The sequence below is a fragment of the Martinezella sp. CNPSo 3795 genome, assembly GCF_057784475.1.
This window is the reverse complement of sequence record NZ_JBXSOQ010000011.1, coordinates 170,000-212,257: the sequence shown is the minus strand read 5'-3', so window position 1 is coordinate 212,257 and position 42,258 is coordinate 170,000. Positions and strand designations below refer to the sequence as shown.

At 59.8% G+C, this 42,258-nt stretch carries 55 protein-coding genes and 1 pseudogene (1 of these 56 running past the window's edge); 37 read left to right on the top strand and 19 right to left on the bottom strand.

Annotation, left to right across the window (positions count from 1 at the left end; translation table 11 throughout):
* The coding region (locus AC13QY_RS25915) for a porin (RefSeq protein ID WP_488494208.1) at positions 1–326 on the top strand (326 nt) is incomplete at its 5' end.
* 248 nt (positions 327–574) lie between these two features.
* Entirely contained in the window at positions 575–904 is a 330-nt protein-coding gene (locus AC13QY_RS25910) for a hypothetical protein (RefSeq protein WP_069616257.1), read from the top strand.
* Positions 905–1,072: 168 nt separating this feature from the next.
* On the opposite strand, the gene AC13QY_RS25905 is transcribed toward AC13QY_RS25910, so the two are convergent.
* A complete protein-coding gene (locus AC13QY_RS25905; RefSeq protein ID WP_112723085.1) occupies positions 1,073–1,333 on the bottom strand; it encodes a hypothetical protein in 261 nt (86 codons plus the stop codon).
* Positions 1,334–1,507: 174 nt separating this feature from the next.
* Between AC13QY_RS25905 and AC13QY_RS25900 the strand changes: the two genes are divergently transcribed.
* A complete protein-coding gene (locus AC13QY_RS25900) occupies positions 1,508–1,918 on the top strand; it encodes a BA14K family protein (RefSeq protein ID WP_113329025.1) in 411 nt (136 codons plus the stop codon).
* Positions 1,919–2,054: 136 nt separating this feature from the next.
* Here AC13QY_RS25900 and AC13QY_RS25895 read toward each other — a convergent pair whose 3' ends face one another.
* The 17 genes and pseudogenes from AC13QY_RS25895 to AC13QY_RS25815 form a co-directional block, all read right to left on the bottom strand.
* Positions 2,055–3,212, bottom strand: coding sequence for a tyrosine-type recombinase/integrase (locus AC13QY_RS25895; RefSeq protein ID WP_488494207.1), 1,158 nt, complete (start codon positions 3,210–3,212; stop codon positions 2,055–2,057).
* A gap of 17 nt (positions 3,213–3,229) precedes the next feature.
* Positions 3,230–3,394, bottom strand: a pseudogene (locus AC13QY_RS25890) (helix-turn-helix domain-containing protein); the annotation flags it as partial.
* The gene (locus tag AC13QY_RS25885) at positions 3,391–3,798 is read right to left on the bottom strand and encodes a hypothetical protein (protein WP_488494206.1); all 408 of its coding nucleotides are present in this window, start codon (positions 3,796–3,798) and stop codon (positions 3,391–3,393) included. The gene AC13QY_RS25885 and the pseudogene AC13QY_RS25890, both read right to left, overlap by 4 nt.
* Positions 3,798–4,268, bottom strand: a complete 471-nt coding sequence (locus AC13QY_RS25880) for an ASCH domain-containing protein (RefSeq protein WP_488494205.1) — start codon at positions 4,266–4,268, stop codon at positions 3,798–3,800. The genes AC13QY_RS25885 and AC13QY_RS25880 overlap by 1 nt, the downstream gene beginning before the upstream one ends.
* Positions 4,265–4,777: a DUF1643 domain-containing protein gene (locus AC13QY_RS25875; protein ID WP_488494204.1), complete on the bottom strand. Its 513-nt coding sequence runs from the start codon at positions 4,775–4,777 to the stop codon at positions 4,265–4,267. The genes AC13QY_RS25880 and AC13QY_RS25875 overlap by 4 nt, the downstream gene beginning before the upstream one ends.
* Positions 4,770–5,540 carry a WYL domain-containing transcriptional factor gene (locus AC13QY_RS25870; protein WP_488494203.1) on the bottom strand — a complete coding sequence of 257 codons (771 nt, stop codon included), beginning with the start codon at positions 5,538–5,540 and terminating at the stop codon, positions 4,770–4,772. The genes AC13QY_RS25875 and AC13QY_RS25870 overlap by 8 nt, the downstream gene beginning before the upstream one ends.
* A 9-nt stretch (positions 5,541–5,549) precedes the next feature.
* Positions 5,550–6,662: a DNA polymerase III subunit beta gene (gene dnaN, locus AC13QY_RS25865; protein ID WP_488494202.1), complete on the bottom strand. Its 1,113-nt coding sequence runs from the start codon at positions 6,660–6,662 to the stop codon at positions 5,550–5,552.
* Positions 6,649–7,188 carry a hypothetical protein gene (locus AC13QY_RS25860; protein ID WP_488494201.1) on the bottom strand — a complete coding sequence of 180 codons (540 nt, stop codon included), beginning with the start codon at positions 7,186–7,188 and terminating at the stop codon, positions 6,649–6,651. Before AC13QY_RS25860 ends, dnaN begins: the two co-directional genes overlap by 14 nt.
* Positions 7,189–7,240: 52 nt before the next feature.
* Positions 7,241–8,191 (bottom strand): DUF2303 family protein, encoded by a 951-nt coding sequence (locus AC13QY_RS25855; protein ID WP_488494200.1) that lies wholly within the window; start codon positions 8,189–8,191, stop codon positions 7,241–7,243.
* A gap of 29 nt (positions 8,192–8,220) precedes the next feature.
* Positions 8,221–8,562, bottom strand: a complete 342-nt coding sequence (locus AC13QY_RS25850) for a hypothetical protein (protein WP_488494199.1) — start codon at positions 8,560–8,562, stop codon at positions 8,221–8,223.
* Positions 8,563–8,574: 12 nt separating this feature from the next.
* Positions 8,575–8,895 carry a hypothetical protein gene (locus tag AC13QY_RS25845; protein ID WP_488494198.1) on the bottom strand — a complete coding sequence of 107 codons (321 nt, stop codon included), beginning with the start codon at positions 8,893–8,895 and terminating at the stop codon, positions 8,575–8,577.
* 5 nt (positions 8,896–8,900) lie between these two features.
* Positions 8,901–9,401 carry a single-stranded DNA-binding protein gene (locus AC13QY_RS25840; protein WP_488494197.1) on the bottom strand — a complete coding sequence of 167 codons (501 nt, stop codon included), beginning with the start codon at positions 9,399–9,401 and terminating at the stop codon, positions 8,901–8,903.
* Positions 9,401–10,066: a hypothetical protein gene (locus AC13QY_RS25835; RefSeq protein WP_488494196.1), complete on the bottom strand. Its 666-nt coding sequence runs from the start codon at positions 10,064–10,066 to the stop codon at positions 9,401–9,403. The genes AC13QY_RS25840 and AC13QY_RS25835 overlap by 1 nt, the downstream gene beginning before the upstream one ends.
* Before the next feature lie 2 nt (positions 10,067–10,068).
* Positions 10,069–10,764: a hypothetical protein gene (locus AC13QY_RS25830; RefSeq protein ID WP_488494195.1), complete on the bottom strand. Its 696-nt coding sequence runs from the start codon at positions 10,762–10,764 to the stop codon at positions 10,069–10,071.
* The gene (locus AC13QY_RS25825; RefSeq protein ID WP_488494194.1) at positions 10,761–10,976 is read right to left on the bottom strand and encodes a hypothetical protein; all 216 of its coding nucleotides are present in this window, start codon (positions 10,974–10,976) and stop codon (positions 10,761–10,763) included. The genes AC13QY_RS25830 and AC13QY_RS25825 overlap by 4 nt, the downstream gene beginning before the upstream one ends.
* The gene (locus tag AC13QY_RS25820; protein ID WP_488494193.1) at positions 10,976–11,218 is read right to left on the bottom strand and encodes a hypothetical protein; all 243 of its coding nucleotides are present in this window, start codon (positions 11,216–11,218) and stop codon (positions 10,976–10,978) included. The genes AC13QY_RS25825 and AC13QY_RS25820 overlap by 1 nt, the downstream gene beginning before the upstream one ends.
* Before the next feature lie 9 nt (positions 11,219–11,227).
* A complete protein-coding gene (locus AC13QY_RS25815; RefSeq protein WP_488494192.1) occupies positions 11,228–11,461 on the bottom strand; it encodes a hypothetical protein in 234 nt (77 codons plus the stop codon).
* A 74-nt stretch (positions 11,462–11,535) separates the two neighbouring features.
* Between AC13QY_RS25815 and AC13QY_RS25810 the strand changes: the two genes are divergently transcribed.
* A complete protein-coding gene (locus AC13QY_RS25810; RefSeq protein WP_488494191.1) occupies positions 11,536–11,865 on the top strand; it encodes a hypothetical protein in 330 nt (109 codons plus the stop codon).
* 249 nt (positions 11,866–12,114) lie between these two features.
* Here AC13QY_RS25810 and AC13QY_RS25805 read toward each other — a convergent pair whose 3' ends face one another.
* Positions 12,115–12,801: an XRE family transcriptional regulator gene (locus tag AC13QY_RS25805; protein WP_488494190.1), complete on the bottom strand. Its 687-nt coding sequence runs from the start codon at positions 12,799–12,801 to the stop codon at positions 12,115–12,117.
* Between the two features lie 56 nt (positions 12,802–12,857).
* On the opposite strand from AC13QY_RS25805, the gene AC13QY_RS25800 reads away from it, so the two are divergent.
* The 33 genes from AC13QY_RS25800 to AC13QY_RS25640 all read left to right on the top strand — a co-directional run.
* Positions 12,858–13,136 carry a hypothetical protein gene (locus tag AC13QY_RS25800; protein ID WP_488494189.1) on the top strand — a complete coding sequence of 93 codons (279 nt, stop codon included), beginning with the start codon at positions 12,858–12,860 and terminating at the stop codon, positions 13,134–13,136.
* A 253-nt stretch (positions 13,137–13,389) separates the two neighbouring features.
* A complete protein-coding gene (locus AC13QY_RS25795; protein ID WP_488494188.1) occupies positions 13,390–13,851 on the top strand; it encodes a hypothetical protein in 462 nt (153 codons plus the stop codon).
* Complete coding sequence (locus tag AC13QY_RS25790) at positions 13,848–14,042, top strand: hypothetical protein (RefSeq protein WP_488494187.1); 195 nt, start codon at positions 13,848–13,850, stop codon at positions 14,040–14,042. Before AC13QY_RS25795 ends, AC13QY_RS25790 begins: the two co-directional genes overlap by 4 nt.
* Entirely contained in the window at positions 14,039–14,401 is a 363-nt protein-coding gene (locus tag AC13QY_RS25785; protein WP_488494186.1) for a helix-turn-helix domain-containing protein, read from the top strand. Before AC13QY_RS25790 ends, AC13QY_RS25785 begins: the two co-directional genes overlap by 4 nt.
* The gene (locus AC13QY_RS25780; protein WP_488494185.1) at positions 14,401–17,016 is read left to right on the top strand and encodes a DNA methyltransferase; all 2,616 of its coding nucleotides are present in this window, start codon (positions 14,401–14,403) and stop codon (positions 17,014–17,016) included. Before AC13QY_RS25785 ends, AC13QY_RS25780 begins: the two co-directional genes overlap by 1 nt.
* On the top strand, positions 17,013–17,435 hold the full coding sequence (locus tag AC13QY_RS25775) for a hypothetical protein (RefSeq protein WP_488494184.1): 423 nt from the start codon (positions 17,013–17,015) through the stop codon (positions 17,433–17,435). The genes AC13QY_RS25780 and AC13QY_RS25775 overlap by 4 nt, the downstream gene beginning before the upstream one ends.
* Positions 17,435–17,974 carry a hypothetical protein gene (locus AC13QY_RS25770; RefSeq protein ID WP_488494183.1) on the top strand — a complete coding sequence of 180 codons (540 nt, stop codon included), beginning with the start codon at positions 17,435–17,437 and terminating at the stop codon, positions 17,972–17,974. The genes AC13QY_RS25775 and AC13QY_RS25770 overlap by 1 nt, the downstream gene beginning before the upstream one ends.
* A complete protein-coding gene (locus AC13QY_RS25765) occupies positions 17,971–18,318 on the top strand; it encodes a hypothetical protein (RefSeq protein WP_488494182.1) in 348 nt (115 codons plus the stop codon). Before AC13QY_RS25770 ends, AC13QY_RS25765 begins: the two co-directional genes overlap by 4 nt.
* Positions 18,308–20,095 (top strand): DNA cytosine methyltransferase, encoded by a 1,788-nt coding sequence (locus AC13QY_RS25760; protein ID WP_488494181.1) that lies wholly within the window; start codon positions 18,308–18,310, stop codon positions 20,093–20,095. Before AC13QY_RS25765 ends, AC13QY_RS25760 begins: the two co-directional genes overlap by 11 nt.
* Positions 20,092–21,312, top strand: coding sequence for a phosphoadenosine phosphosulfate reductase domain-containing protein (locus AC13QY_RS25755; RefSeq protein ID WP_488494180.1), 1,221 nt, complete (start codon positions 20,092–20,094; stop codon positions 21,310–21,312). The genes AC13QY_RS25760 and AC13QY_RS25755 overlap by 4 nt, the downstream gene beginning before the upstream one ends.
* Positions 21,313–21,319: 7 nt before the next feature.
* Positions 21,320–22,543 (top strand): DUF7146 domain-containing protein, encoded by a 1,224-nt coding sequence (locus AC13QY_RS25750; protein ID WP_488494179.1) that lies wholly within the window; start codon positions 21,320–21,322, stop codon positions 22,541–22,543.
* Positions 22,544–22,550: 7 nt separating this feature from the next.
* Positions 22,551–24,380: a DNA primase family protein gene (locus tag AC13QY_RS25745; RefSeq protein ID WP_488494178.1), complete on the top strand. Its 1,830-nt coding sequence runs from the start codon at positions 22,551–22,553 to the stop codon at positions 24,378–24,380.
* Positions 24,381–24,691: 311 nt separating this feature from the next.
* Positions 24,692–25,492: a hypothetical protein gene (locus AC13QY_RS25740; RefSeq protein ID WP_488494177.1), complete on the top strand. Its 801-nt coding sequence runs from the start codon at positions 24,692–24,694 to the stop codon at positions 25,490–25,492.
* Positions 25,493–26,164: 672 nt separating this feature from the next.
* The gene (locus tag AC13QY_RS25735; RefSeq protein WP_488494176.1) at positions 26,165–26,767 is read left to right on the top strand and encodes a hypothetical protein; all 603 of its coding nucleotides are present in this window, start codon (positions 26,165–26,167) and stop codon (positions 26,765–26,767) included.
* On the top strand, positions 26,764–28,740 hold the full coding sequence (locus AC13QY_RS25730; protein WP_488494175.1) for a terminase gpA endonuclease subunit: 1,977 nt from the start codon (positions 26,764–26,766) through the stop codon (positions 28,738–28,740). The genes AC13QY_RS25735 and AC13QY_RS25730 overlap by 4 nt, the downstream gene beginning before the upstream one ends.
* On the top strand, positions 28,722–30,356 hold the full coding sequence (locus AC13QY_RS25725; protein WP_488494174.1) for a phage portal protein: 1,635 nt from the start codon (positions 28,722–28,724) through the stop codon (positions 30,354–30,356). Before AC13QY_RS25730 ends, AC13QY_RS25725 begins: the two co-directional genes overlap by 19 nt.
* Complete coding sequence (locus AC13QY_RS25720) at positions 30,353–30,625, top strand: hypothetical protein (RefSeq protein WP_488494173.1); 273 nt, start codon at positions 30,353–30,355, stop codon at positions 30,623–30,625. Before AC13QY_RS25725 ends, AC13QY_RS25720 begins: the two co-directional genes overlap by 4 nt.
* Before the next feature lie 11 nt (positions 30,626–30,636).
* Positions 30,637–31,566 carry a S49 family peptidase gene (locus AC13QY_RS25715; RefSeq protein ID WP_488494172.1) on the top strand — a complete coding sequence of 310 codons (930 nt, stop codon included), beginning with the start codon at positions 30,637–30,639 and terminating at the stop codon, positions 31,564–31,566.
* A gap of 4 nt (positions 31,567–31,570) precedes the next feature.
* Positions 31,571–32,122: a hypothetical protein gene (locus AC13QY_RS25710; RefSeq protein WP_488494171.1), complete on the top strand. Its 552-nt coding sequence runs from the start codon at positions 31,571–31,573 to the stop codon at positions 32,120–32,122.
* A gap of 2 nt (positions 32,123–32,124) precedes the next feature.
* The gene (locus tag AC13QY_RS25705; protein ID WP_488494170.1) at positions 32,125–32,763 is read left to right on the top strand and encodes a head decoration protein; all 639 of its coding nucleotides are present in this window, start codon (positions 32,125–32,127) and stop codon (positions 32,761–32,763) included.
* A gap of 11 nt (positions 32,764–32,774) precedes the next feature.
* Positions 32,775–33,785 carry a major capsid protein gene (locus AC13QY_RS25700; protein WP_488494169.1) on the top strand — a complete coding sequence of 337 codons (1,011 nt, stop codon included), beginning with the start codon at positions 32,775–32,777 and terminating at the stop codon, positions 33,783–33,785.
* A gap of 104 nt (positions 33,786–33,889) precedes the next feature.
* Positions 33,890–34,360: a hypothetical protein gene (locus AC13QY_RS25695; RefSeq protein ID WP_488494168.1), complete on the top strand. Its 471-nt coding sequence runs from the start codon at positions 33,890–33,892 to the stop codon at positions 34,358–34,360.
* Positions 34,361–34,362: 2 nt separating this feature from the next.
* Positions 34,363–34,755, top strand: coding sequence for a hypothetical protein (locus AC13QY_RS25690; protein WP_488494167.1), 393 nt, complete (start codon positions 34,363–34,365; stop codon positions 34,753–34,755).
* A gap of 1 nt (position 34,756) precedes the next feature.
* Positions 34,757–35,467 (top strand): hypothetical protein, encoded by a 711-nt coding sequence (locus AC13QY_RS25685; protein ID WP_488494166.1) that lies wholly within the window; start codon positions 34,757–34,759, stop codon positions 35,465–35,467.
* 14 nt (positions 35,468–35,481) lie between these two features.
* Positions 35,482–35,679, top strand: a complete 198-nt coding sequence (locus AC13QY_RS25680; RefSeq protein WP_488494165.1) for a hypothetical protein — start codon at positions 35,482–35,484, stop codon at positions 35,677–35,679.
* Positions 35,676–37,163, top strand: a complete 1,488-nt coding sequence (locus tag AC13QY_RS25675; RefSeq protein ID WP_488494164.1) for a phage tail sheath subtilisin-like domain-containing protein — start codon at positions 35,676–35,678, stop codon at positions 37,161–37,163. The genes AC13QY_RS25680 and AC13QY_RS25675 overlap by 4 nt, the downstream gene beginning before the upstream one ends.
* Positions 37,164–37,190: 27 nt before the next feature.
* A complete protein-coding gene (locus AC13QY_RS25670; protein ID WP_488494163.1) occupies positions 37,191–37,565 on the top strand; it encodes a phage tail tube protein in 375 nt (124 codons plus the stop codon).
* 68 nt (positions 37,566–37,633) lie between these two features.
* Positions 37,634–37,930, top strand: coding sequence for a hypothetical protein (locus AC13QY_RS25665; RefSeq protein ID WP_488494162.1), 297 nt, complete (start codon positions 37,634–37,636; stop codon positions 37,928–37,930).
* Between the two features lie 64 nt (positions 37,931–37,994).
* A complete protein-coding gene (locus AC13QY_RS25660) occupies positions 37,995–38,561 on the top strand; it encodes a hypothetical protein (protein ID WP_488494161.1) in 567 nt (188 codons plus the stop codon).
* A gap of 3 nt (positions 38,562–38,564) precedes the next feature.
* Positions 38,565–40,589 carry a phage tail tape measure protein gene (locus AC13QY_RS25655; RefSeq protein WP_488494160.1) on the top strand — a complete coding sequence of 675 codons (2,025 nt, stop codon included), beginning with the start codon at positions 38,565–38,567 and terminating at the stop codon, positions 40,587–40,589.
* The gene (locus AC13QY_RS25650; protein WP_488494159.1) at positions 40,589–41,053 is read left to right on the top strand and encodes a DNA circularization N-terminal domain-containing protein; all 465 of its coding nucleotides are present in this window, start codon (positions 40,589–40,591) and stop codon (positions 41,051–41,053) included. Before AC13QY_RS25655 ends, AC13QY_RS25650 begins: the two co-directional genes overlap by 1 nt.
* A gap of 11 nt (positions 41,054–41,064) precedes the next feature.
* On the top strand, positions 41,065–41,691 hold the full coding sequence (locus AC13QY_RS25645) for a hypothetical protein (RefSeq protein ID WP_488494158.1): 627 nt from the start codon (positions 41,065–41,067) through the stop codon (positions 41,689–41,691).
* A gap of 8 nt (positions 41,692–41,699) precedes the next feature.
* On the top strand, positions 41,700–42,258 hold the 5' portion of the coding sequence (locus AC13QY_RS25640; protein WP_488494157.1) for a phage baseplate assembly protein. 482 nt of this gene lie beyond the right edge of the window; 559 of the gene's 1,041 nt are visible here — the first part of the coding sequence; the start codon lies at positions 41,700–41,702; its stop codon lies off the right edge, out of view.

The window sequence follows — 42,258 nt, the reverse complement described above, 5'->3', positions numbered from 1 at the left end:
ATACGGACGGCGACAAGCTGAACAAATATGCAGGCACGAACCAGGACATCTCAGCTTGCACGAGATCGAACGGTACGGTGAATGCCGCCAAATGTGGTTGGGGTGACTGGGCGCTTTGGGGTGGCGTCGGCGTACCGGTCAACGACAAGCTGAAGTGGAATCTGCAGCTTGCCTATACCGAATCCAAGATGTTCGAAGCGACCACAAACCTCAAGATCTATCCGGTCAAGGATTTCCTGGTCGAGCCGGAACTCACCTATGTGCACTACGACTACATCAAAGATGATACGGTCGCCGGCATCCTTCGTTTCGAACGGAACTTCTGATCTAAAACACGCCCGCCGTCTCGATGGGCTGCGGGCGTGCAAATCGGATATCAAGGCCCCGTCTCAACGGGGTCTTTTCATTTTGCACTATGCTGCTATCCGGCCGTTAAGCACGATGCCATCCTTGCGTGCAGTTTTGCCACGATTTGACGGATTTTCGCGCGGTGCTTGATAAGGTTGGCTTGCTAAAGCTTACCTTTGGCTGTATTTCGCTTTCTGGGGTTGTATCCTAAATTGCCGGAGGGAATATGCGCATACGTGCCACGATGGCGGCGAGCCTTGTCGCTATATCAACCATTCTATCGAGCTGTCAGACACCGCAGGAATCTGCGATGAATGCGGAAATGACCTGCCAGTCGCAGGGCTTCCGCCCAGGTACCCAGCGCTATAACCGCTGCGTCGGCGCGACCTACCAGTCCAATCGCGCTCAGGCGCAACAGGCTGAAAACCAGGCTGCTGCCCTGGCCGCCGCCGGCATCATCGGCGGCGTTCTCGTCGGCGCCGCTGTCAGCGATAATCATCATCACCGCGGCTATTACGGCCGGCCTTATTACCGTCGGTGCTACCGCTGCTGGTAAGCGTGGCTTTTATCTGCATTCCAATACGCTCCGTCGGCTCACGCTGACGGAGTTTTCGTTTCAGGCCAACGAACCTCCAGAGCGGCTCCAGGAGACTGCGGCGATTTTCCGTCCAGAGATATGGAAAGACAAGTGGATGGGCGTTTTCGCGTTTCGAAGAAAACGGCTCTAGTCTGGCGGGCTCATTTCCTGGCGGTTCACGAGCTTCACGCTTCGGTCCGGCTGGACAATATAGGTTTCGATAACATCCTGGCCCCACTGGTTCGTGAAGTGATGCTGGAATTGCGATCCGGGAGGCGATTTCGTCAATTTCATATGCGGCTGGCCGCCATAGGTAATGCTGCCCGGGATGGGCTGCACCGATTCCGTCGTATTGCACGAGGAAAGCAGCGGTGCACATAACAGGAGAGTCATTATATAAGGCTTCATTGCTTTGACTTTCCGCCCACTTTCCGTCTTGCGATATCCGTCGCACATAAAGACGGAAGGGCATCTATGAGTGTGGCTCCAAATCACTATATACAGATAATGACGGCGTGCTCGGCAGCAAGGTTGTTGTGCAGATTTACTTGATTGCGCCGCCGGATTTCGAAGGAGTCGCATATGTTTACGATTGCGAGATCGATAACTGCCGCAGGCTTTGGTCTTTTGCTGGCGGCCGGTGCCGCCATGCCGGCGAATGCCGTCACCATGCCGACCCTGACCGTGCCTGCAACCGGACAGTCGGACATCATCCAGGTGCGCGATCACGGTCATGGCCACGGCCATTGGCATCATCACCATAATCGTTGGGGCAGCGGCCATCGGCTGCATGGCTCGGACAGCTATTATGACGACGATTCGGATAGCGGCGTGCTCTTTAAATCCTTTGTGACCGGCACGCTGTTCAACAGGCAGGGCTCACAGAGCTATTACGGCGTTCATGCGCGTGACTGCGCAAGCCGCTACCGCTCTTATCGCGCCTCCGATAACACCTATCAGCCGAGCCGCGGACCGAGGCAGCTGTGCCGTTGAAACGGCAACTTTTTCTGAGCAGGCCGACACTTTTCGCTTGCGTCGGGAAACGCTAAACTCTAAACGAAACAAGCCGTTTCGGCAGGTCGGGGCGTAGCGCAGCCCGGTAGCGCACTTGACTGGGGGATATAGTCCCTCAGTTGGATTTTCCCTTAGCTTTCAAATTCTTATCAGCTTCTCGCGCAGTATCCGTGGGATTTTTCGTGGGACTTCTTGCCGCCTCCAGAGCGTTGCGAATATCGTCGTCGAGCGCGTGCGCGTACTTCGCCGTCGTGGCAACATCGGCGTGCCCGAGCAGCTTCTGCACGACGCGCAGGTTCGATGATCTAAGCACTCTGGTAGCGCCGGTATGGCGCGTGTCGTGGAACCTGAAGTTCGTTACGCCGGATTTCGGGACAGCCCGGCGCATTGCGCTCTTCAGGCCGCTTTCCGTCAGCGGGTAGCGGCGACCTTTGATCAAGCCATCCTTTTTCCTAGTCTTGCGAGCGACGAAGGTGAAGACCTTTTCATCGTGATTGCCGCGTTGCGCCCATAGTAGGTCGAAGATTTCCTGCGACATGGGGATTGTCCGGATCTTGCCGCCCTTGCCATGGAGGGTGAAGCGGCGCGAGAAGAAGTCGACATGCGTCCATTCCAGCGCAAGGATCTCCATCCGCCGGCATGCGACCAGGAATGCGAAGTTCACCGCATCGTCATAGCCTGGCGCCAATTCCTGCATGATGGCGCCTTCCTCGTCGATCGAGGCTTCGCGAACACGCTCGTCCGGCTCCTTCAGCATGTGCTTTCCGAAACTGACGTCTCCTACCGATACCTTCCAGACGTCCCTTGCGCGAAGGAAGATCTCGCGAAGAGGCTGCGTGCAGGTACGGTTGACTGTCGCAGGGCTGACGAGCTTCCCTTCGTGGATCGTACCATCCTTGTGTATGCGGCGCACGCGCTCGCCGCGGCGGCGCGCCACGAGGTTGGCGACAACGGCATCATTGACATTTCGCAAATCGGTATCAGCGCCGAGGTTGCGCTTGAGCCAGTCAAGGTTCCGAAGGGTGGTCTCATAGTTTTTATGATGCTGGCCGATCTCGCGGTACCAGCGCAGGGCGGCGGTCTCGAATGACATGATGCCGCCCGGATCTGGCTCGCCTGCGATTACTTCGGCCTTGGCGAGCGCCCGTTCCCTGTCTTCGAATGCTTTTGCGTCTCGCTTTTTCGTTGCGCCAGTATCGCCAGAAAATCGACGGCCCCTGACGATGAAGTCATACGAGTAGGTCTCTTTACCGGGGCGCTTATAGACGGACATTGCTGGGATCGCCTTTGCTTGAATTCGTCAAGATCTTCCTGCGTGTAGCGGCGCGAGGGGCGCTTGCTCCCCCGACCGACGTTAATCCAGCGCACGAGGCCATCATCCGTCAAGTCTCGGAGCTGTCGCTCTGATATCCGAAGCTGATCAGCCGCTTCCTTCAGAGTGAGAAGATCGCTCATTTTCCATCGGCTCCAATTTCCGTCGGCGACCGACCTGGCAGAGGCGAGCTGGCCGGCTTCGTCGCCTGCTTTGCCCGGATCTTGGCGATCATCGTCGGTGTGTTCACGCGGGCGAGTTCCACCTCGCCGCAGATGAACATGTCGCGTTTGACGGCGTTGCAGAGCGCCGCGAGCGTGAGCACCACGCCGCCGACTTCCTGGCTGATCGAGCCTATTTCGCGGTCGAAGACGTAGTCGACCAGCAGGTGCGCTTCCTCGCGCGTGCAGTCGTTGGCCTGCACAAGTTCCAAAGCCTCCTCGAGGAATCGATGGTTACGCTCGTGGGCGTCCGCGGCGACGGTTTCGCCGAAGCATTCGTGCATCCAGGCGCCGAGGCGCTTCTGAAAGGTGATGATGTCGTTCATCAGAGGAAACTCCGTTGCGCGGGCTCGGCCGGGATGGTTTCGGGTGGCTGGTCGGCCAAGTTCCTTCGCCAGTCGAAAAAACCGAGCGCGCCTTTGACGGGGATAAAATCGATCGGCTTTGGATTGCGGAGGACGAAGCCATAGCGGCCAAAAAACCAAGGGCTGTCCATTGATGTGACGCAGTCGACGATCTCGACCGTGCCGACGATGCCGCCGAATTGGAGATTGGTCTTGCCCGGGAAGCGCGTGCCATCAGGAAACGGATTGCGAAGCGCGGCTTCGCGAGCTACGTCCAGTGCGTCATACCATTCATCATCTGTCATGTCCTTGCCGGCATGCAGGCAGATCGGCCCGCGGATCTTCGTTGACCATTTGCGGTTTTCTACCGGCTTGCCGAGATGGAGGATGCAATGCACCCAAGGCTGACGAACCGAAAGGGCGAGCCTTGGAAGCTCGGTCATGTTTGTCATTGGGGGATACTCCATGGGACGAGCGGTGTGGCGTAGGCGAGCGTCAGGGGATGGCGAGGATGACCATCGAGCGCGGTGCCCCAGCACATGGGCTTTGCCCCCGCACGATCGAGAACGTCAACGACAGAGCGCCAACGGCCGCGCAAAGGCTTGGGCAGCTTCGAAAGCGGTCCCCATGCGACAATGTGAATGTCGGCGCCACGGATCGCCTGCTCGATATAGGCATCGTTCTCTGGGCCCACAGGATCGCCGGCGTTCCGGAGATCGCGAACGTCTTTGCTTATTAAGGCAAACGGGTTCCATACGGTCACCTTGCTTGCGCCAAGACGAGCGCAGAAGCCGTCGACCTTCGTCATCGTGGGATCGTTCCGCTCTCGGTCCGCTTTGGATGGATTGATCATGCCGAGTGAAACGACAGGACCCTCTACGCCGAAGTCATGTTCGAGCAGATATCGATATAATCCGCATTCGGAAAACACAGCGGATCGGCGCAAGAGAAGATCAACCATTGCCTGTCTCCTGCTGCTGAAGGGCGGCAATCTGTTCCGAATGGGGGCCGAGCGGTGAAACGATCGAGCACCACATTTGTGCGGTCTCCGGACGATTATCCCAACTGCCGGTGCTCCAATAGCCTTCTTCGTCGTCGCTTTCGACGCACCAGAAGGAAAGCAGAGTATTCATCTGGACTTCGTGCGGCGGTTCAGAGATAGGCCGCCAATTTTCATAGCGCGACTGTAGCTCTGCAACCTTGCTGCGCAGCTTCACAAGCTCGGCGCATGCGTGATCCATCATAAAATACGCTTCCGGCTGGTAGCCAGTGATACCGGCGCCAATCGCCTTCATCCACCTATCCAGATCGCCTTCAAAGCGAAGGCGTTCACGCTCCGCGGCTTTGGCAGCCTGCGGCTCTGCAGATGTCGATGGAGCGCCGAAGTCCTTGAGCGCAAAATCACGCTCCGCTTGCTTCTCGATATCGAAAGCACGCAAGAGCCATTGCGCTTCAGGGTGCCAGTCTGTGGCGCCGAACCAAATATGCAGCGGCTTGAGCTTCCTGACGGCAGTTTCGCCGCGCCAATTGGTGTAGATCAATTCGATCGGGCTGCCGATCGAACGGGTCGGCGCGGCTTCTCTGGCTGCTTTCCCCGCCGCTGCCAGAGTACGCTCCATCCGTTCGATGACATTTGGATGGAAGTATCGATATCTTGCTTCGACAGAAAACCATTCCTGCAGTGCGGCAAGGGTTGGCTCGTCCGGTATTTTCTGGTCATCCATAATCGCCTCCTAGATCCGCATTGGCATGAGGACGATCAGGTCGTCGGGTTGGCCGCCGCGGGCGCGCAGGATGGCCGGCGAGCCGCTGTCGCTCATAGCGAGCGAGATGATGTCTCCGCCAAGCTGGGATAGGGCTTCGGCCACGTATTTGCCGTTGAAGCCGATCTGGATATCGGCGTCGCCGGTAAAGGTCAGCTCGTCCTCGGCGTCGCCGCTATCGGGGTTTCGCACCGAGAGGACCAGCGCTTCGTCGGCAAAGGCGAATTTCATGGCGTTGCTTTTTCCGTTCGCCATGGTGGCAACGCGGTCGACCGAGCGCTTGAGATCGTCGAGGTCGATCTCGACCGTCGTCGCCTGCTCACGCGGAATGACGCGCTCATAATCTGGGAAGGTCCCGTCGATCAGCTTCGTCGTCAGGATCGTATCACCGGCGACGAGCTGAACGAGAGATTCGGAGACGCGGAGCGTGACATCGCCGTCCTTCGGCAGAACCTTGCTGAAGATCCTCGTCGCATAGCGCGGCAGGATGACGCCGATCATGTTCGTATCCAGCCCTTTATCTGGCGCGATGACGCGCTTCGAAAGGCGATGGCCGTCGGTTGCCACTAGCGCTAGCCCGGCATCGATCGCGTGCAGGAAGATGCCATTCAGATAGTGCCGCGTCTCCTCGGTCGAGATCGCGAATGAGACCTGGTCGATAGCTGCGGCAAGTGCAGTTGCCTTCAGCGCGATCTCATAGGGGAAGTTCTCCACCTTCATGGGGGGAAAGTCCGACGCCGGCAGCACGGGCAGGCTGAATTTCGAGCGGCCGCAGGCGATCTTTGCGTCGCGATCGGTGACCGTCACCTTGATGTCGCTTTGGTCCGGCAGCTTGTTGACGATATCGGAGAGCAGCCCGGCCGGGATGGTGAAGGGCGAGAAGGCGTTGTCGATCTCGGCCGAGAACGGCACTTGCGCCTCGACATCGAGATTGGTGAGCTTCACCATCAGCCGGTTGCTGCCCGTGCCGGGCCAGAGATCGAACAGGACGTTGTGCAGGATCGGGATGGTGTTCTTGCGCTCGACGATGTTCGACGTGAGCGAGAGCGCCGCCTGCAGGGCGGATTTCTTAACCGTGAACATGATTGGAAGCCTCGGAGGAAACTGGCGTCAGGCTCTTGCCGTCCGCGCTGATGATGAAGGAAAGTCGATCGCTCCAGCGGGTCATGAGAACCACGATGTCTTCCCCGTCAGGATGCATCCACCCAGTCATGGCATCCGCATATACTCTCGCGAATTCCTCGATCGTGGTTGCGACGACATCGCCATCTTCATCCCAGAAGGCATTCGTCTCAGCTGGGATGATGTTGGTAGATCCCTCGGGCGCTTTATTATCGAACATGTCCAGCGTCTCCGGGCAACGGAGCGACGATGTGATGGTGCCGTCGGGCATAAGATGTACAACGACGTGCCCGCGTTGTTCGACCCATTTGAAAACGACGGTATCGCCGGGATACCAATAGGTGACGGCTTCCATGCTGGTTTGTTCGTCGAAATAAACTGCTGTTTGGCCGTTGAATTCATCCGGATCGAGCCATGCTTCAGCACTATCTCTGCCTTTGGGCAAGCATTCGTCGATAAGGATCTCAGGATACCATTCGCGTGACATTTTGCTGTCTCCGGCGTGGTGGGCGGCCTGCCGGCCGCCCTGGTGGATGGCCTTAGGCCGACATTTCCGGCGCGCCCTGGAAATGAGGCAGCTCGGTTTCGCTGGCGGCGCGCTCCAGATCACGCATAACCTGCTGGGTGATATGGACATCTGGACGGTAGAGCTGGCAGATCCAGACAACCGCGCCTGCTTGGACGCGGTACCGCAGGCGGACGGGAATGCGAGCTGCGTCGCCCATGAAGAAGGGCGGAACCGACAGGATGAACATGCCCGGCACGTTCAGCTTATTGCCGCCTGCGTCGCGATGTTCTTCGTCCCAGGTGATTTCGCCTTCGCCTGTCTGAAGCACGACGTTGTTCTTCACGCGGCTTTCGGTGTGCACTTGGAGGCCGCGCGAGAGCGCAACAAGTTCGTTCGGATAGGCGACCTTAAAGCCGAACTTGGTGCGGAAGTCTTCTTCTTCCATGGTATCCGGTGCCGACAGCTCCGCGATATGGTCCTCGATGAATTCGGCGAACTCGACCTGTTGAAGCTTCTCGCCGTTGATCGCGTTCCATGCCTTCCACTCTTCCGAGAGCGGGAATTCATAGTGGATGCGATGCTTGCCGTTATCGGCCGAGCCCCCGTTGGCGTTTTCGTGATAGTCGATGATGGCGGTCAGCGACGGCTTCTGCCAATCAGTGGACGCGAAGATAGCTGTGTCGCTGGTCTTATGGCGGTTGACCAGTTCGATGAAGCTCTCAAGCGTCGTGACCTTGGCCGTGCCAGATTTGCGAGCCGGCGCGAAACGATAGGCTTCGAACAGGTTGAGGATGCCTACCGCCTGGCCGCTATCACGATTGATGAGGACCGGGATGGCATCAGGCAATCCATGGATTGGTGTGCCGAGTTTGGCGACGGATAGGTCGGTACCTGCAGCATCCGCAAGCGCCTTGATTGCCTTGATAGAGTCACCTTGCGGCAAAGCGTTTGTGCTGCCGGTAGTCTGGTTGGAAGAGCTCATGAAACGTCCTTTCAGGTTACGGAGAGGTGTCAGCCACGGCGCTCGGATGCGTCGCGCGGGCCGGAGAACATGTCGTGCTGCTGGGGATGCTCCGTGGAGAGCTTGCCGCTATCCGTGATCCAGTAGGCTGTCGAGCGGCGGGTCCGCTTCGGCGTCTTGGTGGCGATATCGGCATTGATGGTGACCATGCCGTTGGCGACCGAGAAATCGAGCTTCAGCGTCAGGCTGCCCTTGTGCGCCACCTTCGGATTGTCATCCGAGAGGGTGCCAAGCTCGGCCAGCGTCTCGTCGAGCTTTTGCGTCAGGTCGACATTCAGCTCGCCGCCTTCCAGCATGCCGATCAGCGCCTGCGAATTGGGAATAATTTTCATGGAAATGTCCTTTCAGAGGAAACCGACTGGATAGGAGGGTGGAAGGCCGATGGCCCGGAACTGCGCGCCGAGCTCGGCCTCGACACGGGCTGCGTCTTCATCGCGGCCGGGTGTATGCGCCTGGCGGTAGTAGGCGACTTTGTGACGCGCGAGGGCTTCCTGTAGCCGCGCCTTTTCGGGGCGCGGAAACAGGCAGGCGAACATCTTGTCGGCGATCTCGGTGATGTAGATTCGCCGCTGCTTCTGCAGCTCGATCGCCGCCAGCCTGTGTGGTCCGATCAGGTGCAGGCTGCCATCGCCGAGCGTTTGGAGAAGGGTTTCCTTGCCGTTCATGGCGGTCACCGCCATTCCGGGGCGAATGGGATATCGTCATCCAGATCGCGGGCGAAGCTGCCAGATGAGCCGGTCGTGCTGCGGCCGGAGGCGCGGTCTCCATCGAGGCCGTAATCGTCGGCGCCATTGCCGCCGGGGCGGTATCCGGAGCCTTCGGCCTTATCGAGCATGGTCAGCGTGGCGTTGAAGCCCTGCAGGATGACTTCGGTCGAATAGCGATCCTGGCCGTTGCTATCCTGCCATTTGCGCGTCTGCAGCTGGCCTTCGAGGTAAACCTTGGCGCCCTTGCGCAGATAGTCCTCGGCGATCTTGGCGAGGCCTTCGTTGAATATCACCACGCGGTGCCATTCGGTCTTTTCCCGACGCTCGCCCGAGTTCCGGTCGCGCCAAGTCTCCGACGTCGCGACATTGATCGTGGCGATCGGTCGACCGTCCTGTGTGCGGCGAACTTCCGGATCGGCGCCGAGATTGCCGATGAGGATGACTTTGTTGACGGAGCCGGCCATCAGGCAATACCCCTGTCTTTAGCGTCCTCGCGATCGAGGCGCTCAATCTCAGCAACTATTAGGGCAGCAGCCTTTACGAGGTCGCGCCGACGGCCTGTCGGCTTCCACCATTGGGTGCTCCAGGGCCAAAAATATTTCACTCGGAAAGGAGTGCCGGATACGCCATTCGTATCCATGACCGACCGCTCCGCGTCATCCAGAGTCGCGCCGATGGCATAAGCGCAAGCTGCCTTGGTGAGGCTGTAATCCCAATGATCATCGTCCTGCTCGGGCGTCCAGCCTTCTTCCTCGATCTGACGTCGTCTCTCTGCAGTGACATCGCCGATAGCCTTGGACTGTTCCGTCCTGGCGCTCGTTTCGATCCCGACGGAGCAAGAGGCGAGGAAAGCGCTGGCGATCAGCAGCATTGCGCCCGGCGTGGTGAGCGCGCGCTCATTGCCCTCGACGATTGCCGTTGCTAGCAACTGAGCGTCGGCGAAGTTCTGCGGGCCGGCGATAATGTCGCCTGTTTGGTTCATGAGCGCGATCGCGTCTTTCTCGAAAATGTAGCGCTGGGTCAGGCCGACCTTGCTGACTCCTTCGTCATAGGCGCCGCCACCGACAGTCAGGCCGATCGCGCGGCCGTTGACGAAGGTTTGCAGGATATGCATGTCAATTCCCGGCATGGTTATTTCTCCAGCTCGCGTTTGGTCGCGTGAACGGCAGATGCCTGATAGAACCGATCTTCGCCGATCAGCCGCTTGACGCAGGCGATGAAGGCCTCTTCCGCCTTCATCGCGCCCCAGGGCCGGATGGCGCCCTTTGTTTTCGGCGCGGGATAGCGGGACAGGGGAAACTCACTTTCGGCCCTGGAGCCGAGCAGGCAGCGCGCCTCGGCGCCGCACATACGGTCATCCATGCTCTTGACGAGCTTGCGGATTTTCGGCGTCCAGGCTGACGGTGCGGGCAGCCCGGCGGCGGCATAGATCGCCTCGTCCCAGCGCTCGCCAATGCCTTCGAAGATGTCTGTGAATTCGCCGGCCATCTTGGCTGACGCTTCCGTCATCGTCGCTTCGATCAGTTTCTGCGTCGGGCGGATCACGTCGCCGATCACAGCTTCGCGCCCATCATGCAAAAGGAAGATGCCGGCGACGAATTCATCCGCGCCCTCGTTGAGCAGCGCTTCCGCACCCATGACTGAATGCTGGGCAACGGAATAACCGCCGGCAGTCGGCACGCCATTGAAGCGATTGATCCGCGACAAGCGCCCGGCCATGACGGCAAAACAGATTTCTGCCGGGTCGGGCGCGCTCATGTCGAAGCGCGAGCCATCATCGCGGAATGCCCAGATCGTCTTGCTGCAGAGGCGCATAATTGCATTCATCGGCCGACCTCGTGCTGCCCGGCATTCTGCATGCTGGAGGCCGTATGCCAGTTGCCACTGATCATCATGACGAAAAGAACCATCCCGAGCGCCCAGCACACGGCGCAGGTCACTGTGGTGACCGTCAGCATCAGGCAGCGGCGGTCACGCTTCGGCTTGTGGCGTGGGCCGGGATCGTCGACGATGAAAGGGGTGAAGTGATTGCGGTCCATTACAGGCACCTCACGGCAATCTCGAAGCCAAGCCAGTAGAAGATGATGCTGACGAGGGTCAGCTCGATCAGCCGCATGCGCCAGATCTGAGCCTCGCGAAGAAAGGCGATTTGCGCCTCGACGCACGAGCGCCTTGCCGGACAGGCGGATGGCGGCATGTCCGAAAGCTCGCTCTGAAGCCGTTGGCGGCGATCGTTGATGGCGCTGGAACTGAGGGCCAAAGTAAGGGCGTTGCGCTGCATGGTTCGCCCTCAAACGTGCTTCACGAAGCGGCGGCGGGCGGCGGCGCGAGCCTGTGGCGCCAGGCGGCGGACCACGTCGGGGGAGAAGTCGCGGGCGAGCAGCGCCTCCTCGGTCACCGGCTCGCCGGCGCCGCCGATCTCGCAGATTGCTTCGGCCATGCGGTCGATCACGGATGGAATGCAGCGCGGGCGAACCGCAATTGCGGCAGACCCGGCTTCGGGCGACTTCACAAAGCGGATCATGGGCGCGGGCCTCCTCTTGCGCCGCCATGAAAAGCGGCGATGATGCAATGATGGGTTGAACGAAGGGGATTGGGATGAAGAGAGTTTTGATCGCCGTGGCGCTCACTGCCGCTTTGGCGCAGGAGAGCCTTGCCGGAAGCCGCGAAAACGCGATGCATCACATCGCTCAGGTGACCGCCGCGGCTTCGCTTTGTCACAGCATCGAGCCGCAGCCAGTGCTGATGGCGCTTGTGGCCAATGCCAATGGCATCGATATGGACCGTGACCAGCCGGAAATGCTGCAGGATGCCTTGAAGCTGAAGGCCAAGATGGCTGATCTGCCGGAGCAGGCCGTCTGCGAGAGTGCGCTCGCCCTTTACGGGCCGGGCGGCAGAAACGTCAGTGGGCTGGTGAAGAAGAAATAACATCCGCTCTCTCCGGTCCTGCCTATCCAACAAGGCTCAGCGGCATGCGGCGCTGATTTGAGGCGGACTGTGATGCGGACAATAATGCGGATAAATGACCGCTGTCAACTGGATAAGCGGTCAAATGTCCGCATTGCGGATAAATCGCATGAAAAGACTACAGGAAATTTGGGTGTTGCCGCGAATCAGTAAGCCCGGAATGCTGAGTGCATCCGGGCTCCATCAATCGTGTTCGGGTTATTGTTTGCGTTATGCGCCGTAGATCTCGTTGTTGGTCAGGACCTTGTGAACGGCGATAATGGTCGTCCGCAAGATCTCGATCTCGGCGCTGGGATTGTGCTTGCGGATGACGAACTTTTCGCCTGTCATGCGAGCGTAGATGCCGATCGTCGCCTCCATGCTATCATCCGTGCCGTTCCGGCATTGGACGATGACGGCATCTCCTGAGCGCGGCGGCTTGTCCGGATGAACGAAGATCAGGTCGCCTGGCCAATATTGAGGCTCCATTGAGGTGCCTTCGATGTAGAGCGAGTAGACTTTGCGCGCGTTCATAAGGCTTGCCGGTCGGCGGACATAGTCGACAGGGTCATTTGAAAGCTGGAACGCGCCGCGTATATGCGAGCCGGCCGCGGTCCCTAGGACCGGAACGTCCTTCGCGAGAAGGCCGAAGGCGGGGGCTTCAGCATCTGCTCTTCTCAGTTCCGGCGGCTGCACGATTTTGCTAGGCGCCAAGGGTGCGCCAAGGATCTCCTCAATGGAAACGCCGAGGCCGGTCGATATCTTCGCAAGTGTATTGCCACGCGGCGCGGCGTCTGGGCGTTCGAATAGCTTACGAAAATAGCTCCGCTCCAGGCCGCACTTTGCCGCGGCAGCTTCGGGCGTAAGGCCTTGTGCCGCAATGATATCCTTTAATCTTTCGACCACGGTTTTCTCCATGTGCGGATTATCGTCCGCATCGAAATTTATTGAAAGCGGTTATTTGTCCTTGACAGATGCGGCTATTTGACCGCATTTATTGCCGCATGATGCTCCGGGAACAAATCATCGTTGTTGCTGATCGATACGCCGAAGCGGCCGGTATTGGCCGCAAAAGGGTCTCGACCATCGTGCTTAATCGGGGCTCGAAACTTGATGACATCGCCCGAGGCGGCGATTTGGCTACCGGCACTTTCGAGCGGGCGATGATGTGGTTCTCGACGAACTGGCCTCAGGACCTTGATTGGCCTGATGGCATTGATCGCCCTGTCGCGATCAAGGAGGCAGCCGAATGATGCTGTCCTTCCGCATTTATCCTCTCCAGCGCCGCCATTCCTCCCTGGCTGGCTGCGCAGCGCACCGGAGCCGCGTGTATGGCTCGACGCCGGTTTCCGGCTCCGGTGCTCTCTTTTCGTTTTGCATGCCATGCGGGCCTCCTTGAGTTCCGTCCGCGTCGTCTGACGCCTTGAAATCATCACTAGCCTTTGCCTGCGCGCGGATCAGCGAAATTCGCGCGGGAAAATTTCGTTGACTTTTGGAGCCGCGACCATGCGCGCATCGAATGAACATCAGAGAACGCGATTGAAGACGGGGACGGGTACGCTCGTCCGCTCCGTCGGCATGGCGGAAGACCTGCTGCAGGTGACGCGGCGGATCAGCGAGGGTCAGCTCACCCGCTACAAGGGCATCGACTATCCGGACTTCATGCCGATCGATGTCGTTCTCGATGCCGAGCTGGCGGCGGGCGATCCGATCGTGACGCGCGTCCTCGCATCCATCCAGGGCTATCGGCTGGTCGCGGCGGAAGGTGCCGTCGATGCACCGATCAAGTCCCGCGACGTCTTCGCGCTGGTCGAAAGCTTCATGGCGATTGCCAAGGTGATGTTCGAGGCGACGGCAGACGATCACCTCGACGAGGGCGAGAAGCGGGAAATCGAAGCCAGGCTGACCGAGCACAACATGGATGTGCAGGACATGCTCGCTCGCGTCCGTCAGGGAGGGAGCAAGTGATCACGCAATCACTCTATCTCCACGTAGTCACGCGGATCGATGCGCCATTCGGGCGCGTCATCGTCCGCCGCGGGACGGCGACAGACCTGGTCGCGCAGATCGACATCGAGCGTGGGCATGATGGTCGTCGCGGTCAAAACCGGTTCACGACGAAGAATGTCATCGGCAGCGATGACAGGGGGGCGCAATGACGGACAAGATCATTGCTCGCCTCCACGAGGAAATTGAAGTTCTTCAGGAACAGGTTCGGCAGCTGCGATCGATCCTCGTTGATGAAGCAACGGTCGTACCGTTGGAATATAAGCTGACACGCGCTGAAATTATACTCTACCGCCATCTTTCCAGCCGGCGTTTGGCGACATACGACAGCATCGCGGCCGTGCTCTACGGCATTGACGATGACGTGGCATCAAGTAATACCGTTAGTGTTTTCATCCATAAAATACGCAAGAAGCTGCGACCGCACGGTATTGAGATCGTCAACCATTGGGGCCGTGGTTACAGCATCAAGGGCCGCTACACCGAGAATAATGACGGGGTGGTGGCGTGATGGATTATGCCAGCTTCCTCGCAAGCAAGATCCAGATGGCGCCGGTCGGCGGTTTCGAGGTTTCGGATGACGAAATCAATCCCATCCTGTTGCCGCATCAGCGCGCCATGGTCAAATGGGCCTGTCTTGGCGGCCGCCGCGCGATCTTCGCCGCCTTCGGCCTCGGCAAGACCATCATTCAGATCGAGTTGATCCGCATCATTCTCGCCCGATTTGGCGGCCGCGGCCTGATCGTCATCCCGCTCGGCGTGCGGCAGGAATTCCGGCGCGATTGCGAGACGCTTGCGACCGGCAAGCATCCGAAGGTGACGCCGGCGCAGCGCAAGGCCTTGCGCGCCTGGCAGAAGGGGCATCCGGAGCGCATACCGTCGATCACCTTCATTCGTTCGATAGCGGAGGCAGGGGAGACCGGCCTCTACATGACGAATTACGAGACGGTCCGCGACGGCAAGCTCGATCCGAAGCATTTCACCGCCGCCAGCCTCGACGAGGCCTCGTGCCTGCGCGGCTTCGGCGGCTCGAAGACTTTTCGCGAATTCATGCGGCTCTTCGACGGTCTCCCGTTCAAGTTCGTCAACACCGCGACGCCGAGCCCGAACGAATTCATCGAGCTGCTGGCCTATAGCGCATTCCTCGAGGTGATGGATGTCGGTCAGGCGAAGACGCGCTTCTTCAAGCGCAATTCGGAAAAGGCCGACACGCTGACGATCCACCCGCACAAGCAGCGGGAATTCTGGCTCTGGGTCGCGTCCTGGGGCCTGTTTGTCGAGAAGCCGTCCGATCTCGGCTTCTCCGACGAAGGCTACGACCTGCCTGACATGATCATCAACTGGCACGAGCTGCCAGCCGATCATTCTGCGGCGGGACACGAGAAGAACGGGCAGGGCAGGCTGCTGCGTAATGCCGCCGCCTCGCTTTCCGAGGCCGCACGCGAGAAGCGCGACAGCATGCCGGCGCGTATCGCCAAGATGATGGAGTTGCGGGCCGAAGATCCCGATGCGCACCGGTTGATCTGGCATGATCTCGAAGCCGAGCGTCATGCGATAGAGACGGCCATTCCCGGCATTGCGACCGTCTACGGCAACCAGGACCTTGAGCGCCGCGAGCAGGCGATCATCGACTTTTCCGAAGGCCGCATTGCAGAACTTGCAGGCAAGGCATCGATCATGGGCAGCGGCTGCAATTTCCAGCGCCACTGCTGGTGGGCGATCTTCCTCGGGATCGGCTTCAAGTTCAACGACTTCATCCAGGCTGTCCACCGCATCCAGCGATTCCTGCAGACGCACAAGGTTCGTCTCGATCTCATCTACACCGAGGCCGAGCGGCCGGCGCGCGACAGCCTGGAAGCGAAATGGCGCCGTCACAACGAACAGAGGGCGATCATGACCGCGATCATCAAGGAATACGGCCTGTCGACCGCCGCCATGGCGCAAACGCTGCAACGCGCCATGGGCGTCGAGAGGATTGAGGTGACGGGCGACGGGTACAAGCTCGTCAACAATGATTGCGTCCTCGAAACGAAGACCATGGCCGCCAACAGCGTCGACCTGATCGTCACCTCGATCCCGTTTTCGACGCAGTACGAATATTCGCCGAACTATGCCGATTTCGGCCATACGGACGACAACGAGCACTTCTGGCAGCAGATGGACTATCTGATCCCGGAGCTGCTGCGCGTCCTGTCACCAGGCCGCATCGCGGCGATCCATGTCAAGGATCGCATCGTGCCCGGCGGCATGACGGGTCTCGGCTTCCAGACCGTCTATCCCTTTTCCGACGATTGCGTCGCGCATTTCAAGAAGGCCGGCTTCGCCTTCCTGTCGCGCAAGACGATCACGACCGATGTCGTTCGCGAAAACAACCAGACCTACCGGCTCGGGTGGTCCGAGCAATGTAAGGACGGGTCACGCATGGGCAACGGCCTGCCGGAATATCTGCTGATCTTCCGCAAGCCGCCCTCCGATTCATCGAACGGCTATGCCGACCATCCGGTCAAGAAGCTGAAGAAGGAATGGGCGGGTACTGGGCACAATGCCGGCTGGGAAAATCCGGATGCCTATAGCCGCGCCCGCTGGCAGCTCGATGCCCATGGCTACGAGCCTTCGTCTGGCGATCGGCAGCTGCGGCCGCAGGAACTGCTCGGCCTTGAAGCTAACCAGATCTTCAAGCTTTGGAAGAAATACAGCCTCGAAGCGGTCTACGACTTCGAGCACCATGTGAAGGTGGCGGAGGCGCTGGAAGAGCGCGGCATGCTGCCCTCGACCTTCATGCTACTGCCGCCGCATTCCAAGCATGACGATGTCTGGTCCGACATCACGCGCATGCTCTCCATGAACACGCTGCAGGCGGCGGCCGGTCGGGAACTGCATCTCTGCCCGCTGCAGTTTGACATCGTCGACCGCGCCATCGCGCAGTACAGCGAGCAGGGCGAGATCGTCTTTGATCCGTTCGGCGGCCTGATGACCGTTCCCTATCGCGCCTTGCGGCATGGCCGGCAAGGCGTCGGTGTGGAGCTGAACCCGACATATTTCTTCGACGGCTGCAAATATGTCGAGGCGGAAGCGCAAGCGCGCGCCATGCCGAGCCTCTTCGACCTGATGGAGGCTGCGGAATGAGCGACGGCATCCGCCTTTATATCGTCACGGACGATCCTGCAAAGGCCGCTATTTCCGAGATCGGCTGCCTGCTGTCCGAAGTACCTTCCTTCATCTGTATCGTGACTACGCCGGCGATGATCCGGGCCATTCCCAATGGCTCGCGCTGCATTGGCCGCTGGTTCCGCTGGTCCGACAAGCGGCCGACGCCTGAGCAACTTGCCTGGCTCGACCGTCGCGAGGCCGGTGGCATCGAAGGTGTCAGCGCCGCCTTCTATTCCCGTATCGACGAGTGGAACGACAAGCGTCGCGCGGCCGAGGCCGAGATCGTTACTGAAGCACTCGCCGAACGCGGCGAGTTTCAGCTGGCCACCGACATGCCGCCATCTTCCGCCGTCGTCATTCCCATCCATCGTCCATCGCAATCGAGGTACACCTGATGCAGCTCGTCGCTTTTCAGACTATCGACATTGAGCCGAAGAATTTTGCGGCCATGGCTCCGCATCTGCAGACCGAACTGGTGCTGCTGGCGATGGAGCGCGGCAGCAGCGTCATGCTGCTGGCTGCAAAGCTGGGCATGCATCATTTCGATGTCCTGCAGATATCCAGAGGCAGGCATCTGCACAATCTGCCGAGCCTCGGCGCGTCGCCTTTCGACGATGTCCAGCCCAGCAGTCGTGAGCCTGAAAAGCGCAGAGATCGCATCGATATCGATGGTCTGGAGGTCTCGCGCTCACAGGTATCGGTGCTGCGATGGATCGCTGGCGGCAAGAATGGCCAGGTTTGCGCCTTGCGCGCTAACATGGCTGAGGCCGTCAAGCTGCCGATCAAATCGCTCGATTCTGCCTTGTCAAAGCTGCTCGATGAGGGGCTGGTCGCCCGGTTGCGCGTTGCCAGCAAGAACAAGCCGGCGAAGTGGTCCGTCACCAAGGCAGGCCTCGCTCTGCTCGCCACGATCGAGCATGGAGAGGCGGCATGAAATCCGAGCGCCCCAAGATCCTGCTGATCATCGCGCCAAGCCTCTTCGAGTGCTATCACGCCGCGCGCGCACATGGCCTTGAGCCGGGCCGGATGCAGAATTTCCGCAACATCACGAAGGCCACCGACCTTCGCGGCATTCGCACCGGTACGGCTTTCATTACGGCCAACCGGAGCAACTGGCCGGCAACGCAGGCTGGCTTTGATCTCGATCGCACGCTGGAGACGCTTCAGCGGACCGGTATCGTTCGCATTGCCCAGCCGGACGATCTGGACGCCTGCCGCGTGCCAGACACGCCGCTTGCTGATCGGCCGAGGATCGGAGGGCAGGCGCATGTACGCTAAATCCCTCCTCGATGGCCTGTCCGATACAGCGCTCACGCCGATGTCGCCATCCCGGCCGATCATCATCGACAGCTTCGCCGGCGGCGGTGGAGCGTCGACCGGGATTGAAAAGGCGCTGGGCCGTTCGCCGGACTATGCCATCAATCACGACGCGGCGGCGCTCGCCCTGCATGCCGCCAACCATCCGGGCACGATTCATCTTTCGGAAAACGTCTATCGCATCGATCCGCTAGACTATTTGCGCGGCAAGCATATCGGGCTCGCCTGGTTCAGCCCGGATTGCAAGCATTTCTCCAAGGCTAAGGGCGGTAAGCCGGTTTCGCGCAACATCCGCGATCTCTGCTGGATCATTCCCGGATGGATCGAGCGCATCCAGAAGAGCGGCGGTAAGGTCGACGTCGTCATCATGGAGAATGTCGAGGAATTCAAGGATTACGGCCCACTGATCAAGACGGACAAGGGCGAGATGCCAGATCCGGAGCGCAAGGGCGAGACCTTCCAGAAATGGTGCAAGAAGCTGCGCCAGCTCGGCGCCAAGATCGAGATGCGCGAGCTTCGCGGCCGCGATTACGGTGCGCCAACGATCCGCAAACGCCTCTTCATCATCATGCGCTTCGACGGCCTGAAGATCGTATGGCCGAAGCCGACGCATGGCGCTCCGGATGATGCCGATGTCGTCGCCGGACGGCTGCAGCCGTGGCCGATCGTCGCCGACTGCATCGACTGGAGCATTCCTTGCCCATCGATTTTCGATACGGCCGAAGAGATCTGGCAGAAATACGGCCTGCGCGCCGTGCGGCCATTGGCTGTCAATTCAAATGCGCGGGTTGCCAGGGGACTGGATCGTTTCGTCATTCGCGCTAAACGGCCGTTCCTGGTCAACCTCACGCATGGAGGGCGGCTCGAGAGTATTGACGAGCCAGCGCGCGTCATCACAGCTGCGCATCGCGGTGAGAAGGCGCTGGTAGTCCCGACCGTGGTAGGTTGCGGCGGCAGGGCCGGACAAAGCCGTCCGCGTGGCGGGGCTGAACAGTTGGCAACCGTTACGGCGAAGGCGGATGCATGTGTTGCTATGGCGTTCATGGCGCAAGCGAACAATGACAAGAGCATGCCAAGTGGCGTCAATCCCGGTCGGCCGATGAACGAGGCTGCCTCGACGATCACGCAGAGCGGCAGTCACCAGCAGCTCGTATCCGCTTATATTGCGCGCCAGTTCGGCACCTCGACCGGGCATCCCGTTGATCAGCCTTCCGGCACGATCATGGCAGACGGCCAGGGTAAGAGCCAGCTGGTGATGCCTTATCTGCAGTCTTATTACGGGACCGGCGAGGGCTCTCGCGAGGATGAGGCGATGCGCACGGCAACTGTCAAGCCGCGCCACGCCCATATCGAGGCGATCGTCGGTATGCCGCCCTTCACTGAAGCGCAGGCTGCGCGGGCTCGGCAGGTCGCTGAATTCATGCGGTCGCACGGGCTATGGGACGAGCGCGAGTTCGTCACTGTTGAGATCGACGGTTACGTCTTCGTCATCGTCGATATCGGCATGCGCATGCTGACGCCGCGCGAGCTATACAACGCCCAGGGCTTCCCGGCCGATTACAAGATCGACGGCTACTTCGACGAATCTCGCATCGGCCACAATGGCGGCCCGGCCTGGGTGCCGTTCTCGAAATCTGTCCAGGTATCCTGCGTCGGCAACAGCGTCTGCCCGCCGGTCGCGGAAGCGCTGGTCGCTGCCAATTGCGGTCACCTGGTAGAAGAGAGGTTGGCGGCATGACGATGCATCAACCGACCTTATTTGGAGGGGATAATCGCCTCGTCTATGACGAGGCGATCGAGATGACGATGCAGTCGATGCAGGCCTATGGACCAGCGCACGATCATTGGGTTTTTGCCTTCTCCGGCGGCAAGGACAGCACCGCGACACTCACAGTGATCATCCATCTCATCGATGTGGGACGGCTTTCGGCTCCGAAAAGCATCACGGTTCTCTATGCGGACACGCGCATGGAGCTGCCACCGCTAGCGATCGCCGCTGCCAATCTTCTCGATCGGCTTCGTGCTCGCGGCATTCACTGTGAGACGGTCTGCGCGCCGATGGATCAGCGCTTTCTGGTCTATATGCTCGGGCGCGGCGTTCCCCCACCGAACAACAATACCTTCCGTTGGTGTACGCGACAGATCAAAGTCGATCCGATGACTGCGGCGCTGGAAAGACGCATCAGCGAGCTGGATGGCTCGATCCTGATGATCACTGGCGTTCGCCAAGGTGAGAGCGCGATCCGCGACGGACGAATCGCCATGTCATGCGGCAAGGACGGCGCAGAGTGCGGTCAGGGCTGGTATCAGCAGGTTATTCCCGAAGTCAAAGGCATCAGAGGCAAGATCGCGACGCTCGCTCCCATCCTGCACTGGCGGGTCTGCAATGTCTTCGATTGGCTTAAGATTTACGCCAGAATGGCAGAGTATGGCGCATGGGATACTGCAGCCGTCGTCGACGCCTACGGCGGAGACGAGGCGCAGGAGATCAATGCGAGAACCGGCTGCAACGGCTGCCCGCTCGCTGCCAGAGATCTCGGTCTTGAAACCGTGCTGCGCGTTCCATTCTGGTCGCATATCGCTCCTCTGCTCGGCCTGAAGCCGCTTTATCGCGAACTCCGCCTGCCTAAAAACCGGCTGAAGAAAACCGGTATCGACACCAATGGTGATGTTGCGACAGCCAAGAACAAGCAACGGATGGGGCCACTTACTTTCGAAGCTCGCCTTATGGCGCTTGATCGAATTCTTTCAATCCAATCCGAAATAAACCTACAGGCCGCGCGCCTCGATCGCCCGAAGGTTGACCTGATCAACCCGCAGGAGGAAGCAAGGATACGAGAGCTGATCGATCTGCAAACGTGGCCTAATGGCTGGGATGGTGACGAGCCAACGGCAGACACGCCTCTCGATACGGTCTTTCCCGATGGTTCCATACAACCATTGCTGCGGTTTTGAGGCTGTCATGCGCGATCCCGCTATCACAGAATTCATTAAAAAGGCGAACGAGGTCTCGGTGACCGAGGCCGCCAGACTGCTCGGCATCAGGGTGCTGAGTGGCGATCGTGGCCAGCCTTGCCCGGTCTGTGGCGGCAAGGATCGTTTCTCGATCAATGCCGAAAAGCAGGCCTGGTATTGCCGGGGTAGCGAGATCGGCGGCCGTACAGGCATCAGCCTTGTCGGCTACGTCAGCGATCTCGACTTGCACAAGCTGCCCGATCTGCTCGAGGCATGTTCGATCGCGCTAGACGGGGCTCCAAAACCTGAACTTGGCAGGCAGGAGACTGAAGAGGAAAAGGCAGAGCGTATCGCCCGTATAGCCAGGCTCGCAGATCGACGGCAGCGGCGGGAAAAGGAAAAGCAGGAACAGAACGATGCTCACCGCGATCGCGAGGTGCGAAAAGCGCGCGGCATCTATCTCAATGCCTTGCAGCTGCCGCATGAAATGGATCGCGTCCTGCGCGACTATCTGCGGCTGCGCTCTGGCTTCGAGATGGCTCCTGGAGTCTTCGACAGCATCCGCTTCGCGCCGAATTGCACCTATTGGCATCGGATGGACGAGCGCGGCAATCCGATTTCCCATCATGTCGGGCCGGCCATGATCGCTCCGATCGTCGACCTGCAGGGGCATGTCGTCGGCTGCCATCAGACATGGATCGATCTGTCGCGTCATCCTAAGTATCGGCCCGATCTCGGTCTTGACGAGAAGGGCGATCCTCTTCCGACCAAAAAGATGCGGGGACTGAAGAAGGGATATCTCATCCCGGTGTGCGGGGATATGTCGGCCACGCGATGGTTGGGCGGCGAGGGGATAGAGAATGTAGCGGCCGTCGCCGGCTTCGAGCGCTTCCGTGACGACACCTTCTATTTCGCGGCCGGAGACCTCGGAAACCTGGCAGGTCCGGCTGATCGAAGCGCCGGACGGAGCGAGGCTGTCATTGACGCATCCGGCAAGAAAATCCGCGTTCATCCGTTTCCTCGGCCGAACCAGTCGCCAACGGACGGCATTCAGATCGCCGACCATTGCACGGCGCTGATCCTCTTGGCCGACGGCGACAGCGAATTCTATTTCACCGCAGCCGCGATGGCGCGCGCAAAGGCGCGACAGGCCCGCGATGGACGCGACATCACCATCTGGTGGCCGCCGCAAGGGACGGACTGGGCCAAACTTCTTTCAGAAAAGGCATAGGGCGAGCATGCAGGATAATCTATCGACGGCAATGCCAGACGGGCTGCGCGAAATCGTGCAGGAGGCCTTGGCGCAGCGCGGTATCGGCGATGACCCCGAAACCCCATCCGTCTCAGACGATTCGGATGAAACTATCGATCAAGGCGGCGAGCCTCCCGCGGATGAAGAGCTGAAGGCGACTCTAGAGTATTGCTCGGGGCTCGATCATTCCGACACTGACAATGGCAAGCGGTTGCTGAAGCATTTCGGGCAGGATCTGCTCGTTGTCAGCCAGGAGAAGGCGAAGCAAGCGCTCTACGGCGTCTGGACCGGCACCCATTGGGACATTTCCAACGGCGGCCCGAAGGCGCTCGCCATCGCCCAGCAGCTCGGAGACCGGATCGCGCTGGAGAGGCTTTACATCAAGCCGACGCGATCCGAGCAGGAGAAGATCGATGCCGGAAAGGCCGCGGCGGATGCAGATGCTGCCGGCGAGGATATCGACGTTGCCATGCGCCGACTGATTGCCGCCCGCGAAAAAGCGCTGGACGCCTTCGGAAAGCGGGTCAAGAGACGCATGGATCATGCTGTTTCTTCGAAGAATATCGCCCGCATGAATGCCGCACTCGCCTGCGCTGCGCCGCATATCATCAAATCTCCCGACGAGCTGAACGCCGACCGGATGCGCTTCGCCGTCCAGAACGCCACCTTGCGTTTCGAGCGCAAGATGAACCGGCAGGCCAATCCGAAATATATCAGCAAAGAAGAGACGCCTAACGTACCCGAGATGGTCGATGTTTGCGTCTCGGCCGACGTGAAGGTCATCAAGGGGCATCGCCGCGAGGACCTGATTACGCATGTCGCGCCGGTTCGCTACGAGCCGAAGGCCACATGCGAGCGATGGATGCGGTTCCTCGAGACGATGCTCCCCGATCCTGAGGTCAGGAGGCTAGTGCAGGTATCGTCCGGGCTGGGGCTCGTTGGCATTACGGTGCAATATCTGTTCTTCCATTATGGGGATGGCGCCAACGGCAAATCAGTCTACATGGAAACCCTCTGCAGATTGCTGGGCGAGGTTGCCGTGACCTTGCCGGCGACGAGCCTGATCGGGGAAAGCGGCTCATCGGGGGGCGCGTCGCCGGATCTGGCAAGACTGCTCGGCCGCCGCCTTCTGCGCGTCAAGGAGCTGCCGGAGGGAGAGGACCTGAAAGAGAACCTGGTGAAGGAATTGACCGGCGGCGAGACGATCACAGCCCGCGACCTCTTCATGGGCTACATGGACTTCGACCCGATCTTCGTCGTCATCATGAGCGGCAATGGCTATCCGAAAATCAGCGGCAACGACGACGGAATATGGCGACGAATGGCCGTCGTGCATTGGCCTGTCAAGGTGCCGGAGCGGGAGCGGCGGGAGTTCGAGGAAATGCTCGCCTATTTCAGGCCGGAGTATCCCGGTATTTTGAACTGGCTGATCGAGGGTGTCAGAATCTACCTCAAGGAGGGGCTGGTCATCCCCGACGCGGTGCGAAGCGCGACGCAGGAATATCGCGACGACATGGACAGGACATCTGCCTTTGTGGCGCGCTGTGTCGTGAGAGATGAGCAAGCTGATCCGCTGCAGGCGAAATTCCTCTATTCGGCCTACTGCCGCTTCACGGAGGACGAGGGCGGCAAGCCCATCAATGTGACCGCCTTCGGCCGGGCCATGTCGAAGAAGTTCAAGAAGGATACGTCGCAGCGCCTGCACTACTATCTTGGCATTCGCCTGCGCGATGTGCCGGAAGCCCATGCCAGCGAGATGCCAGAGCCGCCACCGGGCCGCTTCCGCGATGACGAGCCATTGCCGGAGGTCTTCTGATGTTCCCCGAAACCCCATCCGACCCTTCGGATACCATCGCTACGCGCTCCAAAATTGCGATAGTTGCGATAGTTCAGGAGACGGTTTTGCGACAGTTTTCAGGGGGTGTGGGGTGAGCAAAATCAATGACTTGCGATAGTTGCGACAGTTTTCGCGCGTTATATCTATGAAAAACGGCGGGGTAAGGGGGATTAAAATTGTCCCTTATAGGTAGGAAAACTATCGCAACTATCGAACTCATTGAAATTCCTAATAAAAACTATCTCTGAAACTATCGCAAAACTATCGAAACTGTCTCCAAGGATACCAAGATGAAGAAAGTGACCATAGATACGCTTCTGACCTGGGCTTTTACTCAGGAGCTTTGCAAGGTCGGGGCGACTGGCACCGAAGGCGGCTCGATCGCCGGTGGATGGCAGGCTTTCGCCGGCATGGCGGAACTGGGGACGCTGATCGACCGCACGCCGAACTATTACGGGGTCATCCCTGATTTCGTGACCAATGGCGGCAATCCGCATCCGGATGCCGTCGAGGTAGGCGACGCGGTGCGCGAGCTGGCAGATCGCGGCGGCTTCGAGATCGACCTGTCGGTCAACCCGTTTCCGGAATGGACGGACGAACGCGGACTGATCGCGGCGGAAGTCGCGCGCGTCGTGGATGAATTGCAGATCAAGCGCGATGTCCAGCAGGGTGCGCATGTTGTGAACCTGGTCATCACGTCCGCGATCCTCGGTCGTGGGCCGGAATGGTCTGCAGTGCGGCCGGCGGAGCGGATGGTCGAGCGGGCCGGCAAGCCGGCATGGTTCATTCTTCGGACGGCCAAGGATGCTTTCGGCAGGGCCTATGAATACGAGACCGATGGTCGTGACAAGCGCAGCCGCCGGCCGTTGCGGGGCGCATACCGGAAGTTCGAGCTTTCCGCGCCGCTGCGCGGTGCGATCATCTCCCGTTTCGAATGGTCGATATGGCAATCTGCCCTGTCAGAGCTGCACAATGCCCTTTCGGGGAGGCTGGCGGCACACGAACTGACAGAGTTTCGCGGTGATTTTCAGCCGTGGTTGCGCGAGTATCTGCGGCAAAATTCCGCGCAAACCTCTGAAATCGTTGGATAAGACTATTTGAGAAGTGGCCTTGCAATGCGCCACGGTGTTGACATAGAGTAAGCACACTGAAAAAGGTTAGACGAACCCGCTAGGCGCAAGCCCGGCGGGTTTTGCGTTTCAGCCCTACCCACCAAGCGGATGGAGGCGGCCATGAAACTCTGCCGCTGTAATGGCGGCGCGCAGCATTCGGTCTGGTCGCAGCCGAATGCGTATGATCAATGCGACCAGCAGCAATAAAGTTGCGTGAAACATCGATGTTTCACGACCCGTCACCCCCCCCGACCCCCTCCGGTCAAGGGACCGTACCCCGTTTCCGCCCGCCTGCGGGCCCGGAGGACCCCGCGGGGGTGGGCGTTTGAATAGGTTTTTCATTGGGTTAACGGGGTTAACGGGTTAACGGCCTAGTTAATGGGCCGGTTAACGCCGTCAACATTTCACAGAGGGCCTAGAGGACACGCCGGAGAGCCCGGCCGCTGCCGTGGTGACAGCGAAATAGGTCTTGGGCCCGCCTACCGAGAGCAGTTCACCGGTGAAGCCACGAAGCCGGGGAGAAGGGATGCAGGTTAGGCCGACTGCATGCCGATGCTGACCAAGGACCAAACAAGCCCGCTGTAAGCACCTCGGGCGAACAGAGGTGGCGGTGGCCGCAAACCACCACAACAGTTTTACCGAAAGCGATCCATGGCTGACGATTATCTTGTCATGTGGTCGATCGGGAAGATCGCTGAGCGCGACGGAGTTTCGAAGGCGGCAGTCTCTAAGGCCGCCAAGAAGCTTTTGGAAGAACGGACAGACACGCCCGTCGAGCGAGGCTCGCAAGGGCAGGTCATGAAGATCTCGCTCGCGCACTACGACGAGTATCGCCAGAGGTTCGTCAATCCAGCCAAGGCGACGGCGCCAATCCGCTCTGTAACGAGCGCCGGCGCTCCGAGCGCACCGATCAACCCCAGCGAAAGCTTCGATGAAGCGCGTCGCCAAGCCGAATGGCTGAAGGTTGGACGCGAGCGTATCCGCCATCAGGAAGAGCTTGGCCAGCTTGTCCGCAAGGACATGCTTGAGGCAGCTCACCGGACGGTTGGTTTGGAAATCCAGCGCATCGTTGGTCGGCTCCAGAATGCGGCGGACGAAATCGCCCTTGCCGTCTCGAAGGAGGGCGTACATGGCGCTCGTACGGCGCTTCGAAAGGTGGCCTTTGATCTCGGCAATCAGATTGCCGATGCGTTGGCTACCATCGCTGACAGCGCGCCGGAACATGACGAACAGATTGAGGCTGACGAGCAATGAACGCCCATCCCGGCGCGTTGCGCATCGCCTCACGAGCGCTGTCGGTATCCATCAGGCCGACGCCGCCGGTACCATTTTCGCAGTGGCTGCGAAAGAACGTCGTCCTGGTCGATGGCACGGGCAAGGGCGAGTTCTGGTCTCCGGATGGCGCGCCATATCTGGTCGAGATTGCCGATTGCCTTAGCCAGGAGCATCCTTGCAACCTGGTGACGGTGCGCAAGTCGCAGCAGACCGGTGTGTCGATCCTGGCATTGTCATGGATGCTCTATATCGCGGAGATGTGCCCGGACAACGCTCTCTATGCTGTGCCGGGCAAAGACCTCTTGGAGGATCTAAACTCAGGCAAGCTGCAGCCGCTGATCGACAAGTGGCAGGAGACGACCGGAAAAGCCGTGATCGCACCGCTTGGGGCCGGTTCCTCGATCTATACGAAGAAGATCGGCGCCGACACGTTTATCTATCTAGGCAACACCAACACCAAGAAGGATCTATCGGGCAAGACGACGCGCTTCGGGGTCAAGGACGAGGTCTCGAAATGGGAGATGTTCTCGGACGGGACCGATCCCGAGACGCTGTTTTTTGGGCGCTTCACAGCCTTTCGCCGCCAGAAGACGTACAAGATCCTCGAGCTTTCGACGCCGGAGCTTGATAGCGGCGATCCGCTTGGCGATGGTCCCGGCCATTGCCGTATCGATCGCTCGTTCCGTCGCTCGGATCAGCGCTTCTGGCATATTGCGTGCCCGGAATGCGGGACGATGCAGATCCAATTGCATGCCAATCTGCTGATCGATCGAGCGCATCCGCACAAAACCGTCATGCGATGCATCCAGTGCTCGCACCATATCTCGGAGATGGAGCGTGTCGTCGCTGTTCGCGGCGGCCGATACATCCAGACGCTGCCTGGCCATGATCGTCATCCTGGCTTTCATGTCGACGCCTTCGTCTCTCTGATGATGTCCTATGAGGCTATCGCGGAGGACTTTCTTGGCTCCGAGGGCAAGGGAGAGAGTGGGGCGAAGGATTATCACAATCTGACGCTGGGCTTGCCCTATGCGATGAAGGGCAATGCGCCGGATCACAAGCGGCTGATGGAACGACGGGAAGATTACCCGCAATACGTCATTCCCGCCGGCGGACTGATCTTCGTCGCCGGCGCCGACGTGCAGGGCTACGGCATCTATTGCGAAGGCATCGCCTACGGTCAGGATCGCCAAAGCTGGACAGTGTTCGCCGAATTCTTTGAGGGCGCGACCGACAATCCTCAGGCTGGCGCCTGGAAACTCTTCGAGGCTTTCGTCAGTCAGGAATTCGCCGACAGCTTCGGCGTCCTGCATCGGATCGAGGCTCTTGCCATCGACAGCGGTTATCGCACCAACCAGGTGCTAGAATGGTGCCGCCGGCATCCGAATGCCTATGCGATCAAGGGTATGCCTGGTCGCGGCATTCCGGCGATCAGCGCGCCGGTCCGCAAATCGGTCACGAAGCGCGGCAAGAAGAAGCGCTATGGCTCGGCGATGAGCTGGGCCGTCGGCACGTGGTCGCTGAAGGCGGAGTTCTACGGCAACTTGCACAAGGTCGGCCTGAAGGCCGGAGAGCCGAACGATCCGCCTGGCTATTGCCATTTCGGCGAATGGCTTGGCGAGGAGTTCTTCCAGCAACTCACGTCGGAATACTTCGATGTCAAGCTGGTCAAGGGGAAGCTCAACGAGGAATGGAAGAAGCGCCGCGAGCATAACCACTTCCTTGATTGCCGCATCTACGCAATGGCGATGGCTGAACATCTCGGTATCTCCAAGATGTCGCCGGCTGATTGGGCGAAGCTTCGAGCCATGAAAGAGCCTGAGACGCCGCTCGATCTTCTCGCCGCACCGAGCGTCGTTGCGGCAGCCGCGCAAAAGCCAGTCCAACAGGCGCCAGCAGAACCGGCGCAACCAAAACCGGAAAAGCAGAACCGATGGAAAAAACGCAGCTGAGCAAGCCGCGCAGTCGCGCCGCGGCCAGCGGCAAGGCGATTGCGCCTGCCTCTGCACCATCCGGCGTGAAGCCAAAGGCCTATCTGCGAGACACGCGCTCCGGCGTTATTTCGTCGAAGCCGGCCTATCTGCGGGAGCATCGCGACGAAATCCGCCGCGTCTGGGACCGTGTCGCGGCACTTTCGATGGACATGCTGCAAAACAGCGGTCGCCTGAAAGGTGCATGTGACCAAATCATCGCCGATACGGTCGGTACCGAACTGACCTTGAACCCGGCGCCGGATCTCGAAGCGCTCGGTTATAACGATGCCGAGCGCCGCGACTGGATTTCTCTGGTCAAGAAGCGCTGGAAACAGTGGGCGTGGAACCCGGCCGAATGCGATCACCGCGGCAAGCTTACCGTTCCGCAGATGGCCGACATCGGCATCCGCTGGTTCATTGCCTATGGCGAGAGCACCGGGCGCCTGACCTATATGGATCAGTCCGATCGCCGTCGATACGGCATTGGCACCGGCACGAAGATGATGATGGTGCCGCCGACATGGCTGGTTCGGGATACGCAGGAGGTTGTCGGCCTATATCAGGGCATTTTTCATGATGCCAACGGCCGATCCACGCATTACCGCTTTCGGTACCGTCAGGACGGCCTTTTAGTCACGCAGGATTTTGCCGCGCGAGACGCCGAAGGACGATGCATGGTGCTTCACGCCTTCGATCCGCAGGATGCCACCGATGTGCGCGGCATTTCGCCGATCGCTCCGGCCTTCCGGCGGCATCTGCAGGCAGAAATGCTAGACGATGCCACGCTGCAGATGGCGATCCTCCAGACGGTCTATGCCATCACGTTGACCAGCGATGCGCCGAGCAGTGATGCTTTCGAAGCCCTGGAGGCGTTGAAGGAAGCGGGAGGCCTTGGCGCTGACGCGATCGCGAGCGATTTCGTCGACTACTTCAAGGCGCAGCTCGATCGCGCCGCGGAATCGAAGATCAATGTCAGCACCGATCCGACGGTTTCGCATCTCGCGCCTGGTGAAAAGCTCGGTATCGAAACGGCCAAGATCCCCGGCGGAGAATATCTGCCGTTTGCGGACAGCCTTGCCCGCGATATGGCAAGGGCACTCGGCATCACTTTCGGTGGCCTTACGATGAACTATACCAGCGCAACCTATTCGTCGGTGCGCATGGAAAATTCATCGATCTGGTCTGTTGTCCAGCGTCGCCGAGATCGCATCGCTTCGCCGCACTATCAGATGCCATATGAAGCATGGCTCGATGAGCAGATCGGTACCGGCGAGATCCCGTTCAAGGGCGGATATGACGCATTCTTTGCCAACCGTGACAAAGTCTGCTGGGCAACGTGGCAAGGTCCGGCGAAGCCTACGGCTGACGACGGCAAGGCCGCGAAGGCGTCGAGCGAGCGGATCAGAAACGGAACGACGACCCTGGCTCACGAGTGCGCCGAACTCGGCCTAGATCCGGATGAGGTCTTCGAACAGCGCGTGCTTGAGCATAAGCGTTATGAGGAGGCCGGCCTGCCATCGCCATTCCGCATTGGCGCTCCGAGTGATCCCGCGGCAAGCGATCAAACCGACAACCCGAAGGCTCCGGCGCAATGACGACAATCAAGATCGGTGGCGTGGACGTCGACATCGACGACCCGTGCGCAGTTTACCAGGCGCTCTACGCCGTCAAGCTAAAGCGCCTGGCCAACGAGCAGGTCTCTGAAGTCGAGATCAAGTCGCCTGTTGGCCAGCGCCGCATGCAGATTGCGAGCACGAGCATGGATGACCTTAACGTCGCGCTGAACCGGCTGGCCGATGCCTGCCAGAAAAAGACCAATGGCAAGCGCACTCGCTTCGCCAAGTCGATCCGCTGGCACCACTGAGGAAACCGACGATGAGCTTCGCTTTCGCGCAGATCTCGCAGAGGATCTTCGATACGCCGCTTCTCTATGACGAACGCAAGGCGGAGACCTTCGTGCGTGCTCTCGGGCCGCGCATCACCGGTTCGGAGATCGTTATCGCCAATGGCAACGGCGGCGTCGACCATACTGCGTTCGCTAACGGCCGGCCATCCGCCGGCAAGGTCGGCGACAGGCTCGGCCGTGCTTACCAGCGTGCCAACCTGCAGCCGTTCGACGTCGTCGACAACGTCGCCATCATTCCGATCGAAGGCAGCTTGATCCACAAGGGTGCATGGGTAGGGGCTTCTTCAGGCGAGACGTCCTATCAGGGCTTGCAGGTGCAGATCGCCGCAGCTCGGCAGGCCTACGCGCAGAAGCGGATCAAGGGTGCTGTCTTCGAAGTCGATTCATTCGGCGGCGAGGTGAATGGCGCTTTTGAGACTGCTGCCGCCATGCAGGCCATGTCGCGTGAAATGCCGACGCTTGCGATCCTGACCGACTATGCCTATTCGGCTGGCTACCTTCTCGCCAGCCAGGCGCGGCAGGCCGTCATGCCGGAGTTCGGCGGCGCGGGCTCGATCGGCGTCATCATGATGCATGCCGATTATTCGCAGGCTCTTGAGGATGCCGGCATTCGCGTGACGATCATCCGCTCCGGCAAGAACAAGGCGGAAGGCAACCCATACGAGGCTCTGCCAGCCCGTGTCGCCGATAGATGGCAGGCCCAGATCGATACCATGCGGGACAAGTTCGCCGAGACGGTTTCGAAGGGTCGATCGCGCCGCATCACGAAGGCGAGGGCGCTCTCGACGGAAGCTGACGCCTTCGACGCCAAGGAATCTCTCGCGCTCGGCCTGGTGGACGCGATCGGCGATCCGGTCGACGCCTTCAATACCTTCGTCGCTGAAGTCAACCGGAGTTGATCCAATGACCAGTTTGCTTGCCGCAATCCGGGCCGCCGTGCGTCCCGGATCGGCCGACCTATCCCTGGAAGGGGACGAACCGGATGCAACCGCATCCATTTCCGAAGCGCCGCCAGCGGCGGCAACAACCGAAGAGGGTCAGATGTCTGATACTCCGAATGCGGCCGCCGCAGCCATTGCTGTTGCCGCCGATGCTGCGGCCATCGCCAACGCTACTGCCGCAGGCAGAGCCGAAGGCGCCAAGGCCGCCAATGAACGCCTCGGCGCCATCCTTGGAGCCGAAGGCATCAAGGGCGATGGCAAGCGCATGAGCGCGGCGCTCGATCTCGCCATGGGATCGCCGGACATGGCCGCCGAGGCCGTCACAGCCTTCGTCACGGCGAATGTCGCCGCGACAACGGTGACCGAGCCGAACAAGCAGCAGGCCTATGACAGTCGCCGCCAGGCGGCTGCTCCAATGGCAGCGCCTGCGGCCGCAGCTCCGACCGAACAGAAAAACCAACTCAGCGCTCAGTCGATCTATGACAAGCGCCGTGCCGACCTGAAGGGAGCATGATCATGGAGACCTTTATCGAAAAGGCTCGTTCCCTTGCCTTCATCCTCTCGGAAGGCAATGGCTACATCTCGCGTGAGAGCATCGTCATCAAGTCCGGTTCTGGCAAGCTTGAAGCCGGCACTGTTCTCGGGAAGGTGGCCTATGGCGCTGCAACCGCCGCCGCAAAGGCTGGTGGCAATACCGGCAATGGCACGATTAGCGCGGTGACCGTGCTCGATGGCGCCAAGGTCGGCATCTACAAGCTGCGCTTCACCGCCGCCACCGCATGGACGCTGACCGATCCGGACGGCTTCGCCCTCCCGGACGGTGTCAATGGCGTGGCGAACGCCAACGATATCGGCTTCACCACGACGGCCGGCGGGACTGCCTTTGTCGCCGGTGATGGCTTCGATATCACCGTCGCCGCCGGTACCGGTAAATATGTTCCGTCTCCGGCCACGGCCGCCGATGGTTCGCAGGTTGCGGTAGCCATCCTCGGCTATGGCGTTGATGCCACCTCGGAAGATGTCGAGGTCGTGGCCGTCACCAACGACGCCGAAGTGAAGAACCCGATGCTCATCTTCGACGCCACCGTCAACGATGACACCAAACGCAACACCAAGCTGACGCAGCTTCGCGCCGTCGGCATCAAGGCACGCTAAGGAGAACGCCCATGCCTGCACCCAATGTCCATACCGGCGATCCCTTCAGCCTTGAAACGCTGACGGCCGCCGTCAACCAGGAGCATTATCGTCCTGGCCAGGTCTCCAAGAGTGGCCTCTTCGAGGAAGATGGTGTTCCGACGACCATAATTTCCGTCGAACTTCGTGATGGTCAGCTTGCGCTCGTAGAGCCGTCTGCCCGTGGCGGCGATGGCGAGACGACTGGCGACGATACCCGCAAGAAAATCCCTTTCGAAATCGATCACTATCAGCGCAACGACAGCGTGCTTGCTGACGAAGTGCAGGGTGTTCGCGAGTTCGGCACGGAAAACATGCCGGAAGATCTGCAGGGGCGCGTCGTTCGAAAGGCGCAGCGCCACGCCTCCGACCTGACCATGACGCTCGAACACCAGCGCGTCGGCGGCATTAAAGGTATCGTCACGTCGAAATCGGGCAAGGTGCTGCACGATCTTTACAACGTCTTCGGCATTGCCGTGCCGGCGCCGGTCAGCCTCCACCTCGATGTCGACACGACACCTGTTCCCTCGCTCTTCCAGGATGTCGTCTATGGCGTCGAAGATGCACTCGATGAACCATATACAGGCATCCGCGTCTTCACCGGCAGGGATTTTCACAAGGCTCTATGGAACCATAAATCGGTCCGCGAACAGTTCGTGATCAATTCCGGTGCTGTCGTTCTTCGATCGGACGTTCCGGACGTCTTCACATTCGGCGGAGCGACTTGGGAGCGCTACAAGACGGGCGCGAAAGCGACGTCGGATCTTGGTGCGCCGTACATCGCCGCCGATGAGGGCCGTCTTGTCGTCGAAGGTGTTCCTGGCCTCTTCCTCACCAGGTTCGGACCAGCGGATTACAACGAGACCGTCAATACGCGCGGCCTTCCGTTCTACTCCCGCATGATCGAGAAGCGGAATGGCAAGGGTTATGACCTCGAAGTGCAGATGAATTCGATTTCGCTCTGCACACGACCGCAGGTCCTGCGCAAGCTGACGCTCGCCTGAATAAACATCGTCAACAAGCTAAATAAAAGAAGCCGGTGACATTCCGGCTTCTCGTTTTCCGACGCTCATTCGCGTGGGCATCTGGAAACGAGAAGGAGCTGACCATGGCAAAGAAGACAATCTTCATCGCATTCGCGCACGGCGGCATTCTTCCCGCTGCTATAATCGGTGAGAAAAAAGACTTTAAAGTGCCGGCGCATACACCGGTACCGGTTCCGGCTGATTATGGCCAGCATCTGATTGACGACAAGTTCGCTTACGATGCGACAGAAATGGCCGAGGCCATCATTGAAAAGCGACTAGCAGAGCGCAAGGCCACAGCAGCGGCAGAAGACGCCAAACGCAAGGCTGATGCTGATGCCGCCAACCAGGCGCGCATCGCCACGGAGAAGGCTGCAGCAGATCAAGCGCGGTTGGCGGCCGAACAGAAAAAGGCTTCCGATCTCGCAGCAGCGCAAAAGGCGGTGGATGACGCCAATGCCAAACTCGCTGCTGCTGCCGACGATGCCGCAAAAGCTGATGCGCAGACCGAACTCACCAAGGCCGAAGAAGCCCTTGCCGTCTTGCAGGCCTAATCATGAATTGGTCGTCTGCCTTAGGCAATCTGGAGACGATGTGCGCCGATACCTTCGACGTGACGCCATGTCGTTTCCGCGGCAGGGCGGTCAGCCAGTCCGTCAATCATAAGCCGCGGGATGATCCGGACCGACCTGCTTTCGACTTCATGGGCACCGTCGAGCTGGAGCCGCCGAGCACAAAGATCTGGCGGCATTTGTCTCCCGATCCGGGCCTTCGCGGCGATCGCAGCGATACGGTCTCCTATGATGCCGTACTGACGGCGCATAGCGGCAATTGGCCTTGGCAGCCGCAGCGCGAAGATTTCGTCGAAGCGGATGGCGTTGTCTGGAAGGTTGCGGCGATCGGCCAGGATGGCACGGTCCGACCTGCCTATTTTCTCGTGAGGGCCTGATATGCTGAGTGCGGAAGCGCTGCGATTGATCGCGATCGAGGTGCTGTGCCCGACCGCCTCGCAACCGAATGGACCCTTTCCGACGCTTGCTGGCAGGCTTGTTTATGATAGCCGTGCAGCGCCGCTTGAAGACCTTCGCCAAGACGCGCCTTACACGCCGGTCCTATCGCTGTACACGCCGGAGAGCGGCGTCAAGTTGCGCGGTGATCACGCAGCAGCCTGGGACACCGAGGCTGACGCATGGCTCGATATCGTTGCGGAACTGGCGGTAAAAGCCTCCGAGAATGGTGTCGATTTCGTCGATGCAATGGCTGGCGATGATCCGGAAGCGCGTCTGGTATTGGCGGCGCTGTGCGCTCAGGTGCGCAGGCTTCTTGAGCGCAGTCAGGCTGGCCTCGCCTGGCGTCGCCTTGTCCGCTCTATCGAAGAGACCGAGTACAAGACAATGGCAGTCCCGGATTTCGGTTTGCGATGGCATCGCGTCACGATCCGTATGCATTGTTCCATCCGTGATGACGATCTCAGTATGGATCAGGGTGGCCTGCCGGAACCGATCAAGTCCGTTTACGAGGCGCTGCCAGATGGCTCTTACGCCAAGGAAAAGCTTGCCGCGCTCGCGGCCCACTTCGTGGCCGAGCCATTGCCGGCGCTAACTGAAATCAGCGGCACCATCGGATCGGTTGAGGCCGGTTTGAAAAATCTCTCTCCCTAAAATCGGAGCCTGTCATGCCTGACGACATTTACGTGCCGCGCGACGGTGCGCGCCTTCCTGTTCTGTGGCCCGAGGAGGGCAGGGCGGTCAATCCGCTCAACCATTTCGAGCAGCGCCTCATCCTCGAAGGCGATCTCGTCCTGAAACCCGAAACACCGTCCGCCAGCCAGAAGAAGGGCCAGGGCGTCGATACCGGAGGTGACCAGCCATGACCTCGAATATTCCCGCCAACCTGACGGCGCCGCTGATGGCCTTCGACGTGACAAGCGGCGGTGCTTTCGAGAGCGAAAACCGTCTTATCCTTCTCGGTCACGGCTTGGCCGCAGGAGCGCTCGCCGCCGGCGCTATCGCAGCATGCGGCTCGTCGATGGATGTTCGCATTCTCGCCGGCGTCGGCTCGCAGCTTGAGGCGATGTTCCTGATCGCTCGCCTCAATGCTCCGGCGCAAGAGATCTGGATCGGGCGTGTCGACGATACTGGTACCGCCGAGCAGCGCACCATTACGGTCGGCGCGGTACCTGCCGCAGGAGGTCAGGGCGTTCTGCAGATCGCGGGCGAGAGCATTTCGCTACAGATCAATGCTGGCGACACAGCAAATGCTGTTGCAGCCGCTCTCGCAGCCGCCATCAATGGCTACTACAATCCGCTGACGAAGGTCTCCCTTCCGTTCACGGCGACCGCTGCGACCAATGTCGTGACCCTGACGGCGCGCCACAAGGGCGCTTATGCGACCGGGATCGATGTCTATATCCCCGTGCTCGATACGGTGAACGCCTTCACTGGGCTGCTGACCTTCGCCACCAGCGTAGCCGGCGCCGGCGTTCCGAGCGTCGCCAATGTTCTTGCCGCCATGAACGATGATCCTTTCGAGATGATTGCCTCCGCCTTCGGCGATGCAGCCAATCTCACTCTGCTGGACGCGTTCCTTAACACCGTCTCGGGCCGCTGGTCCTATGCACAGCAGCTATATGGCCATGCCTTTTATCCGGCGACGGATACCTCGTCTAACCTCATCACGAAGGCGCTCAGCAAGGACACCTGGCACCTGACGATGATCCCGCGCTTCTCCGCCGGCGGCTTCGCCGAACCGGATTATCTCTGGGTTGCGGCATTCACGGCCCGCATCGCTCCTTGGTCGGGCGGCGGCGCCAACGGCGATGTGTCGCGCAACCAGACCGGCCTTGTCGTCCAGGGCCTGTCCGCACCGCGTGACCGGAACTATTGGATGGACTACGCGACGCGCGACACGATGCTGAAAAATGGTGTTTCGACGTGGAAGGTGGATCGCAGCGGCAATGTGATGATCGACAAGATCATCACCCAGCAGCAGACGACCAATGGCGCGCCGGACACGACTTTCCGCGATGTCCAGAAGATCTATCAGCTCACCTATGCGCTAAAGAAATTCAGGGCCGATCTCGCGGCAGAGCATTCGAACAAGGCGATTGCCGACAGCAATCCCGACAATCTGCCGTCGATCTCGACCGTCAAAGACATCAAGGCGACGCTGTTCCATAGCTATCAGCAGATGTCCGGCGTGCTCGAAAATTCGGAAGCCGCGCTCGCCGCAATGGTTGTCACGCGCGATAGAGACAACGCTGACCGCGTGAACATCTCGCTGTCGCTCGATTTCGTCAACCCGCTCGACATCTTTGCGGGTCTTGCCACCGCTTACAGCCAGTTTGCTGCCGCCTAAGGCGGGCCAACAAAGGAGACACCATCCATGTCAGGTCAAGATTTCGGCGGCATCATCACCGTGCGCCTGTCGACCGGTGTGACATTGCCCTTGCGCGCCACGCTCAACATTAACGTGTCCCGCATCTCCGTCCAGGCCGAGACGAACGATGACGGGTCCATTGATCGCACTGGTACGAATAAGCCGGCAACAGCTGAGATCAGCTTCGCTGATCGCGGGCTCGACTACGATGCTCTGATGCGTTCACCGAGGTTCAATGTGACCTTCATCGAAGACTTTTCCGGTGTGACGCATTACTTCACCGACGCGTTCTTTACCGGTGAACCCCAACAGAATCGCAAGACCGGTGAAGTCACCGGTCTCACAATCAATGCCCCTAAATATAACAGGACCAATAGTTGATGTCGCGCGAGCCTGTTAAACTCTCGAGGACGTACACTGCGCACGACAAGGCCTTTAAGGAGGTCATTTTGCGCAAGCCCACGTACGTCGAAATCTTCGTGGAAGGCCTCGGGCGCCCTCAGGAATGGCAGCGCGCCAGCGACGGCTCTATGGTGATGGTCTCGTATCCCTCCGTTGTGGATGCCTATCTCCAGCGGATTATTGTTGAGCCTGGTTACGACTGCATCATGCAGCTTGAGCCGCTCGATGCCCTGAAGCTGGAGCGAGCCGTCTGCGATTTTTTTTGGGATACGACGGCATCGAAGACGCCGTCGACATCCTCGTCTTCCGGCTCGGATGGTCCGCGACGCAGATCGAAAGCCTGACGCTCCCGCAGTTGGCCTTTTGGCTTGCGCGGGCTGGTAGCTTTTTCAAGAAGCAGAGTTCCTGATGTTTTCCGATCTTCGGATTGACGATCGCGACCTGGTACGGTTGCGTCGGGCTCTTGAGCGCGTTCCAGGCGAGATCAAGTCCAAGGCCATGGCGCGCGCCATGCGTCGCATGACGCAGATGGCGCGGCCACGCATCGTCGAGCGCAATGCCAAGCATGTGAAGCTTCCGAAAGAGATCGTCGCCAAATTGACGACGGCCGCTTTCAACGCCGGCGGTAACACATCGAGGGTCGTCGTCGAGTCCGGCTGGATACCGTTGCAGCGTCTCGGCGCGGTGCAGAATGCGCAGGGGGTCTACGTCAATCTGCGCGGATCCTACAAGCACGCCTTCATCGCCATGATGAAGAGTGGGCACGTCGGGGTGTTCCAGCGTATCCCCGGTACGCGCATGGGAAGCAATCCGAAGCGCGAGCAGATCCGCGAGCTTTTCGGGCCGAACCCGGCGCACGCCATCACGAACAACCCAGACGTCTATCTCGATGTTCTGGCCGAACTCATCGAAACTTCGCTCTTGCCCCGTTACGTGCATGAGCTGGAATTCATCCTCTCGAAACTGGGGCGCTGATCCGTGGCAAATCGCAAGATCCGTGCCGAGCTGGATATCGACGGCAAGGACAATACCTCGCCGGCCTTTCGCTCGGTTGCCACGCGCATCGGGGGTGTCGAAAAGCAGATCGCCGGCTTCAACCGGGTTGCCAAGGACCTCGGCAAGACGACGGCGGAAGTCAATCGCCGCCTGCGCGATATCGAGAAGTCGTCGCAACAGGTTACGCGCCGGACAAGCGCGATGGCGGGTGCGACGCGTGAGGCGTTCGGTACCGTTGCCCGCTATGCAGCACCAGCGATTGTCGCGGCCGGCGCCAAGAAGGCGCTGGTCGATTTCGCCGCGGTCGAGCGCGAGATGAACCGCATCGGCATCACGGCCGAGGCGACGGGCGAGGAAACCACAGCTGCCTTCACGCAGTTGCAGACCATGTCGAAGAGCATGGCCTTGCCCATCGACAAGGCAATCACCGCTCTGGACACGCTCGTATCGTCGGGCATGAACCTGAAGGACGCGATGTCTTTCCTTCCGTCGGTTCTCGCGACAGCCCAGGCCTCTGGCGCCGCGACGGAAGATATCGCCAATACAGCGTTGAAAGCCTCGTCGGCCCTGAAGATCCAGGCCGGCGATATGCAGCATGCCTTCGATATCATGGTGACGGGCGGCAAGGCCGGCCAGTTCGAATTGAAGGACATGGCGATGTATATCCCGGATCTGGCGAATTCCTTCGCCTCTCTGGGCTATACAGGCGAAAGCGGCCTAAAGCGACTGATCGCCATCCTCCAGACGGTGCGCGAGGATACTGGCAATGCCGCCGACGCGGCCGTCTATGTCCAGAACATCTTCGGCAAGATGAACTCGCAGGAGACGGTCAAGAATTTCAAGAAGATGGGCGTCGATCTCAATAAGGAGATGGAGAAGGCCAAGAAGAATGGCGAGGATGTTATCTCAGCCTTCACGCGGCTGTCCATCCAGGCGACCAAAGGCGACCTTTCCAAGCTGCCATTGCTGTTCAACGACCAGCAGATGCGGCTCGGCATGCAGTCCCTGATGACCAGCGCCGACAGCATGGAGCGGTTCCTGAAGGCGGTAAATGGCGATAAAGTCGATGGAACTGTGTTTCGCGATCTCAATCGCGTCCTCGGCGATACCCAGGCTTCGGTCGACCGGCTGCAGAGCAGCTGGGACAAGATGTGGAACAGCGCCGGCAAGGCAATTGCCGGGCCTGCCGTGCCGGTTATGAATGCGATTTCGAACGATCTCGACTACGGAACGGCGTTGCGTGAGGGGCTGACGAAACAGGGCAAAGGCTATTGGGCACGCGAGACGTGGATTGCTGCCCATTTGCCATTTGGTGGAGCGTCGCAAAGCGACGAGGCGGACGATATCGCCAAAGGTGCCGGCTATAGCGATCCGGAATTTCTGGAGCGATATAACAAGCGGCGGTACGAGCGTGGGGTCAACAAGCCTTCGGTCGGTCGACAAGGCATGCCGATCGTCGTTCCAAGCCGAGCTGGTCCGGATCTTCATCGTGACGGCATGCAGTATTCGACCGTCCCGGAGCCGCCGCCGGTCAAAGCTCCGCCAAGCGCTTTTAGTAGCTGGCGCGGCACACTCGAAAATTTCTTCCGCGTCCCATCCCGGCGAGATTGGAAGAATGCTCTAAGTATCGATGTCCCGCAGATGCGCGGCTCGGCGCTTGGGCCTGGTGAGCATCCGTCCAAGGATGAGTTGCCCATCAAGGTTGATACTGGTGATTTCAAGCAGACGGCCGATGAGGCCGGCAAAGCAGTTGCCGATGGCGGTAAACAGGCGAGCGATTCTATCAAGGATAGCGCATCGGCATTCCGGGTTGCCGGCATGGATGTCGGGGCCGCAATCTCGCGCGCGGCTGCCGATCTCTCGGCCGCTGCGAGGGTCTTCAACACTGGCGTGGCCGCCGCGCCTGCCGCAAGCCGGACTGGACGCGTCAACGCGGATACCGGCAAGAGCAACACCTTCGCAGCCGCACCGCCGGGAGGAAATACCGGCGGCAATGGAGGCTTATGATGGCAACACGCGATTGGCGAAAAACCCTGCAGCCGGCGAGCTTTCGCGGTGTGCCTTTTCTCGTCGACGGTGAGGATCTGAGCGGCGGTCGTCGGCTCGCGAAACATACCTATGCCGGCGGGGAGGTTACCCTGCCGGAAGATATGGGCAAGGCCGTCGAGAGCTTCGATGTCACCGGCTACCTGCTTGGTGATGACGCTGATCTCAAGGCCAAGGCCATTCAAGCGGCTTGCAGCGTGCCTGGTCCGGGGATGCTCATCATGCCGATGGATGGTGGCATGATGGCTCATGCGGAGGGGTTTCGTCGTACGCGCCAAAGGGATCGAATCTATTACATCCGCTTCGACGTGACATTCGTTCCCGATGGCGCATTGCCGGTCGCGGCCCTATCGATTGGCGATATCTCCGCCGTAGTGGCGGCCGGAATTTCCTTAGCTGCCTCCGGCTTTTCGCGCTTGTTCTAAAGGTATTTTCGATGGCTGCGAATAAAGACACGATCCTGTCGTGGCTGGCGGACCTGTGTGCGGCCATCGTCACGGATGCGGACGATCTCGCCGACACGGCTGATCGCATCGTTGCGGCGACTAACCTCGATGTTGATGCTTTCGCGCTGGAAGTGCTGGACATCACGCGGGTGATCGCGGAGAGCGTGACGGACGCAACCGGCTTCGACATGATCATCATCCCGGACACGGTTTCTGCGGGTGATACGTTCGACGCGATGACCATTCTTGTCGCGCTTGGTCTCTCGATCGCAGCGGGCCGGGTCAGCTGGCGGTCGCGGCCGCAGGCGCGGAAGGCACGCAGCCGGATATCGGCGGCCGGTGATGCCGGTCTGGCCGTGGCGTCTGCCATGGGCGGCGATGGAGCTGATCTTTATTCCTGGCTTGCGTCGATCGTCGAGGTTGCCTGCCGTCTCGTTTCCGATCTTGCCGCCAATGCGGTTCCGATCGTTCGCATCCAGACCGGGATTTCCCTGCCGTCGACGGTTCTGGCCTATCAGCTCTATGGCGATGCCACCCGTGCAGGCGACCTGGTCGATATTGCCGGCTCGGCGACGCCGCTCGTCATGCCAACTGCGTTTGATGCTCTGGCTTCCTGAGACTGCAAATGTTTGAAACTGTCATTATCGAGGGGCTGCCGCCTCACAAGGAAGTAACGATCAAACTGTCTGCTGAAGAGGCTGCACGAACCGCCACCGTCGATGTTATCCCGGAGGGTGTTGGCGTTCCGGTGGCGCCGGATCAGGCTACCAAAATCACGGCGACCGGAGACCTGGTGCTGACGGGCTACGTTCGGGATGTCGAGCCATCACATGACGCCGATAGCCGGTCCCTTTCTATCTCCATCGTCTCGCGCACAGTGGATGCGGTCGAGTGCTCGGCTGATCACAAGACTGGCGAGATCATGGATAATGACCTGGCAGGCATTGCACGCGAACTCGACGACAATGGTATTGGCATCGAGGATGATGGCAGCTTGCCAATTGAGCCGAGGCATAAGCTGCGGGTGGGAGAAAGTCTCTTTCATTCGATCGAGCGCCGCGCCCGCGGTCGCGGCGTCCTGATCTACGACACGCCCAAGGGAAAGCTGAAGCTTGCGACTAAGCCGGAAGGAACGCATAGCGGCCGCCTCATCTTCGGCGTGAACATCAAGAAGGCCAGTTCGC

Excerpts from the sequence above, each read along its gene's own strand:
- AC13QY_RS25680 (WP_488494165.1), top strand. The coding sequence starts at position 35,482 with ATGCCTGACGACATTTACGTGCCGCGCGACGGTGCGCGCCTTCCTGTT.
- AC13QY_RS25755 (WP_488494180.1), top strand. The coding sequence starts at position 20,092 with ATGACGATGCATCAACCGACCTTATTTGGAGGGGATAATCGCCTCGTC.
- AC13QY_RS25685 (WP_488494166.1), top strand. The coding sequence starts at position 34,757 with ATGCTGAGTGCGGAAGCGCTGCGATTGATCGCGATCGAGGTGCTGTGC.
- AC13QY_RS25735 (WP_488494176.1), top strand. The coding sequence starts at position 26,165 with ATGGCTGACGATTATCTTGTCATGTGGTCGATCGGGAAGATCGCTGAG.
- AC13QY_RS25770 (WP_488494183.1), top strand. The coding sequence starts at position 17,435 with ATGCAGCTCGTCGCTTTTCAGACTATCGACATTGAGCCGAAGAATTTT.
- AC13QY_RS25775 (WP_488494184.1), top strand. The coding sequence starts at position 17,013 with ATGAGCGACGGCATCCGCCTTTATATCGTCACGGACGATCCTGCAAAG.
- AC13QY_RS25870 (WP_488494203.1), bottom strand. The coding sequence starts at position 5,540 with ATGGATGACCAGAAAATACCGGACGAGCCAACCCTTGCCGCACTGCAG.
- AC13QY_RS25725 (WP_488494174.1), top strand. The coding sequence starts at position 28,722 with ATGGAAAAAACGCAGCTGAGCAAGCCGCGCAGTCGCGCCGCGGCCAGC.
- AC13QY_RS25795 (WP_488494188.1), top strand. The coding sequence starts at position 13,390 with ATGCGCGCATCGAATGAACATCAGAGAACGCGATTGAAGACGGGGACG.
- AC13QY_RS25815 (WP_488494192.1), bottom strand. The coding sequence starts at position 11,461 with ATGATCCGCTTTGTGAAGTCGCCCGAAGCCGGGTCTGCCGCAATTGCG.
- AC13QY_RS25830 (WP_488494195.1), bottom strand. The coding sequence starts at position 10,764 with ATGAATGCAATTATGCGCCTCTGCAGCAAGACGATCTGGGCATTCCGC.
- AC13QY_RS25730 (WP_488494175.1), top strand. The coding sequence starts at position 26,764 with ATGAACGCCCATCCCGGCGCGTTGCGCATCGCCTCACGAGCGCTGTCG.
- AC13QY_RS25885 (WP_488494206.1), bottom strand. The coding sequence starts at position 3,798 with ATGAACGACATCATCACCTTTCAGAAGCGCCTCGGCGCCTGGATGCAC.
- AC13QY_RS25835 (WP_488494196.1), bottom strand. The coding sequence starts at position 10,066 with ATGCCGGGAATTGACATGCATATCCTGCAAACCTTCGTCAACGGCCGC.
- AC13QY_RS25780 (WP_488494185.1), top strand. The coding sequence starts at position 14,401 with ATGGATTATGCCAGCTTCCTCGCAAGCAAGATCCAGATGGCGCCGGTC.
- AC13QY_RS25695 (WP_488494168.1), top strand. The coding sequence starts at position 33,890 with ATGGCAAAGAAGACAATCTTCATCGCATTCGCGCACGGCGGCATTCTT.
- AC13QY_RS25750 (WP_488494179.1), top strand. The coding sequence starts at position 21,320 with ATGCGCGATCCCGCTATCACAGAATTCATTAAAAAGGCGAACGAGGTC.
- AC13QY_RS25765 (WP_488494182.1), top strand. The coding sequence starts at position 17,971 with ATGAAATCCGAGCGCCCCAAGATCCTGCTGATCATCGCGCCAAGCCTC.
- AC13QY_RS25850 (WP_488494199.1), bottom strand. The coding sequence starts at position 8,562 with ATGAAAATTATTCCCAATTCGCAGGCGCTGATCGGCATGCTGGAAGGC.
- AC13QY_RS25820 (WP_488494193.1), bottom strand. The coding sequence starts at position 11,218 with ATGCAGCGCAACGCCCTTACTTTGGCCCTCAGTTCCAGCGCCATCAAC.
- AC13QY_RS25740 (WP_488494177.1), top strand. The coding sequence starts at position 24,692 with ATGAAGAAAGTGACCATAGATACGCTTCTGACCTGGGCTTTTACTCAG.
- AC13QY_RS25670 (WP_488494163.1), top strand. The coding sequence starts at position 37,191 with ATGTCAGGTCAAGATTTCGGCGGCATCATCACCGTGCGCCTGTCGACC.
- AC13QY_RS25800 (WP_488494189.1), top strand. The coding sequence starts at position 12,858 with ATGCGGCTATTTGACCGCATTTATTGCCGCATGATGCTCCGGGAACAA.
- AC13QY_RS25805 (WP_488494190.1), bottom strand. The coding sequence starts at position 12,801 with ATGGAGAAAACCGTGGTCGAAAGATTAAAGGATATCATTGCGGCACAA.
- AC13QY_RS25745 (WP_488494178.1), top strand. The coding sequence starts at position 22,551 with ATGCAGGATAATCTATCGACGGCAATGCCAGACGGGCTGCGCGAAATC.
- AC13QY_RS25645 (WP_488494158.1), top strand. The coding sequence starts at position 41,065 with ATGGCTGCGAATAAAGACACGATCCTGTCGTGGCTGGCGGACCTGTGT.
- AC13QY_RS25785 (WP_488494186.1), top strand. The coding sequence starts at position 14,039 with ATGACGGACAAGATCATTGCTCGCCTCCACGAGGAAATTGAAGTTCTT.
- AC13QY_RS25880 (WP_488494205.1), bottom strand. The coding sequence starts at position 4,268 with ATGACAAACATGACCGAGCTTCCAAGGCTCGCCCTTTCGGTTCGTCAG.
- AC13QY_RS25875 (WP_488494204.1), bottom strand. The coding sequence starts at position 4,777 with ATGGTTGATCTTCTCTTGCGCCGATCCGCTGTGTTTTCCGAATGCGGA.
- AC13QY_RS25900 (WP_113329025.1), top strand. The coding sequence starts at position 1,508 with ATGTTTACGATTGCGAGATCGATAACTGCCGCAGGCTTTGGTCTTTTG.
- AC13QY_RS25710 (WP_488494171.1), top strand. The coding sequence starts at position 31,571 with ATGACCAGTTTGCTTGCCGCAATCCGGGCCGCCGTGCGTCCCGGATCG.
- AC13QY_RS25860 (WP_488494201.1), bottom strand. The coding sequence starts at position 7,188 with ATGTCACGCGAATGGTATCCTGAGATCCTTATCGACGAATGCTTGCCC.
- AC13QY_RS25825 (WP_488494194.1), bottom strand. The coding sequence starts at position 10,976 with ATGGACCGCAATCACTTCACCCCTTTCATCGTCGACGATCCCGGCCCA.
- AC13QY_RS25675 (WP_488494164.1), top strand. The coding sequence starts at position 35,676 with ATGACCTCGAATATTCCCGCCAACCTGACGGCGCCGCTGATGGCCTTC.
- AC13QY_RS25660 (WP_488494161.1), top strand. The coding sequence starts at position 37,995 with ATGTTTTCCGATCTTCGGATTGACGATCGCGACCTGGTACGGTTGCGT.
- AC13QY_RS25845 (WP_488494198.1), bottom strand. The coding sequence starts at position 8,895 with ATGAACGGCAAGGAAACCCTTCTCCAAACGCTCGGCGATGGCAGCCTG.
- AC13QY_RS25650 (WP_488494159.1), top strand. The coding sequence starts at position 40,589 with ATGGCAACACGCGATTGGCGAAAAACCCTGCAGCCGGCGAGCTTTCGC.
- AC13QY_RS25840 (WP_488494197.1), bottom strand. The coding sequence starts at position 9,401 with ATGGCCGGCTCCGTCAACAAAGTCATCCTCATCGGCAATCTCGGCGCC.
- AC13QY_RS25720 (WP_488494173.1), top strand. The coding sequence starts at position 30,353 with ATGACGACAATCAAGATCGGTGGCGTGGACGTCGACATCGACGACCCG.
- AC13QY_RS25705 (WP_488494170.1), top strand. The coding sequence starts at position 32,125 with ATGGAGACCTTTATCGAAAAGGCTCGTTCCCTTGCCTTCATCCTCTCG.
- AC13QY_RS25810 (WP_488494191.1), top strand. The coding sequence starts at position 11,536 with ATGAAGAGAGTTTTGATCGCCGTGGCGCTCACTGCCGCTTTGGCGCAG.
- AC13QY_RS25855 (WP_488494200.1), bottom strand. The coding sequence starts at position 8,191 with ATGAGCTCTTCCAACCAGACTACCGGCAGCACAAACGCTTTGCCGCAA.
- AC13QY_RS25715 (WP_488494172.1), top strand. The coding sequence starts at position 30,637 with ATGAGCTTCGCTTTCGCGCAGATCTCGCAGAGGATCTTCGATACGCCG.
- AC13QY_RS25895 (WP_488494207.1), bottom strand. The coding sequence starts at position 3,212 with ATGTCCGTCTATAAGCGCCCCGGTAAAGAGACCTACTCGTATGACTTC.
- AC13QY_RS25910 (WP_069616257.1), top strand. The coding sequence starts at position 575 with ATGCGCATACGTGCCACGATGGCGGCGAGCCTTGTCGCTATATCAACC.
- AC13QY_RS25700 (WP_488494169.1), top strand. The coding sequence starts at position 32,775 with ATGCCTGCACCCAATGTCCATACCGGCGATCCCTTCAGCCTTGAAACG.
- AC13QY_RS25905 (WP_112723085.1), bottom strand. The coding sequence starts at position 1,333 with ATGAAGCCTTATATAATGACTCTCCTGTTATGTGCACCGCTGCTTTCC.
- AC13QY_RS25690 (WP_488494167.1), top strand. The coding sequence starts at position 34,363 with ATGAATTGGTCGTCTGCCTTAGGCAATCTGGAGACGATGTGCGCCGAT.
- dnaN (WP_488494202.1), bottom strand. The coding sequence starts at position 6,662 with ATGTTCACGGTTAAGAAATCCGCCCTGCAGGCGGCGCTCTCGCTCACG.
- AC13QY_RS25760 (WP_488494181.1), top strand. The coding sequence starts at position 18,308 with ATGTACGCTAAATCCCTCCTCGATGGCCTGTCCGATACAGCGCTCACG.